The following is a 57671-nucleotide window of genomic DNA, read 5'->3' on the forward strand; positions in this document are numbered from 1 at the left end:
TCGAAGCTGTTGCACAGTCTCGTGCTTCGGCAATCAATTGGTTCAGGGTGTTGCTCTTGAAGCTTGTTTTTCGCTTCGTTTCACGACTTGTCCTTTTTCTCTTGCTGGTTTTCATCCTGCCTGCACTCGTTCATCTTGGTGTCTGGAGCATGATGGACAGGCCGCAAGGCTGGCGGCATGCGACATGGGCCAGCTCCGGCATTCTGCCGAAAGAGCCTCCGGTCGACAAAGCAGAGATCTATGTGCTGACCGCCCGCACCGGCGGCTTGAAAGGCGCGTTCGCAACGCATTCCTGGATCGTTTTGAAACCGGTCGGGGCAAGTACATACGACAGATACGATGTCGTTGGCTGGGGCACGCCTGTGAGGAAAAACGCCTATGACGCGGATGGCCACTGGTACTCCAACAAACCGGAGATCAACTATCACCTGACCGGCGGGAAGGCCGAAAAACTGCTGCCGCTGGTGGAAGAGGCGATCGCTGCCTACCGCTGGCGTGAACGCGGCGACTATACAATTTGGCCGGGCCCGAATTCGAACACCTTCGTCGCCAATGTCCTGGAGAAGGTCCCGGCACTTGCCGCGGCAACGCCGACGACCGGCGTCGGCCGCGATTTTCCGGCAGACGGACGGTGGATCGGGCAGCGCAGCAACGGTGATCTCTTTGCCACTTTGGGCGGGTATTTCGGAATTGTGGTTGGCAGCGGTGTCGGTATCGAAATTAATTTCCTCGGGCTTGTCGCGGGTATCAATCCACTCGCGCTGGAAATCTCGATCCCCGCTTTCGGCGCACTCAGCTTGTCTGACTGAGGGGGAACAAAGGCCAAAAATTCAAGACGTTGAAACCCTCAGCCAGCCGCAGCGTCATCAATCTGCAACCTGCGCTCAGAATTTGAGGCACTATAGGAAGCAATCGCAACACCCGGCACCACGCTCGCCGGGATGCCCGCCTCCTGCAGCCGCTGCAATTCAGTTTCCGCCTCTCCAGACGACAGATCACCCGATTTCAGATGCACGACGTGTTTGCCTTGCCTGGCAAGCATGACCATCCGGTCACTGGTTGTTCCTTCAGCTTTGCTCCCGTCACCGTTTCTGCCGACAAGCATTCGCTTGGCTTCCCGCCGCGCGAGTTCAAGCACTGTATTGTCGACACGGTCATCGAAAAGAATCACGTCCGCTGACTGAAGCGTTCGCATGGCTTTCAATGTCAGGTGTTCAGCATCTCCCGGCCCTGCGCCGACAATCGTCACGCGCCCTGCTGAGACCTGACTGGCTTCTTGAAATAATGGATCCAACGCGCGACCTTCCGCCGTTTCCGCCGCCTCGCGTCCTGAAAAGGCGAGATCCGTGAAACCCTCCCAGAACCGGCGCCGCTCTGCGCCCGCTGACAATTGCGACAGGACCTTCGCCCGTACCTTGCGGGCAAGCACCGCCCAGTCTTGCAACGAGGCAGGCAAGAGCGTCTCGATACGGCGCCGGATGGCCTGCCCCAGAATGGGCGCAGCGCCATCTGTCGAGATGCCGATCACAACCGGCGACCGATTGACGATGGATCCGAACTGAAAATCACAAAACGCCGGTTTGTCGATGACATTCACCGGGATTCCTGCACTGCGCGCGGCACAGTAGAAAGCCTGCGCCTCGCCATCGCTTGCCGCATCGGCAATCGCGACAGCGGCATGATTGAAATCGCCAAGGCTCCATGGACGATCATGATGCGTGAAACGCCCACTTACGCTCCCGGTCGAAAGGAGTGCGGAAAATGTGTCGTCCAACTGCTCTGCAAAGACATGTACATGCGCACCTCCAGCTGCCAGCAGTTCCGCCTTCCAGGCCGCAGCGTCCGTGCCGCCCGCCAGAACGACTTTTCGCCCTTTCAAGGGGAAAAACAGCGGCAAACTGGCAAGTGCTTCCACGCGCGCAGGGCGCCGCTTGCGGACAGCTTCAACCGGCTTGGGCGATGTCGGTGTCATCACAAGTCTCCTTGAGCCTCGCATCGAGAAGCGTCTGGATTTCAGACCGGCACGAGCCGCAATTTGTTCCAGCCTTCAGGCAGGCCCCTATCGCTTTCACGGTCGCTGCACCGTCCCTGGCGGCGGCCGCGATTTCAGCGCTGCCAACCTGAAAGCAGGAACACACAATAGCTCCCTTTTCCGGCATGTCGGCGGGTGGCCGGCCCGCGAGAACGCTAAACCGGTTATGGGGCGGAACACTTGGTGTTTCCAGTAGTTCGCAGGCCCATTGCCTGGAAACCGACACGGGCTCACCCGCGCAAAAGAGGACCCCGGTGAGTGTTTCCCCGCACCAACCGGCAATGCGCCGCAGCCCGCTATGTGCGTCCTCGAACTGCAAGAGTTCCGCGTTTTCACCGAAAAAACCGCGGGCGAGGCTGACAAGATCAGTCCGCGCATCTCCGGCCATTTCCACGCGCCACCCACCCCTCGTGGGGGCAACCGTCCAGTACCCGGTTCGAGGCAATACGGGCTTTTCCCGTACCACCGCAAAACCGTACCAATCGTAGTCAAGTTTGCGCACGGAAACAGGTGTAAACTTCGATCCAGGCTGACCGGAAACCGGGTCCACTTCCGGCGCAACGACAGCATCGACACGGCCTTTCGACGACATCTGGTTTGTCCAGTGCATGGGGACGAACACAGACCCCGGCCGTATCCGTTCCGTCACCTGAGCACGCACGACTACGGAACCATAGGGGCTTTTCACTTCCACCAGATCGGCTGCCCCGAGCCCGGCTGCTGCTGCATCGTCAGGATGAATTTCGACAAACGGTTCGGCAATGTGCGACGACAGGCGCGGCGCTTTACCCGTGCGTGTCAGCGTGTGCCACTGATCGCGCACGCGCCCGGTGTTGAGAACGAACGGATATTTGCGCCCCGTCTTACGCGGCGGTTTTTGCATCACCGGTATGAAAGACGCCTTGCGGTCGGCAGTGAAGAAGCCGCCCTTGGCAAAAAAGCGGGTGTCTTTCCGAGACCCGCCCTTTCGTTGCGGCCACTGCACCGGTTCAAGCTCATCGAATGCATCGGACGAGATATCGGCAAGAGCACTGATATCAAAGTCCCGCCGACCCTCGTTTTCAAAGCCGGACAGCGCCGCATGTTCCCGGAAGATGGCGTCCGGGCCGTCATAGCCGAATGCGTCTTCAAACCCCATTCGCCGTGCGACTTCGGCGAGTTGCCACCAGTCAGGTGTCACGTTACCTGGCAGATCCAGGAACCGTTTTTGCCGCGAGATCCTGCGTTCCGAATTGGTCACCGTGCCGTCTTTCTCGCCCCAGGCGGCTGCAGGCAACAAAACATCCGCATAGGCAACGGTGTCGGCCGCACGCGTGACATCGGACACGACGACAAAGGGGCAGGCTTCAAGAGCCGCGGCCACGCCGTCTGCATCCGGCAGGCTGTCGACCGGGTTGGTGGACATGATCCAAATCGCCTTCACCCTGCCGTCGCGTGCGGCCTGGAACATATCGACGGCCTTGAAGCCCTGCTGCTCCGCTATGACCGGGCTCTGCCAGAAGGATTTCACCAGCGCACGGTGATCGGGATTTTCAATCGCCATATGGGCCGCCAGCATGTTGGCGAGACCGCCCACTTCACGTCCACCCATCGCATTGGGCTGTCCGGTTGCTGAAAACGGCCCCATGCCGGGTCTGCCGATCCTGCCGGTTGCCAGATGCGTGTTGATGATCGCGTTGACCTTGTCCGTGCCGCAGACCGATTGGTTGACGCCCTGCGAATAGACGGTCACCGTTTTCGGTGTGCGGGCCACCATCGTGTAGAAGGTCGCAATGTCGCGGGGAGACAGTCCGGTCTCCTCCGAAATCCGGTTGATCTCGCACGCGCCTGCGGATTGAATTGCCGCTTCGAACCCCTTGGTGTGGCTGTCTATGTAAGCATGATCGAGCGTGTCGGATTCTGCCAGAAACGCCAGCAACCCATTGAAAAGAGAAACATCCGTATCCGGATTGAGCGCTAGATGCAGGTCGGCAATGGCACAGGTTGCCGTCTCGCGCGGGTCGACGACCACGACGCGCATATTCGGGTTATCTGCCTTTGCGGCCTCGACGCGCTGGAACAGGACCGGATGACACCAGGCAAGATTCGATCCGACAAGAACCAGCAGATCGCAGCTTTCCAGGTCTTCGTAGGTTCCGGGAACCGTATCACTGCCGAAGGCGCGCCGGTGCCCGGCGACCGATGAGGCCATGCAGAGCCGGGAGTTGGTGTCGATATTCGCCGACCCGATGAAGCCCTTCATCAGCTTGTTGGCGACGTAATAGTCCTCTGTGAGGATTTGTCCCGACACGTAAAATGCGACGCTGTCAGGGCCGTAGTCCCTGACAGCGCTGGAGAATTTTTCAGCCACCAGATCAAGGGCGGATGCCCAGTCTGTCTGCTTACCGTTAACTTCCGGATGAAGCAGCCTGTCCTCCAGCGACAGGGTTTCACCAAGAGCGGAGCCTTTCGAGCACAGTCTTCCGAAATTCGCCGGGTGATCCGGGTCGCCCTTGATGTCGACCGACCCGTCCGGCAACCGGGTCGCAAGAACCCCGCAGCCGACACCGCAATAGGGACAGGTTGTCTTGACCGTTTTTGTGTTTTTTGAAGCGGTCACGCCTGCCCTCCTTTTTCTTTCCTCTCCAGACCCGGCCGTTTTGTTATCTCAATGCCAAGCATGTGTAGGTCTTCCGTTCATCCGGCCCGGCGGGCAAGATCGTCGGCGGCAAGGAGCACCTTGCCGTTTTCAACCCGTGCTGCCGTTATCGGAACCGACCCCTCGTCAGCGCCGCGCGCGAGACCGGTTGCCAGATCGAATACCCAGTTGTGCAAGGGGCAGGTGACCGAAGATCCGTGAACGATCCCCTGGCTCAGCGGCCCGCCCTTGTGGGGGCAGCGGTCATCAAGCGCAAAGACCTCGTCGTCCACCGTCCGAAAAACCGCGATGCAGCCACGATCAGTCTTCACGACCCGCGCGCCTTCCCGAGGGATGTCCTTAAGGTCCCCGATCGCTACCCAGCTTCGTGTTTCCGCGTTCATTCGGCTGCCTCCGCTTGCAGAACCGCCATCGGTTTGAATTCATGCTTGTCCTTGCCGGAGACGCGCTCCGACCAGGGATCGACCTGCGCGAATTTCTGACTGAACACGAAGCGGTCGAAATAGGCCTTACGCTTCTCGGCATCGTCCATGATCTGACTGCGGATCTCGTCATAGCCGATGCGTTTCGCCCACTTGTAGATCCGCTCCAGATAGTGGCCCTGCTCCCGGTACATCTGCGTCAGAGCCACGATGTGTTCGAGCGCCTCGTCTTCGGTTTTCACCAGACCAAGGACTTCCGTTCCCTTGATGTCGAGACCGGCAGCACCTGCAAAATGGATCTCGTAGCCGCTGTCGACACATATGACCCCGATATCCTTGCAGGTCGCTTCGGCGCAGTTGCGCGGACAGCCAGAAACGGCAAGCTTCAGCTTGGCCGGCGTCCAGGAGCCCCACATGAACTTCTCGATCTTGATGCCAAGCCCGGTCGAGTCCTGGGTTCCAAACCGGCACCAGTCCGATCCGACGCAGGTTTTGACCGTCCGCAGACCCTTGGCGTAGGCTTGCCCGGAAACGAACCCCGCCTTGCCGAGATCCGCCCAGACCTCCGGCAGGTCTTCCTTCTTGATACCCAGCATGTCGATGCGCTGACCGCCGGTGCATTTCACGGCCGGAATGTTGAACTTGTCGACGACGTCGGCGATCGCCCGCAGTTCCTTGGAGGACGTCATGCCACCCCACATACGCGGAACGACAGAATAAGTTCCGTCCTTCTGGATGTTAGCGTGGACGCGCTCGTTGATGAACCGGGACTGATAGTCGTCGGCATATTCATCCGGCCAGTCGCTGACGAGGTAGTAGTTGAGCGCCGGGCGGCACTTTGCACACCCGCCGGAAGACGTCCATTCCAGTTCCTGCATGACCTGCGGAATGGTTTTCAGCCCTTTGGACTTGATCAGTCGGCGCACCTCGCTGTGACCGAGATGGGTGCAGCCGCACATCGGCGTCACCGCAGCCGGATTGTAGGCATCGCCAAGCGTCACTTGCATCAATTGCTCGACGAGACCAGTGCACGTTCCACAGGATGCAGATGCCTTGGTGTGGGCCCGGACGTCATCGAGCGACGTCAGTCCCTTGTCAGTGATCGCACCAACGATCCTTCCTTTACAAACGCCGTTGCAGCCGCAGATTTCCGCATCATCCGGCAAGGCTGCAACGGCCGCCGTAGGGTCCAGTGGGGCGCCCCCCTGATACGCCTGGCCGAAAATCAGGGTTTCCCGCATTTCGGAAACGTCTGATTGTTTTTTCAAGAGATCGAAGAACCAGGGCCCGTCAGCAGTTTCACCATATAGAACCGCCCCGATGATGCGATTGTCCTTCAGAACCAGCCGCTTATAGACACCGGCCGATGCATCGCGCAGAACGATTTCCTCGCGGTCGTCACCTTCCGCAAAATCGCCGGCGGAATAAAGATCGACACCCGTCACCTTCAGCTTGGTGGCCGTCACCGAACCGGTATATTCCGACGTTCCGCCCAACAGATTGTCGGCGATAACTTCCGCCATCTCGTAAAGCGGCGCCACAAGGCCGTAGCACATGCCGCGATGTTCGACACATTCGCCAAGTGAAAAAATATCCGGATCACTGGTGCGCATGTCGTCGCCGACCTGAACACCGCGCCCCACATCAAGAGATGCGGATTTGGCAAGATCGGCAGATGGGCGGATCCCGACGGCCATGACCACGATGCTGGCCTCTATCTCGGTGCCATCATCCAGCTTGATGCCTCTCACCTTGCCCGAGCCATCGTCAAGGATCTCATGGCTGTTCGCTTTGGTGCGCACATCAATCCCGCGCCGCTTGAATTCTTCTTCCAGAAGGAAACCGGCGGCAGGATCCAGCTGACGTTCCATCAAGGTCGGCATCAGGTGCAGGACGGTAACGTCCATGCCCTGCATCTTCAGACCTGCAGCGGCCTCGAGCCCAAGAAGCCCGCCGCCGATGACGACAGCCCGGCCGCCCCTCTTTGCCGCGTCGAGCATCTTTTCAACATCATCCAGATCCCGGTAGGTGAGCACACCGTCCAGATCCTTGCCCGGCAGCGGGATGATGAAGGGATTGGAGCCGGTGGCGATGACCAGTTTGTCGTAGGAAGCTGTGAGACCGTTTTCGGCGGTTACCGTCTTTTCGTTCCGGTCAATCTGCGCAACCTTGGCGGACTTGTGTAAAGTCACACCGTGTTCGCCATACCAGTCGTCACCATGAGTGATGATGTCCTCGTATGCCTTTTCACCCGAAAGCACCGGCGACAACATGAGGCGATTGTAGTTCACCCTCGGTTCCGCATTGAAAATGGTCACGTCATAGGCGTCGCTGTCTTTCTCGAACAGGTATTCGAGCATCCGACCCGGCGCCATGCCGTTACCTACAATGACAAGTTTTTTCTTTTCCATCGGCTTACTCCGCCGCTTCTGCGCTTGAATAGGCAGCCTCGATCATGACGTTTGAGAGTGTCGCGTAAGCAGCACTCCAGGCGGTTCGTGTCGCTTCGTCGAACGCGTCTCCGAGCCCCTGTTCCAAGGTCCAGATCAGGGCAGCGCCAACAGGCGGATAGTGCGCAGGCTCAACACCGTAATCCACGTGCTTGACCGCAAGCGTCTTTGCGGTCGGCAAAATGGTTTCGAAGTTTGAAAGCCCGTTCACAACGACCCCCAACGTGGTCATCAGCTTGCGGCCCTGGTCCTCAATGTCGGATTTGAAAAGCGGCTTTGTCTCAGGCGCAATCTGAAACAGCCTGCCATAGAAGAGTTCGGCAGCCTTGTCCGATATCGGAGCAACTTTTCGAAAAGAGGTCTGTATGAGCTGGATCTGATCTGGCGTCATTCTTGTTGTGTCTCCCGCGCTCACTCAGCCGCTTCAACGGCCGCCTTTTGGCGGGCCATGCGCGCAGCACGTTTTTCCTGGATGGACTTGAGCTGTTCTTCGCTCGGATCGGCACCTCCCTCGTAGGCTTCCAGAAAGTCCAGAAGCTCTTCGCGGTAAGCGTAGTAATCCGGGTGCGCGAGCAATTCCTTGCGAGACCGTGGACGCGGCAGGTCCACATCCATGATATTCCCGATCCGGGCGTTCGGCCCGTTCGACATCATGACGACGCGGTCCGCCAGCAGGATTGCTTCGTCGACATCATGGGTCACGCAGATCGCCGTGACCTGTGTCCGCTTCCAGACATCCATCAGAACGTCCTGAAGCTCCCACCGGGTCAGGCTGTCCAGCATGCCGAACGGTTCGTCGAGAAGCAGCAGCTTCGGCGACAGCGCGAACGCCCGCGCAATGCCCACACGCTGCTTCATGCCGTTGGAAAGGTCCGCCGCGGCTTTCTGCATCGCATCGGCCAGGCCGACTTTCGAAAGGTAATACTCGATCACATCCCGCTTTTCGGCCTTGGATGCGTCCGGATAGACCTTGTCGACGCCGAGTTCGACATTCTCATACGCCGTCAGCCAGGGCATCAGGCTCGGAGCCTGAAAGACCACCGCACGATCCGGCCCTGCCTGAGTGACATGGGTTCCATCAAGAACGATCGCACCCTCGGTAATCGGGTTGAGACCGGCAACCATCGAAAGGACAGTCGACTTGCCACAGCCTGAGTGACCGATCAGCGTTATGAACTCGCCTTTTTGCATTTTGAGTTCGAAGCCGTCGACCACGGTCAGGGGACCTTTGGGTGTCGGATAGACTTTCTTGAGCTGCGAGAACTCCAGGTACCGGTCGTCCTTGACGCTCTCCGCCGCGCGTTCGTAAGCAGCCGGCAGCGTGTCTTCCGGCTTGCGCCGCTGCGTGATCGGCACGATGTTCGGCAAGACGATATCTCGCTCCAGATCTGCACCGCGCTCCGCGCCAACCTCCATCAGGTATTCGGTGATGTCAGCCCTGAGCTTGATGAAATCGTCATTGTGGTTGAGTTCACCCCGCTCGCGTGGCCGTTTGAACGGAACATCGAATTCCGGTCCAAGCGTTGCCGTCGTGCCCGGTTTCAACGGGACGATCCTGTCGGCCAGAAGAATGGCTTCGTCCACATCGTTGGTGATCAGGACGATCGTTTTTTTCTCCTGTTCGCAGATGGCAGCAAACTCATCCTGCAGTTTCGCCCGGGTCAAGGCGTCGAGCGCGGACAGCGGTTCGTCGAGCAGCAGCACTTCCGGCTGCATGGCAAGCGCCCTGGCAACTGCCACGCGCTGGCGCATCCCGCCGGAAAGTTCCGCAGGTTTGCGGTCCTTTGCATGGGCAAGACCGACCATCTCGATATATTTGTCGCAGATGGCCCTGCGCTCCTTTGCCGACTTCTTCTTGAAGACAGTGTCGACAGCAAGGGACACGTTTCCGGTGACCGACAACCAAGGCATCAGCGAATAGGATTGAAAGACGACGCCCCGGTCGGGGCTGGGCCCGTCGATTTCCTTGCCCTTGAAGATGATGCCGCCTGTGTCGGCTTCAATCAGACCTGCCAGCAGGGAGATCAGCGTCGTCTTGCCCGTGCCGGAAAACCCGACAATGGCAATGAATTCGCCCTCTTCCACCTTGAGGTTGATGTCTTCCAGCACGTCCGTGCGCCCGGCACCTTCACCGTAGGATTTGGAGACGCCGGAGATTTCCAGAAAGGACATACCCGTCTCCCTATCGGTTGGCGCTAAAGGTGAAGGCGCGCTGGAGAGCGAACATCAGACGGTCGAGCATGAACCCGATGAGCCCGATGGTCAGAACCGCAACCATGATCTTGGCGAGCGACTGTGAGGAGCCGTTCTGAAACTCGTCCCACACGAATTTTCCAAGCCCGGGGTTCTGGGCCAGCATCTCGGCGGCGATCAGCACCATCCAGCCCACGCCCAGGGACAGACGCAGTCCGGTGAAAATCAGCGGGAGCGAGGACGGCAGCACCAGCTTGGTGATGGTTTTCCAGGTCGGCAGCTGAAGCACGCGGCCGACATTCATCAGGTCCTTGTCCACCGACGCGACACCCAGCGCGGTATTGATCAGCGTCGGCCACATGGAGCAGAGCGTCACAGTGACGGCCGAAATCAGCAGTGATTTGGACAGCCAGTCATAAGGGTTTGCATAAGTGGCGGATACGATCATGGTCACGATCGGCAGCCAGGCAAGCGGCGAAACCGGCTTGAAGATCTGGATAAGCGGATTGATGGCGCCGTTGAAGGACCTTGAAAGGCCGGACGCAATGCCAAGCGGAACGGCAATGATTGTCGCAATCAGAAATCCGAGCCCGACGGTCTTCAGCGACGTTCCGATCTGATCGATATAGGTCGGCTTGCCGGTGTAGTTGCGCCACTTGATGCGGTCCGTCTTGCCTTCCGCCTCGAGTTTCGCGTTGCGGGTTTCCTGGCGTTCGTAAAACGCGGCCGCTTTCTCGCGTTCGCGAACATGGTCTTCCCAAAGATTGATCGTCTGGCTCCAGACTTGAGCTGGACCTGGAACGGCGCCGAGCGATGTCTGAACCTGCGGCGCCAAAGTACCCCATAGAACGAGAAATGCGGCGATGCCCAAAAGCGGGATCAGCAATACGCGTTTCAGTTCTCCCAACTGCTCTCTCGGGTTGTCGCCCGCTGCCATTTTCATCAGCGGCACAAGCCAGGAGAACCCGAGCGCATCGAGCCAGCCGCCGGCCTTGTTGATCCAGGTGAAGAGTTTTTCTTTCCGGGCAGCCCGGGCAAGATCCGGAGATCCGGCAGTATCGGCATTGGCCATGGGGTGCGTCCCTAAATTCATTTTTCAGGTGTTCGTAAGATGGGAGAGGCGGTGCGAAACCGCCGCTCCCGGGAGGGTGTGATCAGCCACCGACCACTTCGTTGCCGTCCACGATCTGCTTGCCTTTCAGGCCGATCGGGAGGCTGTCGATGTAGGCGTTTGGCTGCTTGCCGTCGTAAGGGATGCCGTCGATGATGTCGGCAGCCGGCGTTGGAGCACGGTAACCGTCAGAGTCCCACGGGAAGTCTTCCTCGGCGACATGACCTTCTTCCACCAGCATGCGTGCGGCTTTCAGATAGGTTTCCGGAAGATAGACCGACTTGGCGACTTCATCGTACCAGCTGTCCGGCTTGTGCTCCGGGATCTGGCCCCAGCGGCGCATCTGCGTCAGGTACCAGACAGCGTCGGAGTAATACGGGTATGTCGCGTAATAGCGATAGAACACGTTGAAGTCGGGAATCTCGCGCTTGTCGCCCTTTTCGAACTCGAACGTTCCGGTCATGGAGTTGGCGATCACTTCCGCGTCTGCGCCGACATATTCCGAACGGGCCAGCATCTCGACAGCTTCCATGCGGTTGGCATTGTCGTTTTCGTCAAGCCACTTCGCAGCGCGGATCAGCGCCTTTGTAATCGCTAGGGTGGTGTTCGGATATTCTTCGGTGAATTCCTTGGTCAGGCCGAAGACTTTTTCCGGGTTGTTTTTCCAGATCTGATAGTCGGTGATCACCGGAACACCAATGCCCTTGAAGACGGCTTGCTGGTTCCACGGCTCGCCGACGCAGTAGCCGTAGATCGTTCCGGCTTCGAGGGTCGCGGGCATCTGTGGCGGAGGTGTCACGGAAAGCAGAGCCTCGCCTTGGATCTGACCTGAAATATCGGTCTTGGAATAAAAGCCGGGATGGATATCACCGGATGCCAGCCAGTATCGCAGTTCATAGTTGTGCGTCGAAACCGGGAAGACCATGCCCATATTGAACGGCTTGCCCTCGTCGATAAACTGATCGACAACCGGCTTCAGAGCAGACGCCTTGATCGGGTGCACCGGCTTGCCGTCATCCTGCATTTCGATGTGCGGCTTCATCATTTCCCAGATCTCATTGGAAACGGTGATGCCGTTGCCGTTCAGGTCCATGGAAAACGGTGTCACGATATGCGCTTTCGTGCCAAAACCAATGGTCGCGGCAAGAGGCTGCCCGGCCAGCATGTGCGCTCCGTCAAGCTCGCCCGTGATGACGCGATCGAGAAGAACTTTCCAGTTCGCCTGAGGCTCCAACGTTACGAACAGACCTTCTTCTTCAAAATAGCCAAGCTCGTAAGCAACCGCGAGCGGCGCCATGTCGGTCAGCTTGATAAAGCCGAATGTCAGCTCGTCTTTTTCGACATCCAGCATTTCGGCGAATGCGCCCGATGCCGGGACAATCGCGGTGGCTGCCATCAGGGCACCCAAAGCGAGCCTGCGTGTTATCTGAAATTTGTTTCCGTTTTTCACGTCCTGTTCCCTCTTGTCTTTCGCGCCCTTCTTGCGAACGCTGAACTCCAAGTAAAAAAGCCGCCGTTTTGATCTGCTCTTGGGAGGAGAGGAGTCAGATCAGAACGGCGGCTTTGCCAGAGCGCCCATCAATGGACGCGATATCGTGTAGGCCATCGTTGGCCCTGTGCTCTTGTTAGCACGAAGCGTGCCAACTTGATCAAAACGCACTTTTCTTCGGTTTTCGAGTGGTTTAGCCTGCTGATCAGAAATTAATCATCTCTCATATTGCTCGATTTGTTGGCTAAGGTTTGAGGCAGATGATGGATTTTTGTGCAGCGCAAAACCGCGATCCGGCTTCCGGACGCGTTTTGGATTGATCGGTTTCACATCGAAACCGTGTCGAACAGCCGGATAGATTTTTCGGACGGCAATTGGTCGATCTGTAAAGCCGACTGATAGATTTCGGGTGAAAAAATCCTGACCACTTCGGCCTCGGCTTCGGAGCTGAACGTTGCCTGGTCCCACCTGACCATCTGCTCGTAAAACCATTTTCCCTGAGCAGGCGACGGAGCGGCCGCAGGCCCACCGGAAAAGGACAGGAAATCCGGCAGTGTTTTGGACGTCGTTTGTCCAAAGCGCATGTTTCCGCTCAGTGCCGGGCTGCACAGGTCCGGATCGCACGAAAGATAGTCAGGACCCGATAGTATTTTGGTCAGCCTATCCACGTTTTTAAGGTCGGCGCACCAGTCGGCGGCCTTCGACATGCTCCGCATCATGGCCGCCAGCAAATCCGGGCTGGATTGCGCCCATTTACGCGTGACGCCCAGAACTTTTTCGGGGCTGTCCGGCCAGATCGCCTGTTTATAGGTGACGATACGCCCGGTACCCGCGGCCACTGCGGCGGTGTTCCAGGGTTCGCCGACGCAGTAGCCGTCAAGTTGCCGGGCAGCCAACGCGTCCGCCATGAGCTGGGGCGGCAAAACAGTGATCTCAACGTCCTTGTCCGGATCGACGTTGGCGGCGGCAAGCCAGTGCCTCAATTCATAAGCATGTCCGGAGAACGGATGAACCACGCCAAATCGAAGCGCGCTATCACCAGTTTTGGCGCGCGCTGCCACAACGGTCGCGATCGCCGCCCCGGTCGAGGCCGGATCGCCGTTCCGGTCAGCACCTTCCGCCAGCAGATCCTGCCAGAGTGCCGCGGAGACCGTGATCGCATTCCCACCAAGTCCGAGCACCATTGGCGCCAGCATCGGCACAGCAAGACTTGTCAGGTTAAGGGTTGCGGCAATCGGCATAGGTGCGAGCATATGCGCTACATCAAAATGTCCGACAGCAACGCGGTCCCTGATGTTTGCCCATGAGCTCTCCCTGACAAGCTTCAGCGCAATGCCCTCCTCCTCGGCGAAGCCGATCTCCTTGGCGGCAACCAGAACCGCGCTGTCCAACAGCGGAATAAAGCCCGCAATTACAGGTGTCAGCTGCCCCACCACTTTTCTCCAATCTCCAAATGCGCCGCCCCTCCCCGGCTGATTGTTTCAGTTGACATGGTCAGTCCCCCAGCAACCCGCTGGCAATGACGAGGCTTTGCGCAACGTCGATGATTTTTCGGCTCTGGTTCATGGCCGTGCGCCGAAGCAGGTCGTAGGCGGCCTGCTCCGACAGCCCCTTGGACTTCATCAAGATGCCTTTCGCACGATCAATGGTCTTCCTGTCGGCCAGCTCCGTGCGCGCATCTTCGAGCTCCTTGGAGAGTTTGGAAAACGCATTGAAACGGCTGACCGCCATATCCAGGATGGGTTTCACCCGCTCGCGCTTTAGACCGTCGACGACATAAGCGGACACACCCGCGTCGACGGCCGCTTCGATCGACTGGCTGTCGGCCTTGTCCACGAACATGGCGATAGGTCTTTGAACGGCACGCGACACCTGGAACATATGCTCAAGCTGGTCGCGATTGGGGTTCTCCAGGTCGATGACGATCACGTCCGGATTGATATCCGCGATCTGACGAACGAGGCCGTCCATCTGGTGCACGAGAATGACCGCGTCGTGTCCGGCATCACGAAGCCCCTCTTCGATGATGGACGCGCGGATCTTATTATCATCAATGACGAGGATCGAAATGCCACTGCTCATGCCCGCATTATGCGCAGAGCTATTTTTTATGCAATCTTTTTGCTGCAGCGCGAAATAATTTCACACCGGCTTTTCCGAAAGCGGCAATAAATTGCCCGCGAACCTAGCAAACCGCGGGATATTGCGTCGCTTTCAAAAGCACGCGCGTTCGTTGCGAGCGCAAGATTCCGCGCCCGCAAATACGCATTTCGTCGGATCAGGTAATCACATCCGGCCCGGACCGGTTCAAGCGCCCGATCCCCGCGATTTCGTGTGCAGCCGCGATCACCAGCGAAAGCGCAGACTGAACATCCTGGGTCAGCCGGACAGGATCTGTTTCAAGATGTTCGATATAAAGACGCAAGGTCGCCCCTTCGGTGCCCGTGCCGGACAGCCTGAAGACGGCGCGTGCACCATTGTTAAAGCGGATGCGCAGTCCCTGATTGCTGCTTTTGGATCCGTCGATCGGATCCTCGTAGCCAAAACTGTCCGCCTGATCGACAACCTGCCCGGCAAATGACTTGCCGGGGAGAGTATCCAACTGGCCTGCAACACGGTCCATCAGATCACTGGCGTCCGCCTTCGGAAGTGCTTCGTAGTCATGCCGTGAATAATAGTTCCGGCCGTATTTCTTCCAGTGCTCTTGAACAAGATCTGCAACCGAACACCGCTTCTTTGCAAGAATGTTGAGCCAGAGCAGAACAGCCCAGAGACCGTCCTTCTCGCGCACATGGTTGGATCCGGTTCCAAAGCTCTCTTCACCGCAGATCGTGGCCCGCCCGGCATCGAGCAGATTGCCAAAGAATTTCCACCCGGTCGGTGTTTCGAAACACTCAATGCCGAGATCCTGCGCAACCCTGTCCGCCGCACAGCTTGTCGGCATTGAACGCGCGACACCGGCAATGCCATTTGCATAACCGGGGGCAAGGTGAGCATTTGCCGTCAGGACGGCAAGGCTGTCGGAGGGCGAGACATAGAAATTCCGGCCGAGGATCATGTTCCGGTCACCGTCGCCATCCGATGCGGCCCCGAAATCGGGCCCTTCGTCCGACATCAGTTCGGCCATGAGTTCCTTCGCCCAGGCCGGGTTCGGGTCCGGATGACCTCCGCCGAAGTCCACAGAGGGTGTCGCGTTGATCGCGCTGCCGGCGGGCGCGCCGAGCATTTCTTCAAGAATGACTTTCGCATAGGGACCGGTGATTGCGTGCATGGCATCGAAACGCAGCCGGAAACCCGAGGCGAGCAGGTCCTTGATCGCACCGAAATCGAAGAGCTCCTGCATCAGGGCAGCATAATCCGATACCGGATCGACAATGCTCACGACCATGTCTCCGATCTTTTGCTCGCCTAGCGCATCAAGATCGATATCGGGGGTCTCGAGCGTCCGGTACTGGCCAATGTTCTTTGTTGCGGCAAAGATCGCTTCGGTGACCCCTTCCGGTGCCGGTCCGCCGTTTGGAATGTTGAATTTGAGCCCGAAGTCCTCATCAATACCACCCGGGTTATGGCTCGCAGACAGAATCAGCCCACCATCGGTCGCGTTTTTCCGGATGAGGTGCGACGCCGCCGGTGTCGACAAAAGCCCTCCGCGCCCCGCAATGACATGTGCTGCACCATTCGCAGCAGCCATCCGCAATATGGTCTGAATCGCCTCGGCATTGAAATAGCGGCCATCCCCACCGACAACGAAGGTCTTGCCACCTGCTCCTCCGATTGCGTCGAACACGGACTGAACGAAATTCTCCAGATAGTGCGGCTCCATGAAGACCCGTGTCTTTTTGCGCAGGCCCGACGTCCCGGGTTTTTGGCCTTCGATCGGCTGTGTCGAAACCACTTTGATATCCATGTCAATTTTCTCCATCCGGATAAAATGCTGCGCGTCCGGCCGTTCGCATCAGGTCGGCCGTTTCGTGAAGTGCGGGGCTTTCGCCCAGAGTATCAACTGCTACCGGATAGATGCGACGCCAATTCGAATGTTCGTCGATCGTGCCCGGTAAATTCTGTGCTTCTTCCTCGCCCAGGATATCGTCGAGCTGGACCGAGGCCATGACGGCTGGCGAGTGGGATAATCGACCGTGGATAGCAGCACCTGGCGCGCCGCCTTCCGGAACAAGTTCGGCGACATTTTTCCTGCGTTCTTGTCTTGAGTGCGCCGCGCTGTCTTCGTCGATCCAGCCAAGCCTCTGCCACCAGTCGATGTCACGGCCAACGCAAAACCCGTGCAGCGTGGGCGTGTCGTGCGTTGCAAAACAGGCAAGGTTGTGAGCGCGCAGGTGCGCAGGATCCCGGAAAGACCCGTCCCATTCCTTTTCATATTGCAGAACGGAATAGCCGTAGATGCCGCGCGCGCTCAGAGCCTCCCGGAAACCGTCCGGCACGAGACCGAGATCTTCACCGACAACGACACATTGTGCCTTGTGTGCCTCAATGCCGACCAGCGCAATCAGTGTTTCGAACGGCTGTTGAACATAAGCGCCCGGACTGCCGTCATCCGGGATCCAGAAGCTGCGGTTCAATCCGAGCACATGATCGATGCGGATCACACCGGCAGAACGCATCGTTTGGCGCAGGACGGCGCGCAAATTCCGGTAGCCGTCCTTAGCGCTCAACGACGGGGCGAAAGCTGTCAGTTGCCAGTTCTGTCCCTCCGGACTGAGATGATCGGGAGGAGCGCCGAGCGAAACGCCTTTTGCGACGCAATCCTGGCTCATCCAGGCTTCGGCACCGTCCCTGCGCGCACCAACGGCGAGGTCGAGATAGAGGCCGAGCGGCATCGCGTGTTCGCGAGACACGCGATCCAGTTGTTCACTGGCAACCCATTGCAGCCACATGTGAAAACGCGTTTCCCGCTCGTCCCATGCATTTCTTGGAACCGTCGTGGGATCTTTCAGCGCCTCTGGCCAGCTGTACCAGTTTTCGCCGTGTTGGCCCGCAAGCGCTTCAAAGATCGAAAATTGGTGAAGATCTTCGCCATCGGCCTGTATAAACCTTTGGTGACGTTCCTTGGCATCATCGCTGCCAACGGCGTTGAACAGGTCGAACAGAGCCCTCAACGGCGACTGCAACCGTTGCCGAATGTTCTGGTAGTCAATCAGCAGCTCGTCCGGCGCGGTATCAGCGCGTACTCTCTCAACCAACTCGTTTGCGGTCTGGTTTCCCTCCAAACCCGGGATCTGGTCCAGCGCGATGTGCAAAGTGTTCAGGAAACCGCGATGGGACGGCGAATAGGGACTGGCGATATCGGTTGTCGACCAGCCCCAGTTGTGGATCGGGTTTATACCGAGGAAACTGGCACCTGCAGACCCGAGCGTTTGGGCAAGATCTGCAAGATCGCCGTAATCGCCGAGGCCAAGGTTCCGGTCGGACTTCAAACCATAAAGCGCTGCCGTCACACCCCAAACCCGTTCCCGTCCAGTTACCGAAACAAGTGATGGTGTCTGTGCGGGCGCAGCCGGTATCAGGGCCACTTGCTCGATTTCACCATTTGAAACGCGCAAGTGGTGGACACCAACCTCAAGAGCCGGAAGACGGATATGATCCTCGGATAATCCATTTGCGACCTCACGCCCGGTCTCGTCGGTCAGCACCCAATCACAGCCGTGGCTGACCGGAATACCAGCGTCATATCCGGCCGTTACGACAAATTCCGGCGAGACGAGATGGTGCTCACGCTCCAGACGTAGCGCGTCGAGCGACATCCTGACCTCAGAATCGCTTTCCGCAGCAACTCCCATCGCTCTGAGCATCGCACGCTGTGTGTCCGGACCGGCTCTGTATTCATGCCCGCCAAGATCGTGGAAGTATGGCAGTACTCCATGTTCTTCAGCCAGTTGCTGCAACGATCCGTCGCTCATGAGAGGTCTCCCTCGGGCGTAAGTGCCAGTACCACGACCGATTGACCCTGGACCGTAAGACCGCCGTTCGACAGACGCGTTTTCGGGAACGCATCGGTTTCCGACGTGTCGAGTTCAAGTTGCCATCTGTATCCGGACGGTGCACTCGTCAGCGTCGCCGGAACGCTTTCCTCATCGCGGTTGAACAGGAGAAGCAACGTGTCATGCACCTGATTTTCAGGGGGAAGCTCTCCAGACCCGCGAAGGATAAGGGCGAATTTGGAAAGCCCCGGATCACGCCAGTCCAAAGGCCTGCAGTCGAAATCGAGCCATTCGACATCTGGCAACCCGTCGAGTTCGCGCGCTACGCCATGCAGGAAACGCGACTGACGCAGGCTTGAATGGGTCCGACGCAAAGCGGCAAGGCCTCTGACGAATTCGACCAGAGTTTCGTCCCGGTCCTCCCAGTTGATCCAACCGATCGGATTGTCCTGGCAATAGGCATTGTTGTTGCCGTTCTGGCTGTTTCCGATCTCGTCACCGGCGAGCAGCATCGGCGTCCCTTGCGAAAGGAACAGGGTCGCCAGCAGATTGCGTTGCCGGCGGGATCTACGGACTTGAATGCCGGGATCATCGCTCGCCCCTTCGACCCCGAAATTGTCGCTGAAATTGGCGTTGTGACCGTCGCGTCCGTCTTCGCCGTTGTTTTGATTATGACGGCGGGAATAGCGCGTGACATCAGCGAGCGTGAAACCGTCATGTGCGGTCACCAGATTGACGGATGACACGGCCCGACGACCGTCCTTGTCAAAATGGCCCGCCGAGCCGAGCACACATCCGGCAAGCTCCTGCGCGCTGTGATCGTCGCCTCGCCAGTATTTTCGGCTGGTATCGCGGAACCTGTCATTCCATTCGCCAAACTCGGGCGGAAACCGACCCAACTGGTATCCCCCCGGACCGATATCCCATGGTTCGGCAATTAGATGCACATTTGCCAATACAGGATCCTGGCGCAGAGCATCGAAGAACCCACCATTGGGATCAAACCCATGCGCTTCGCGCCCAAGTGTCGTTGCGAGATCGAACCTGAAACCGTCGACACCCATGACCTCGACCCAGTAGCGCAAACTGTCCAGGATCATTCTGAGAACATAGGGATGCGCCGCATTGATCGTGTTTCCGGTTCCCGTGTCATTGACGTAGTAACGCGGTTGACCCTGTATCAGACGGTAGTAGGACGCATTGTCGATACCCCGGAAAGCTAGTGTCGGTCCGCGGTGATCCCCTTCAGCGGTATGATTATAGACGACATCCAGGAGGACCTCGATCCCGGCGGCGTGAAACCGCTGAACCATATCACGAAATCCGGACCGACCCGATGATCCGTGGTAACGGGGTTCGGGGACGAAAAACCCGATCGTATTGTACCCCCAGTAATTTCGCAGCCCCTTCCTGATCAGGAAGTCGTCATCGACAAATGCATGAACCGGCAGCAGCTCAATCGATGTAACACCAAGCTTTTGCAGATGCTCGATCATAGCTTCTGAGGCAAGCCCGTCGTAGGTGCCCCGTACATCATCCGGAACGTCCGGATGTTGCATTGTAAGCCCCTTCACATGCGCTTCGTAGATCAGCATATCCTCAGCACGGCATTCTGGCCGCTCGGCCATCGGAACCAGGCTGTCAGGCGGTAGAACCACGCATTTGGGAACATACGGCGCGCTGTCCAGTTTGCTGAAGGAGAGGTCTCCGGCAGGGTCGTCATGGTCGAACCCGGACAATGCCGCATGCTGGCGGAACGAGCCGCGAAATTCCCGGGCATAAGGATCCAGAAGCAACTTGAACGGGTTGAAGCGGTGACCGTGTTCAGGAGCATAGGGACCATACACCCGGTAGCCGTAGAGCGTTCCGGGCCGAAGGCCGGGCAGATACCCATGCCACACGGGACCGCTGCGTTCAGGCAAAAGATATCGCGCGGTTTCGGTCGACCCGTCATCGGAAAACAGACACAGCTCAACCTTTTGTGCATTGGCGGAAAAGAGCGCGAAATTCGTACCGTCACCGTCAAAATGAGCGCCGAGCCTGGAAAAAGAGCCCGGAAGCATTCGTTTGTTCATTCACCGCCCTCTTCGCGGCCGTTCAACACTGATCGGTAAAGGTCGGAATAGGCAGCAGCCGATGTTTCCCAACCAACCTGATGCCGCATCGCATTACGCATCAGGGCCGACCAGCTCTTTTGATCTGAAAACATGTCACAAACGCGGTCTATCACGTCGACCATCCCGGCAAGCGTGACCGGTGCAAACTGAAATCCGGTTGCGCATCCGGCTTTAACCGCAGCATCGTTGGCATCAATGACGGTGTCGGCAAGTCCACCCGTGTGCGACACCACCGGTATCGTTCCATAGCGCAGCCCGTAGAGCTGCGTGAGCCCGCAAGGCTCGAAGCGCGACGGGACCAGGATGGCGTCAGCACCGGCCTGCATCAGGTGTGAGAGTTTCTCATCATAACCAATGATCGTGCCGACCGAACCGGCATGGGCCACCGCTGCCTGCCGGAAGGCTTCTTCCAGCTTCTTTTCACCGCTGCCCAGAAGCGCGAGCCGCGCCCCCCGTCCGACGAGCACAGGCAAGGCTGCCAAAAGCAGATCGAGGCCTTTTTGCGCCGTCAGACGACTGACTACGCAAAACAGGGGTGCGCTCGGATTGGCATTGAGGCTGAACCTTTTCTCCAGCGCATCCCGGTTGACCGATTTGCGTTTCAGTGCGCGCGAATTGTAGTTGGCAGCAATCGCTTCGTCTGTTTGAGGGTCCCATGCGTCGAGATCAATGCCGTTCAGAATGCCGACAAGGTCGGATCTGCGGGATTGCAGCAGCCCCTCGAATCCCATTCCGAACTCTTCAGACATCAGTTCGCGTGCATAGGTCGGACTGACAGTTGTAATCCGCTGCGAAGCAACGATCCCGGCCTTCAGATAGCTGATTTTACCGTAGTACTCGTATCCATCGGGCGAAAACCCGGAAGGATCCAGATCCAATTTATCGGCCAGTTTGTTTGGGAAAAGGCCCTGAAAAGCAATGTTGTGGATCGTCACGATGGAGGGCAGCGCCGATCCTGCCTGGCGCAGATACCAGGGTGCAAGCCCGGCCTGCCAGTCATGCGCATGGAGCAAGTCGGGCTTCCAGCCGTCGAAGCCCTTCTGAGCGACATGGACGGCCGCCTTGCACAGAGCCGCATATCTTTGGGCGTTGTCGGGCCAGTCCTGCCCGGTGTCATCGAGATAGATACCAGCCCCGCGGTCAAACAGGTCAGGAGCATCCAGCAGGATGAGCGACACGCCTTCCGCTTTTACCGCTATGAGACCAGCGGGCGCTCCGAACAGTTTTCCCAAGTCCGCTTTCACCGTGGCCTTCTCGCGAAGGCCTTGTAAACTGCGGTAGAGCGGCAGGATGACACGGCAATCAACGCCTGTCGGGATGAGCGCCTTGGGCAAGGCTCCGACCACATCCGCAAGTCCTCCAGTCTTGACGAATGGAGCACATTCGGAAGCAACAAGGAGGACGTTCATGTCAGGCCCCAAGATTGTCGATCATCTGTTGCGTGATCAGGCAAATGCCGCTGTCCGTGCGCCGGAAGCGCTTGGCATCCATCTCGGGATCTTCGCCAACAACCAGGTCTGCGGGAATTTGCACGCCGCGGTCGATCACGACGTTGGTCAAACGCGCATTTCGGCCAATATCCACATGTGGCAGCGCCACCACACCTTCGAGCCGTGAATAGGAATTGCAGCGCACGCCGGTGAACATGAGACAACGCAAAAGGCTGGATCCGGAAATGATGCAGCCGCCGGACACCATGGACGAGATCGCCTGCCCCCGGCGGCCTTCCTCGTTGTGAATGAATTTCGCAGGCGGGTTCAGTTCCTGGTAGGTCCAGATCGGCCATTCCGTGTCATAGATATCGAGTTCTGGTGTAAAGTCGGTCAGGTCGATATTGGCTTGCCAGAAAGCATCGACTGTCCCCACGTCGCGCCAATAGGGCTCCTTTTCCAGCCCGCTTTTCACGCAAGAGCGGCTGAACGGATGTGCGAATGCGGTCCCTTTGGCAACCAGCTTAGGAATGATGTCTTTCCCGAAATCATGGCTGGAGTTCGGGTCCGCTGCGTCGTCTTTGAGGATGTCGAACAGAAGCTCCGTTTCGAAGACATAGATCCCCATGCTGCAAAGCGCTTGCTCGGGATTGCCGGGCATCGGCGGAGGATCCGCGGGCTTTTCGACAAAGGCCGTAATGAGGTCGTTTTCATCGACCGCCATCACACCGAAGCCCTTGGCTTCTTCGAGCGACGCCTCTATGCAGCCAACGGTCACCTCGGCGCCCGAATTCACATGCTGCTCCAGCATCTTGGAGTAGTCTTGCTTGTAGATATGGTCACCTGCGAGAACCACCATGTATTTCGGCGCGTAGCTCTCGATGATGTCGATGTTCTGGTAGACCGCATCCGCCGTCCCCAGATACCAGCTTTCTTCGTTCACGCGCTGGGAGGCAGGCAGGATATCCATCGATTCATTGCGCTCAGGGCGGAAGAAGCCCCAGCCGCGATGCAAATGACGGATAAGACTGTGCGCCTTGTATTGGGTGGCGACACTGATGCGCCGAATGCCGGAATTGATCGAGTTGGACAGGGTGAAATCGATGATCCGTGTCTTGCCGCCGAAAAAAACGGCCGGTTTTGCCCGCCGGTCGGTCAATTCCTTCAGCCGGCTGCCCCGTCCCCCTGCCAGGACAAATGCCATCGCTTGTCGGGCGAGACTGCGTTGATCTTGCATGGACATCCATTTTCCTCCCGTGTTCGCAGCGCCGATTATGCCTCCGGTGCTTCACATTCGAAAATCAGAGTACTTAAGGGAGGAAGCGTAAGGCAAAGCGAAAATGCCTGACCGGAGGATGCGATCTCATCGGCGGACACGCTACCGAGATTTCCAAGCCCGTTTCCGCCGTAGCACTTTGCATCCGTATTGAGCCGCTCAATCCATCTCCCCTTGGCAGGAACGCCGATCCGCCGGAGCGACCGTTCGACGGGTGTGAAGTTGCACACGACCAGGACCGGCCGCGTGCCCGGAGCGCCGCGGCGGATCCAGGCGAAAACGGACTCGTCCGCATTCGACTCCATCCACTGAAAGCCCTCGGACTTGGAATCCAGCTCGTGAAGCGCTGGCGTGTCCGCATAGAGCCGGTTCAAATCACGAACGAGGGTTTGCACACCCTTGTGCAAGCCGTTCTCCAACAAATGCCAGCCAAGGCTTTCATTGTGGTTCCATTCCCAGCCCTGCGCGAACTCGGAACCCATGAAGAGCAGTTTCTTGCCGGGATGGCCCCACATAAAGCCGTAATAGGCGCGCAGGTTGGCAAATTTCTCACGCCCGTCTCCAGGCATCCGGTCGAGGATCGACCCCTTCCCGTGTACCACCTCATCATGACTGAGCGGCAACACGAAGTTTTCGGAGAAAGCGTAATGCAACCCGAATTCGATCTTGTTGTGATGGTACTTCCGATGAACCGGATCTTCACGCATGTAGGAAAGCGTGTCGTTCATCCATCCCATATTCCACTTGAAACCAAAGCCCAGACCGCCGGAGTCGACCGGTGTGCTCACACCGGGAAAGGCCGTGCTTTCCTCAGCCACCGTCGTGACGCCCTCCATATCGGCATAGATCAGGGTGTTCGCGCGTTTCAGGAACTCGATGGCTTCAAGGTTTTCGCGCCCGCCATGCACGTTCGGCACCCATTCGCCATCGGCCCGCGAATAGTCCCGATAGAGCATGGAGGCCACCGCATCGACCCTCAAGCCGTCGACATGGTGCTCGCGCATCCAGTAGAGCGCATTGGCGATCAGAAAATTCTGAACTTCGGTGCGGCCGTAGTTGTAGATGTAGGTTCGCCAGTCTGGATGCCAGCCCTCTCTGGGGTCCGCATGTTCATAAAGCGGAGTTCCGTCAAAGCGTCCAAGCCCGTGTTCGTCTTCCGGAAAGTGTCCCGGCACCCAGTCGATGATCACCCCCAACCCGGCGCCATGGCAAGCATCGACAAAGGCACGAAACTCATCCAGCGTGCCATAGCGGATCGTCGGCGCGAACAAGCCGACAGGCTGATACCCCCATGATCCGTCAAACGGATGCTCCGAAACAGGCAGCAATTCGATATGGGTAAATCCCATTTCCTTCGCATAGGCGACAAGTTCGCGCGCGTGTTCCAGATAAGACAAAGGACGGTTCCCGTCTTCCGGAACACGGCGCCACGAACCAAGATGCACCTCATAGATGGAGATGGGCCGGTCGATCCGCTGACTGTCACCTCGTGTTTTCAGCCAGCTCTCATCCTGCCATTGGTACTGATGCAGATCCCTGACAACCGAAGCCGTTTTGGGTGGATGCTCCGCGCCGAACCCGAACGGATCGGCCTTTTCTGGAAGCAGGTTCCCCTGGCTGTCCTGCAGTTCAAATTTGTAAACGGTGCCCGCTTCCAACCCGGGCATGAAAATTTCCCAGACGCCTGTGCTGCCGCATTTGCGCATCGCATTGCGACGGCCGTCCCAGGCATTGAAGTCTCCGACCAGTGACACGCGTTTTGCATTGGGCGCCCAAACAGCAAAGTGAACACCTCGCGTACCTTCGTGCTCCACGACATGTGCACCGAGCTTTTCCCAAAGCCGCAAATGGGACCCTTCGCCGATCAGATACTCATCAAGCTCTCCAAGAACCGGTCCAAAACGATAGGCATCTTCGCTTTCCCAGCTCTCTGCTCCACGGGTAAGGCGAAGCCGATAGGCAAATCGCTGCTTGCGACGGGTGGTCGCCTGGAAAACGCCCGGCGCACCGGGCTGCGGCGCGAGAAGCGCGACGCGCTTTCCGGTTTTGGTATCGAGCGCTTCCACTTTGTCCGCGTCAGGGTGAAAGACAGTCAGGCAGATTTTTCCGTCGATATCATGCGGTCCGAGCACGGAGAACGGGTCATTGAAATTTCCGCTACTGAGTGCCTCTAGAGAAGCGCCGCTGTCCGCACTCATTTTCCACCTCACGATCTGTCCAGAAGGGACGGTGTCTGCCAGATGTCGTTCGAATATCCTCTGATGGTCCGGTCGGAGGAAAACCATCCGGACCGGGCTGTGTTTAGTGCCGACATTTCCGCCCAGCGTTTCTGATCGACAAATGCCGCATCGACCTTGCGCTGTGTCGCGAAATAATCTTCAAAATCGCATGTTACGAGAAAATAGTCATGTTCGTGAAGCAAACGAACAAGCCCGTGGTATCTGCCTGGATCACCGGGCGAGAACAAACCATCGGCAATCTGATTGAGGACGCGGGTAAGCCTTGGGCTTGCGGCAATGGCTGCCCGGGAATAGTCGAACTGGCTGCGCCGCTCGACAACTTCCTCAGCGGTCAGCCCGAACAGGAAGAAATTCTCAGCGCCGACCCTTTCGCGAATTTCAACATTTGCACCATCAAGCGTTCCGATCGTGAGCGCACCGTTCAGCGCAAACTTCATGTTTCCCGTGCCCGAAGCTTCCTTGCCTGCGGTCGAAATCTGTTCGGATAGATCAGCCGCGGGGATCAGCACCTCAGCCATCGAAACATTATAGTTCGCCGGGTAAATCACCTTGAGCCGATCCTTTGTGACCGGGTCTGCATTTACCACCCGAGCCACATCGTTGATCAGATGAATGATCTCTTTGGCAACCACGTAACCGGGTGCTGCCTTGCCGCCAAAGATCTTGAGCCTCGGCGTCCAGTCGCCGTTTGGCGTATCCCGGATTTCGTTCCAGTGAGCGATGGTCTCCAGAATATTCATCAGCTGCCGCTTGTATTCGTGAATACGCTTGATCTGGACATCGAACATTGCCGACGGATCGACCTCCAGGCCGTCTTGCTCAGCAAGCCAACGCGCGAGCTTCTGCTTGTTCTTCTGTTTCGCCGCCGTGAATGCGTCCAGAAAGCCCGGATCTGAAATGTGAGGTTCCAGGTGACTGAGCTGTTCCAGATCGTCCACCCACGCGTCACCGATTGTCTTTGTGATCAGGTCACGAAGCGGCGGATTGCAGCTATAGAGCCACCGTCGTGGCGTGACGCCGTTTGTCTGGTTGATGATCCGTCCCGGGTAATGGCGGTTGAGATCCGAAAACACTGTCTTTTTGACAAGCTCGGAATGCAATGCAGACACACCGTTGACCCGGTGCGCCATGATAAAGGCCAGTTCCCCCATCTTGACGGCATGGTCTTCGATAATGCGCACATGGCTTTCCGTCACACGCAAATGTTCGGCTTCTATGATCTGGATTATTTCAAGGTGCCGCGGCAGTGTTCTTGCGAACAATCCCAGGTCCCAGCGCTCAAGCGCTTCCGGCAGCAGGGTGTGATTGGTGTAGGCCAGGCAAGACCGCGAAATCTCGATCGCTCGTTTCATCTCAACGCCATGCTCGTCGGCCAAGAGCCGCACAAGCTCCGGACCGGCAATTGCCGGATGCGTATCGTTGAGCTGTATGGCCACATGATCGGCAAGCGTCTCGATCTCGTAGCCCTCGGATTTGAACCGGCGCACGATATCCTGCAGCGAGGCGGAGGTGAAAAAGTACTCTTGCTTCAACCGCAGTTCTTTTCCCGCCTCCGTCGTGTCGTCGGGATAGAGAACCCGTGAAATCGCGCGCGCCAATGCCTCCGGCACGACCGCACCGACAAGATCGCCGCGATTGAAACTGCCAAGATCAAAGAGGATTGTGGGCTTCGCAGACCAAAGCCGCAGCGTATTGGCCCACCGGCGTTTCCAGCCGAGGATCGGTGTATCGTATGCGTTGGCAATGACCGTTTCGGCAGGGACCCAGGTGCCGTCGACATAGCCGCCAAAGCCGACTTCGTAAGTCACTTCAGGCCGCTCGAATTCCCAGGTGTGGCGCTGCGCCAGCCAGCCTTCCGCCACTTCGATCTGCCGGCCGTCCTCAAAATGCTGCTCGAACAGTCCGTGCTCATACCGAATGCCATAGCCGTATGCCGGAATGCCCAGCGTGGAAAGACTGTCCAGGAAACAGGCGGCCAACCGGCCAAGCCCACCATTACCGAGCGCAGCGTCCGGTTCGTTATGCACGACCGTATCGTAATCAAGTCCCAGGTTTTCAAGTGCGGTACGTGAAGCGCTTTCGGCGCCCAGATTGATCGCCACATCTTCCAGCAAGCGGCCGATCAGAAACTCCATTGAGAGATAGTAGACCCGCTTGCCGGCAGCTTCATAGGTTTTGCGGGTGGACTGAAACCAAGGATCGACAACAAGATCACGCAGGGCTAGTGACAAAGACGTGCGCCAGTCGTAAAGCGTCGCGTTTGCGGTATCCTTTCCGAGCGACTTCTTCAGGTGACTCAAAACCGAAGCTTGCAGGTCTTCGGGGGCAATCGTCGTATTCGTCAACTTTGTCTCGCTTTCCATTCCAACGTTCAAACACGATGCCAATCGTGTACCGTCAATTCAACTCGCAACCCTGCGCTTTCGCGTCTCGGGTAAACAGCTGATTCCTTGAGACCTCGATACCACACCCGAAGCGGCTTGCAGCGCAAAATCGAACGCAACGGGGAATTCGCGACGTCTCTCCTGTGAGCAGCTCTCGTTTCAGAAGCGCGTGGTCCGTCTGCTCCCTTTTCAGCGGAGAAAACGCGCGCGCCGCCCAAATGCCCGCTGCTACAAAAAAATCTCGCAACCAGCGGAATTTTTTTAACGCCTCACCGTTTCCCCCATGACCGCACCGTAGCGGTTACTACAAACGATGAGAGTAACAGATATGGAACCGATCGCTTCTTTCCGCCTGACGGCAGCCAAACGCTCCTATGCGGTGCGCCGCGTCAATTTCGCCGAATGCACTCACATCCTCACCAAGGCTTGCCAACCGAAGCCGGGTGATCTGGTTTTGGCACGCGTCCAGACACTTGGTTCGCACAAGCGGATCGAACTTCCCAACGGGCGAAAAGCAACGCTGCATGAAGGAGATGAAGTGTTGCTTGCATTCGGCAACAGATATGCTCCGGATCAATATGAAGCCTACGTGCCGGATACCCTGGAAGCGTGTCACATGGTGGCCGCTGGCGGCATAGCCGCCAAAGCGGTGTCCTGGCATGACCGGTTATCCGGCCCGACCGCGATTGAGCCCGTCGGCGTCTTGTGCCGGTCAGACGGCAAAGCGGTCAATCTCAAGGAGTTTGCCCTTCCAACGATTGCCTGCCAGATGCCGGCCGCCGTTTTTGGTGTCTTCGGAACATCCATGAATGCCGGCAAGACGGCCACAGCGGCGTCCCTTGTCCGGGGGTTTGCCCTCAGCGGTTACAAGGTCGGCGCGCTTAAGGTGACCGGGACTGCCGCCGGTGGGGACCCATGGCTGATGCATGATTCCGGCGCAACACAAGTCCTTGATTTCACAGACGGTGGATTGGCAACGACCTTCGGAACGCCGCTCGATACCATTGTCGGGACAACGCGGAACCTTTTGCGCACGCTGCATAAGTCTGACTGCGACGTTGCGGTCGTTGAGATCGCTGATGGGCTGTTCCAGGAAGAAACTCGCCAGGTAGCGGCAAGCCCCTTGATGCACTCGCTCTTTGACGGCGTGGTCTTTGCTGCGGGAGATGCCCTCGGCGCCGTGGCCGGCGTGCAAAGCCTGGAAAAACTCGGCTATCAGGTCCTGGGACTTTCCGGCGCTGTCATGCGCTCGCCGCTTGCCGTTCGCGAAGCAATCTTGAACGTCGATGTCCCGGCGTTTTCGCTGGCCGACCTGCAACATCCGGCAACCGTGTCGACGATCATGGAGCATACGTTGTCGGGCCGGCTTGCAGCGGCGCAATGATATGTCCTTTCAGACCAGGCAACCGGGCCTTCCACCCTTGTGGAACGCCCGGCGAGGCGTCGTCTGTAGCGCGCTTGTATTGATCGGGATCGCTCAGACACTCGGTACCATCGCCCTTTCAACCAGCTCAGCCGCGTTGCTCACCGGTGAAGGCGATGTCTACGGCATTCCCGTCTTGCCGGCCCTTGGCGCGGCAGCACTTCTGGCGCTTGGCGCCCTTGTCATCCAGAACCGCACCGCAGAGCGCTTCGCACTCTCTTATGTGCACGATGTCAGGATGGCCTATGCCCGGCACGCGTTGCTTTTGCCTTTTGACGGCAAATCCCCGCCGATAGGACTTTCGCTTACCCGACTTGTGAATGATCTTGGCGCCATCAAGCTCTGGCTGTCCAAGGGCCTCCTGGCTTTTGTTACGCTTGCCGCCACCCTGGCAACGCTGACGGTCTGGATCGCCATTCTTGAAATCGGCTTTTTGATGCCGCTCCTGGTTTGCGTGTGTGTCTGGATACTGGGTCTCGCGATCGCAATCCGCCCGCTGCGAAAAAGTATCAGACAGTCTCGTCAGCGACGTGGAGGGATCGCAATTCTGCTTGGTAAAGCACTCCCCGATCGCCTGCCGCTTCTCATGCACGGAAAACTGGCCCCGCTTCTCACAAGGCTCGGGAAAAAAAGTGTCGAGGTTTGCCGCCTTCTGGTCACCCGCGCAACCTGGTCCGGTGTGATACGGGCGGTGAGCCGGGCAACATTTCCATGCGCTGTCCTGAACTATGCAATTGCCGGCAGTGCCGATGCGGCTTCGATTGCCCTTTTTCTCCTCATCTTCGCGTTCCTGTCAGCACAGCTGGAAGCAGGCGCTTCCGGGCTGGAATACTACGAAGCAAACAGGGTCGCCCGGGAGAAATTGAGGAAAGTTTTCGAGATCAAACCGATGTCGCCTGTCGTTTCGGCAGCGGGACAGACACCCGACTGGAAACGAACAGTCACGATCGAAGCGCTGGAGCTGCCATCAGGTCAGCTGTTTTCGGCAAGAATCGAACCTGGCAATTGCAACAGGCTTCATCTTGCTGGATTTGAAGATCGGCGCCACCTTGCCCTCAGTCTGTGCGGCCTGACGCAAGAGCGGTCACAAAAGCAAATCCGGGTTGATGGGCTGACATTCGCGGAAATCGGACGCAAGGCACTATGGCGCAGAGTAGCGCTCGTCTCTCCCGTCAATGGCATCCCTGCCTATCAGGCCAAGCGTCCGGCGGCATATTTAGGCGCGCGCGTGAGTCCGCCGGATCCGGAAACAGACTTTGGCACGCTCGATAACATCTTGAACTTCGACGTCAACCGGGTTCCTGCCGAAGCGCAAAAACTCCCTGAAATCGAGCAATTCAAGATCCGCGTCGCACGCGCCCTCCTCAGGAACCCGAGCATACTCGTCCTGCAGGATGACGACATACATACCGAGAAAGCGCTGCTGGCAGGTCTTGAGACTTATTTGAGAAACCGGCACGTGACGATTGTGGTTATCACGGGTGCATCGGCTGACTGACTGAACGCGAATTTGCGTGTGATCGTAGTTCAGAGCAAGAAAAAAGGGAGCGCCTTCGTCGCTCCCTTTCTTTTTCAACACAGATTGTTCGCTTGCAACAAGCCTGAGCCATAAACCGGGTCATGGCCGGTTTCGCCAAGGTCCGTCGCCGCTGATCTGAGTGCCTGATAGACCTCCTCAGGCGTTTTTTCCGGATGTTTGGCCCGCACAAGTGCGATGGCAGCCGTGGCAAAGGGCACAGCGAAAGAGGTGCCCGTTTTCCACTTTGCGCCCCTGATTGAAGCCGCCGTCCAGACATTGACGCCGGGAGCAGCCAGATCGATGTAGCCGCCACGATTGGCCCGCCGGTAGACGCGCTTGTTTCGGTCGACTGCGGTAACCGCCAACACCTCTTCATAGGCCGCCGGATAAACCGGTTCTGAGCGCGGCCCGCCGTTTCCCGCCGCCGCGGCAATGGCAATTCCCTGACGCCCTGCAAGATCGCGAAGCGCAGCCTCAACAACGCTGTTTTGCGGTCCGGCCAGGCTAAGGTTGATAACGGTCACGCCTTCCGCCGAAAGCGTGTAAAGGGCCTCCACCAGTGTAAAGGCATCGGCACGCTCATCGCGGCCTGAACGGTGGAAAGCATCAACCGCCACCAGCCGCGCGTGCGGCAGCAAGCCGCGCACTCTCGACTCCGGTTGACCGACAATCAGCGCCGCGATTGCAGTTCCGTGGCTCGCCTTTGATGCAGGAAGCTCTTCATCCGCCAACCGCATGACGGTAACGTCCGCTCCGTCGAAAACAGGGTGTTTTTCATTGATGCCGGTATCAATCATGCCGATAGCCCCGAGATCGACGCAGGCGAGTGCCGTTTCCTGCGGGCTGTGGGGCCAGCTCACGAGCTCATAAGCGGCACAGTTTTCTCCTACACAGGTCGCTTCTCCCCTCTCAGGACGGTAGTAATGATTGAAGTCAGTGTCCTGGCCGGACGGGAGCGCGCGAACCGCGTCACGCGCATCCGGCAGGGCCAGACCGTCGGGAACCGCGAGGCGGTAGTAGGTCTGTCCACCGCCAACGGCGCGTTCTTCCAGGATGCTATAACCTTCGTTCAAAAGGCTCTGCAGGTCTTCGGTGTTTATGTTCAGTACAATGATTTCGCCTGCCACGAACAGGACAGGCGGCGCTGCAGCTCTGCGAGGTTGCGGGGCTGGACGTTCCCGCTCGCCGAACAGCCGCCTCAAAGGTGCAAAAATTGCCGGCCCGCCCGATCCGCCACCACCGGATCGACCGGATTGCGACCGGGTCCCGTCTCGCGCTCCGTGACCGCCACCCTGGCCGCCCTGCCCGGCACCAGAGTCGTTGTCACTGTCATCGTCATCGCTGTCATTGTCGTTATCGTTGTCGGAATCTGAATCGGAGTCGCTATCGTCGTCATCGGCGATTGCAGACATCGGCTGCAAGTTATGAAATGTTTCCTGGCCTGCCATCGGCAGGACGAGAAAGACTGTGAAACTCAACGCGATCAACCGGATCATCTTAGGTCCTTTCAAGCTCACGCTTTTTTTTGGGAATAAACCATTGCGTCATGCGTATTCCTGTCGATTACGTATGAGCGGCCTGAAAATTCCATTGGGCGCTTGATTTCCAGAAGGTTGTCGGATGCCAGATTGTTTTCATACTGCCCTAACCGAAAAACTGCCGAACTTGAGACGATTTGCGCTTTCACTTTGCCGCACAGCACATGTGGCCGACGACCTTGTCCAAATCACGGTCGAGCGGGCGCTTGTGGCAAGAAACAGCTTCGACCCTGCTTCCCGCATCGAATCCTGGCTGTTTCGTATTCTCAAGAACGCCTGGATCGACATGACACGCAAGCAAAAGGTCCGCGGGCAGGAACTCGACATACACGACGAGCCCGACCTTGCGGGCCAGGACAGCCACAAAGGTGAAACCCGGCTGATGGTTGCCACCGTATTGGAGGCAGTCGAAAAACTGCCGCTTGAGCAGCGGGAAGTGGTTGTTCTTGTCTGTTTTGAAGAGCTGAGCTACGCGGAGGCTGCTGATATCCTCGACATCCCGAAAGGCACGATCATGAGCCGTCTTTCGAGGGCGCGCACGGCGATTGCGGCGAAAACCGGAATAAAATGAGTTTCACAAACGTATTCCGCACAGGACGAGGCAAATGATGGATGAAACTAAGATGACCGATGAAATCATCATGGCCTATGCGGATGGCCAGTTGCCAGAAGCAGAGGCAAAGAAGGTGGAGATCGCGGCGGAAGCAGATGAGACAATCCGGCAGAAGATCCGGATGTTCAAAGAAACCGCCAGCCAACTCAAATCGGCGGCGGCGGACCTGCCGCCGGTACCGGACGCCCTTGCTGAACGGCTTTCTGCAATGCTCGGCGCGGACAGTGCGGAAGCCGAAGTCCTTCGTCAGGACAATGTGGTCCCGTTCACACGTCGAAACTGGATACGCCAGTGGCCAACGGCAATTGCGGCGTCAATCACACTTGTCGCGGGTCTTGCGGCGGGCATGGCGATTGGGCCGTTCAGCGGGTCTGAAAACAATCCGCCATTCGGGATCACCGCATTGGCTGACCCGGAAATAGCAATCGCTCTTTCGAGCGTTGAATCCGGCAGCAGCACTGTTCTGGGGTCCGGCGCAACGCTGAATGTGATTGCTTCATTCGTCGATGCGGATAACACGCTTTGCCGGGAGTTCGACTACGAAGCGGTGAACGGGCCTTCGATTGTCTCTGTCGCCTGTCACGTGGGCGATGCCTGGCATCCTAAGATCGCCATCGCGGCCAATACGGAACAGTCCGCCAACTTTGCACCGGCCTCCTCACTCGAAGCTCTGGAAACATGGCTGTCGACTTCGGGATTTGGCGATCCGCTGGAACTGGAGGAAGAGAAGCAGCAGCTCGGCGGTCTCGGCACGGGTGCGTAGACTTCCGAACGACACTCAGAACGTGCCTGGAAACACGCCATACGAAACATCGCGAAGCCTAAAACGGCCGCAGCGGATCCGGAGGTTCCGGTTTCCGTTGCCGCCGTTTCAGGTCAAGGCCAGGCAGCGTTCAAATCAGTCTGCAAGTCCGTCGTTACGCGCCCGTTTTTCGGCATCGATATGAGCCTGGGTGACGCGGTTATGTACTTTTCTCGTGCGCTCGACGCGCCCGATGAACCCCGGTTCCTTGGCATAGCCAAAGATCACGGTATGGCGCTCCCCCTCTCCCTTGACGACCCTGTGGAGTGAAAACCGTCCCTTGAAAATCTGCAGATCTCCCAACTCCAAGGCAAGGCTGCGTACGCGATCGCTGCGTCCGTCCAGAACGCTTTCCACCTCGTCATAACACTCGTCGCCGGGACGGCGCAGATCCGGCACATACTCGAAAGCACCTCCTTTTTCCGGCTTGCGTGTCAGAAGGCTCACGATGAATTCGTTGGTATCGTAATGCCAGGCAAGCTGCTGCCCTTCCTTCATGACGTTGACAACAACACCTGCCAGCGGATCGTCGAATGTGTACAGCTTCTCTTCTTCCAGGCAGTCCGAAATGAAGCGTTGAAAGGCCGCGTTTCTGTAGAGTGACAAAGCAAGGCCACCTTGAGGAAAACGATCCATAGCGACGAAACCGTTGGTGTTTTCCGAGTAGCGACGCCGTGGATGGCGAGCAGGAAGGGACGGATCATCCGGCGTGAAATAGGGATTGATCGACGACGTTGAAAAATGCGCCATCGGCGCAACGTCATTCACTTCTGCATCGAACTCTCTCCGGTATTCCTGCCGGACAAACCCGTCGACCCGCGCGCATCCGACCTCGTGCAGCGCTGTGCGCACGTCGTCCAGTCGTGCCCGATAGGCAGCGCTTTCCGGTTCATGGATAGGCCACTTGTCGAGATCGACACACGCGAGCGCGGAAAGGGCCGCTGTTTCGTGATCATGCCTCATTGGTGTCACCTCTTCAAAAATCAGAGCTGAAAATGGATGACATTAAAAAATCGAAGCGTAAAATAGGATTTCGACATAAAAACATTAGACAGACTAATGCATCTTCTGGATATGGCGCACTGGTCCATGGTGGCGGCATTAAAGGACCAGGGAACGCTCTCCGCAGCCGCCTCGTCGCTCGGCGTAACGCAATCTGCAGCCACGCAGCGTTTACGCGAAGCCGAAAGGCGTCTCGGCGTTTCGCTGGCACGCAAACACGGCCGCACGCTTGTTTTGACCGAAGCGGGACAAACCTTGGCCAGCGCAGCAGGCTCGGCCTTACCGGCCCTAAAACAAGCGGAAAGTGATGCGATCTGGCAGGGAAAGCGTAATGCCAAGCAGCTCACACTGGCTTTGAGTCACTTCGACTCTCCCGAAATGTCATCCCGGTTGATCAATGTTTGCCAGACAGCTCTTCCCGACCATTCCATTCAAATCATGAGAATGACGAGCGAAGGCGTTAGCGGTGCGATATCGGAAGGGATGGCCGATATCGCCCTTGTTCCAGGGAACCCTGGACGGTCCGCACTGACAACACTTGCCGCCGCCAAGGACCGGCTCGTGGCGATCTTTCCACCCGGAACCGGGCCCACAGCGGCCGAGCTTGCCCAACCCCTTAACTTTTCCGCCCTGCCTTTCCTGACATATGACCTGCGTCCGGAACCCGGATGGGAGTACGATCGTTTTTTCAATCGCGGAAAGTCCTTTCCCGGACAAGCCGTCAAGATTGAATCGACGGAGCTGATTTGCCGAATGGTGTCCGATGGCCGCGGGGCCTCCATTCTTCCAAGCCTTTGCGTTGCGATGTCTTCCCACGTGCAAGGCCTGGAGGTTTCGGAACTTGCCGCGGAACCGATCCTTTTTGAATGGCATCTGCTTCATCGGCCGGAGACTTCCCTCAAGGTGCTCGAGCAACTGTCAGAAGCGGTCGCAGGCTGGCCCCTTGGCGTGGCATGAAGGGGTGCCGCAAGCTGACCGGGAGCGACCGCCGCGGCATCTGGACCGGCGGCCCGGGCATCAGAATGTGGCTTCAGCCGACAGCTCAAAAACCAGTCATCTCGAAGCAACAGCATCAATGAAACAAATGCAGAATTTAAGTATAAACTCAAAATAATTAAATATTTAAACGTCACATTTTAGACAAAGGAACAAAATTATAACACCTCAATCAGTTTTTCGGTGTACAGTTGATTCACTGACGATACGGGGGTCTTATGACAGTACTCATTACCGGCGGCGCCGGATATATTGGTTCGCATTGCTGCGTCGCCTTTCTTCAGGCGGGATATGACATTGTAGTTGTTGATAATTTATCCAATTCAAACCGTATGAGCCTTGAACGTATCGAAGCGATAACCGGTCAGAAAATTAAGTGCGAAATTGCTGACATTCGAAATCAGGATAATCTTGAAAGAATACTTAAGGCCCATAACTGTGAGGCGGTTGTTCACTTTGCGGGTCTGAAGGCTGTCGGCGAATCCACGCAAATACCTCTTGCGTATTATGAGAACAATGTGGTCGGGACCCATACGCTCCTGTCAGCGATGGCCAATAGCGGCGTGAAACAGATGATTTTTTCATCATCGGCGACTGTCTATGGCGAGCCTCAGTTTCTGCCCTTGACCGAAGATCATCCAACCAGCGCCGTTAATCCTTACGGACGCACGAAACTGATGATCGAGGAAATGCTGCGTGACGTGGCCGCCAGCGATCCTCAGTGGCGTTTCGGCATTCTGCGATATTTCAATCCCGTTGGTGCGCACCATAGCGGTCAGATCGGAGAAAACCCGCTCGGCATTCCGAACAATCTGATGCCTTTCATCACCCAGGTCGCCGACGGCCGGCGCGAGCAACTGGCTGTTTTCGGCAATGACTATGAGACACGGGATGGAACGGGTGTGCGCGACTACATTCATGTGACCGACCTCGTCGAGGGGCATCTGCGCGCTCACGAGGTTCTGGCGTCTGGGTCCGCGAGGTCCAATTGTTTCGCGGTAAACCTGGGAACCGGAAACGGATACAGCGTCCTTGAAATGGTGAAAGCCTTCGAACGCGCTTCGAACAAGGAGATCCGTTTTTCCTTTGCGCCACGCCGCGACGGTGATGTTGCCGAGTGTTACGCCAATACCGAACTTGCCGAAGAGCTGCTGGACTGGAAAGCTGAGCGCGATCTCGACGCCATGTGCCGCGATACCTGGAACTGGGTCTGTAAAAACCCGCGCGGTTATGAAGCGCCATCCACGTAGTCACCGTCGAAATGTCAGATTGAAAAGCGGCTTATCAGCGAGTGGCTCTGAAAGCCGCTCCGTAAAGTCTATTCCGCCGTTCAATCGTGCAGACCGCCCGCTCCCAAAAGATCAGCCAAGGCCGTTTCGCGCGATGCAAGGATGCCATCACTTACCGTTGCCAGAACCAGCTTCCGCCGCAAATGCTCGGGCGAAGGCAGGGTTTTGACAGCTCTTGACCTGTATCGTTGAACATCGGGCTCTGGGAGAAGAGTGAATCCAAGACCGGCCGTGACGCATTCCATGATCGCTTCCAGATTGTCCAGCATCACTGTCCTGGCATTCCTGGGGCGATCATGTACCGCCATTTCGGCAGCGATAAGCTTACCTATTCCGGTGTCCGGCATGAAATGGAAAAATGTCTGACGCTGTAACAGCCCGCTCAAACCGTCACCGAGAAAGTCCTCCCGTGCGGCGTAAACGAAAGGCTCCTCTCTAATGATGCGGCCGGACAGCGTCTCGGGAAGCCCATCCGCGTCGGTCACAACGGCAGCGTCAATCTGCCCGTTCGCGACTTTCTTCTGAAGGACCCTGGAGAGACCTGTTTCAAACTCGAATGCGGCCAGCGGTGCCTTTTCCTGTGCATTGCGGACAAACGCCGGCAGCAGCCTTACCGCTGCGGTCGTCACGAAGCCTATCCTGAACCGGCCGACCAGAGAACCGGTCGGGCGGCAGATCTCCAAGAGGCTCTCTTCGCGATGCAAAAGCGGGATTGCCTCATTCACGATGGACCGGCCGATCGGCGTCAGTCTCGGCGGCCGGACGGAGCGATCGAAAAGGGCAACACCGAGTTCGGATTCAAGCGCTTTGATCTGCATGGAAAGCGCGGACAGTGTCATGTTGAGCTGTTCTGCCGTTTTGGCAAAGGAGCCTATCCGCGCAACATGCACCAGACTTCTGAGGGACCGCGTCTGCATAAATTAAAACTTCCTGTATTTGATATACATTTTTATTCGATTGTACTGAATTTTAACAGGCGTATCCTCACGGAAACGTTATCAAAGGCACTCGTCATGACACATCCGCTCGTAAGCGTCGCAAAAGAACTGTCCCGGGGTTTCGAAAAGCGCGCAGCCAGGTGGGACGCGGCACGCACTTATTGTTGGCAGAATGTCGGCGAATTGGCGGACGCCGGTATCATGGGCATGTCGATACCAAAGGCCCATGGTGGCCTAGGCGCTGAGTACCTCGACGTTGCGATGGTGGTGGAGGAAATCGCACGGTCCTGCACGCTCACGGCACGTATCGTCGTGGAAGCAAATATGGGCGGCATCAGTGCCGTCATGGGGTATGGCACGGACGAACAAAAGGCATTTTGCGCACCCCATGTTCTTGCGGGAGACAAACCCGCCATCTGCATAACGGAGCCGGAAGCCGGGAGTGCTGCGACCGAAATGCAGACAACTGCGCGCAAACGCGGCGGCAAATACATCCTCAACGGAACCAAGCACTGGATCACCGGCGGCGGCGTCTCCAAACTCCATCTCGTTTTCGCGCGCGTGCTGGATGAAAGCGGCGAGGAACAAGGTATCGGCGGTTTCATCCTCTTCGCCGATCCGGCGAAGGGAAAAACACCTGCCGGGTTCAGGGTGACAGCTCGGGAAAACACGATGGGTCTCTGCGGCATGCCTGAGGCAGAGCTGCAATTCGACAATGTTGAAATCGACGAAAAATGGTTGTTGAACCCGCCATCGGGCCTGAAACACGGCTTTGCCGACCTGATGAATGCCTACAATTCTCAACGCGTTGGCGCTGCGGCGGTCGCCCTTGGCGTCGCAGCCGGCGCGCTTGAACATGCAAAGAAACACCTGCTTGAGCGCCAGCAATTCGGTCGACCGCTGGCTGAATTCCAGGGTCTGCAGTGGATGCTCGCGGATATGGACACCCAGCTTCACGCAGCGCGCTTGCTGGTGCACGAAGCCGCGTGCTCACGAGGTCCGGGCGGGAGCAGGTATCCGGATATGACAATGGCTGCCCGGGCAAAGCTTTTTACATCGGAAATGGCGATCAAAGTGGTCAACGATGCTTTGCAAATGTTCGGCGCGCGCGGTTATAGCGACAAGGAACCACTGGAACGCATGTACCGGGACGTCAGGATGTTCACCATCGGAGGCGGCACGACCCAGATCCTGCGCACACAGATCGCCGGGAATATCCTTGGCATCAAAACGCCGCAGACGCGGGACGGTTACACACGCATCTCGCAGTCGATGCCACTTGCGGCAGAATGATTGCTCCGACAAGCCGGCCTTGTCTGGAACCCAAACTGAATGTCCAGCCGGTTTGATCGCTTGATACTTGTCTAAGCGCTCAAATCCTGAAAAACGCGCACATTGCGGACAGTTGTCGCCGCTCCTTCGACATCACCGTCGTTTTTGCCGGCAAAGGGAGCAACGGCATTGCTGAACAATAGCATGGCCGGCGTGTGCGCAAAGGTGTTCTCAATGTCGAAGACATCCAGATCATCGACAAAGAACCGGAATTCATTTTCGGTCCAAAGCATCGCGTAGCGATGGAACCCTTCGGCAAGCTGGTTCTCTGACCGGTAAGTCGCTGCGAGCACGATCTTTTCAGGCTTCCAGCGTCTTGCGGACACCTGGACAATGTTCGGATACTTGACTTCGGCGATGTCCAGCTCGAACTGGGTATCACCCTGCAACGACCGGTCGGAGACCATCCAGAACGCATTGTTGACACCCCCCTCGCTGGCAATGCGCATTTCACATTCGAAATACCCATAGGTCTGTCGGAATGACCGTGTACGAATGTAGCCGCCGGTAAAGGGCCGCTTCGGATCGCTCTGATGACCGAGTTCAAGATCCAGCTCACCGTCTTCAATGACGACATTACGGGGGTAACGCATCGTCTTGTGCTGATGTCCGCCGCGCTTGAGTGCTTCCCACGTGGTCTGAAATGCGACGGGATCGTCAAACTCGTCCTGGAACGAAAGCTTCCAGTCTCCATTGGAACGCGCCAGCGGCGCAGGCAGCGCACCGCCGGAAAAGGCAGAAAGCGGCTGCGGTCTTGTAAGCGCCGCAGCGGCAACAAACCCGCCCGCCGCCGCCGCGAAGAAGCGGCGGCGGCTGAGAGAGGGACACGGCAAGGTCTTAAGGAACATGTCCGTTAGCTGGCCAGTTTTGCCTTCGGTTTCGGATTTTTCAGATCGCGCAGCGCCAGTTCCAGTTTCCAGGCCCTGTCGCGAAGCGTCTGAATTTCGTCGGTCATGTACCCGACTTCGTCCTGGAACCAGTTGGTGACTTCGCCCAGATTCTGGTCCGTCTGAACAAGGTTCGGTTTTTCCAGCGCCTTTTTCGGCGGAGCTGCAACGGGCTTTACCAGGACATGGTTCAAACCATTTTCCGTCAGGAACCGATGGTATTCTGCGTAGTTCAACCTGTAGACGTGCTGCACTTTGGAGAAGTCGGCCTTTTCGAAGATGTTCTCAAGGTTGATCGGCATATAGTCCTCAACCTCGACGGAAGGGATTGCGAACAGTGTTGAAAGTTCGCGAATACGCGAATCGTAGGTAAAGAAGACCGCCGGAATGCCCTGGTGAAGACCAATCACGTTGCCATGCAGGCGGAAACCGACCAATGCATCGACATTCTCTTTCGCATCCGCAGCCCATTCGTCCACGTCGAAAAACGCCTGCATCCGGTCGCTGACCAGCGCTTCGACATCTTTATCTCCCTGGAGATTGTACTTTCCAAGGATGGATTTGATGTGCTTTTGCTTGGCCTCACCGGTCTCGAAGATCGCAAGGGTTTCTTCACGCTCACCTTGCGAATAGAGCCGATTTACCGACCGTTGCGCGACAGCCTTGATCAGGGCTCGCTGCATCCGGTTGGTCTTTGTCGCGTTCGACGCATAGTCTGCAGACAAATACCTGTTGAGCGTAAGGCCGACCCGCGCATTTGCCGGATCAATCGGTTTGATCTCGATCGACGGGCTCAGATTGCGGTAAAAACTGGGGCAGCCGATAATGCGGATATTCTTGATGCCGATATCGTTGAAGACTTCAGCACTATAGACGCCGCGAACGCCGATCGTTTCGCATTTGTCGGCGATAATTTTCCAGGCTTCGACGCTGCCTTTCGGAAGTTCCAGCTTCTTGTACTTGGCGGCCTGCGCACCAACGCCGATCGGAACGATCGGACCCTTCAGCTTCTTGAGCAGCGGCACGACATTGCCGATGTCCACCGTTTCGGTCAGATAGTTCGATCCACGCACGACGGTGGCGTCATAATCCTCTTTCGGCCACAGCTTCTCGTCGCCTGCATGGGAGAATTGGAGGTTCTTGATCTGGTCATACGCGAGCGCTTTCAGCATCGCGTCATAAACGAGAACGTCGCCCGTGTTGATGCCGCCACGGGCAAATGCCGACAACGGATCGTCAATCTTTAAAAAAGCGGATTTGTTTCCGGGTTTAACGGCTGCGCCGCCATTTAATACGAAGAGCCTTTTCATGCGATCTGCACCTTCCAGAATTTGGGCCAAAGCGCCCTTCAGTTAACGGGCTGTGGTTTGCCGGCCTGATTGCCGCCACGCGAGGTCACTTCCGGTGTCTCCGCTCGCCGCAGGCGCATTGGCCGTCTTGCCAGACGATGCGACGGCAACCTTGGTTCGCCGAATGGTTTGAAGACGTTCTGGAAACCAGGTGTGCAGCTGTCTGAGAAACGGCTGCAGGTTCTTGTCCCAGTTCCGGTCATTCGCTCTCGCGATTGCGCGCTCAGAGAGTTTTTTCAAGGCATTCGGCGACTTGCCGATGGCCTCGAGCACATGCGTCAGATCGTGCGTGGCGACGCCATCGTCGTCCGATCTGAGTAGGATACCGTCGACCTTGTGGTCAATGAGTTCTGACACCGCGCCGACATTGGTTGCGATCGGCACGCAGCCAAGCCGCTGCGCCTCGATGATTGACAGTGGCGCTCCCTCCCACCTGGAAGGGAGAACGAATACATCCGCCCAGGCAAAAAGCTTGCTAAGGCGCCGACTGTCATAGACCGGTGCTTCGACACGGATACCGACATCGGCAAACCGGTCCTTCCAGGATCCGCCAGCCCCTGAGTCCATTACGTCGGAACCGACGATCCGCCAGTCGATCGCAACGCCATTGCGTTTCAGCGTTCTGGCCGCCGCGAAGATGCGTTCAATGCCCTTCTGGCGGTCCAGACGCCCCAGGAACAACGCCTTCAAGGGCCCTTCCCGGTCCTGCCTGCGCGCCGCAGTCAGGCGCTTGACGTCTTCCGGCGACATCGGATAGCCGGCTGCGTTCGGAATGTGGAGGAGTTTTGCACTCGGTACACCCATTCCATGAAGCCACTCTGCCATGTCCCGCGAACATGTGAGGACACTGTCGTAAATGTGCTCGTAGGCAAGTGTCAGGTAGGGATGGCCTGCGGCGCGGCCCATTTCCGACGCGTCAAGCACATGCACGTAGTTCACGATCTTCACACCGCGACGCCGGAGTTCGCCGAAAACGGCATTTGCCGGCGCAAGCTGATTGTTGACGATGACATCGAGACCCGACAAAAACCCGAGAATTTCTTCCGAGCGCGCGTTCTCGTCGTGACCCATCAAAATGTCGTGCCCCGAAAACATGTTCGGGCCGCCCCAAAGCGGATAATCGTCGGCTAGAAAGTTGATACTGTCGAATATCCCGTCATTGTCGGGAATGCGATTGTAGACCGGTTTGCCGAATACAAAGAGATGGACCTCACAGCCTGCGTTTTTCAGCACCCGTGCGGTGGCGTAAGCCACTTTCTCGACACCGCCGAAAGTCGCAATCGGAAGCAGAAGCCCCACCCGAAGCGGACCGCCCTCTGTTGCCAGCCGCGGCATGATCGGCGAAGCACCCAGGGAGTGGCGCAGGAACTCGTAGTACTTGCTGCGATCCGGAAAATAGGCAGACCGCCATATCCAACGTTTATCCGCGCCGGTTTTGTAACCGGAATCGCGCAACGCCCCCAACGTGGCCAGAAGGCTGTTGGTGGAGGAAAGAGCGGTGCCTTGAATGTCTTCAGCTGAAAACGGTCCACGAACAACGATTTCCGCAATTTTCGGGGAGGGCTGGGGCTTTCTGAGTGTCCTCACCCAGTCGTCGGATTTGTCCGCGACGCATTGCTGCAAAATACCGAGCGAACAGATCCAGCCGAGCGGCCGCTTGGCAAGCTCCTTGCCTTCTTCAAGGGTCTCGACCTCAACGCCCAACTTATCCTTGTCACTCTCGAAACGGATCGCCACGAAATGGTGAGACTGGGACAGGCGCTCGCCGAGCCACAGGATATTGTGGAGCAGTCCGAAGCCCTTCAACGCATCACGATGCGCAGGCGACATCCAGAGCCAGAACGGCGGCACCCCAAAGGTCTCAGGCTCTGTTTGTGCGGCCCAGAACATCTTTACGAATTCTTCGAAGCCGCGCTTTTCGTGCGGAACGACGGGATCTGTGAATAGATCGACCAGATAGGAGTCAGTCCCGAATGCGACGTAGCGTGGGGTCTCTTCGTGTTCCCAGCGCAACAGCGTATCCGCTGAAAACAGCTTTTTGTGCTTCGTCCTGATGTATCCGAGGATGCTCTCGCGTCTCCGGTTGGAATCGCGCAGCATGCTTTCGGCCCGCTGTCTGTACTCGAACCCGAAAAACGGGTGATTAGCGCCCTTGAAGCCGAGAGAGATGGCCTGTAGCCAGAATTCCCAGTCCTCGAAACCGGATTTCATGGTTTCGTCGAATCTGACCCCGGCATCGAGCATGGACCTCGACACAAGGCTGCCAGCCTCGCAGATATTGTCGAATGTGACATGCAGCAGCCGCGAGTACTGCGCGGTGTAGTTTCCGTTCCACTCAATGCCGAATTTGTCTATGTTTGGGTAGATCCAGTCTATCCCTTTGTTTGCACGCATGTATTCCAGAAGAACGCGCATCGCTGAAGATGTGATGCGATTGTCGGCATCCAGAAAGTAGACAGCCTCAAGATCGCTGAAGGTGCGAAGAGAGAACTCGATGCCATAGTTGCGTGCCGAGCTCAGCCCACCATTCGGCTTTCTCAAGTAATAGACGTTGTCATGCGCAAGGGCGTATGCCTGTCCGACTTGAGCCGTTTCCGGATAAGGACAGCCATCGTCGACAATAACAACGGCAACGTTGAACGGCGCTTCCTGCGACAGCGCTGAATCAACGGCCTCAGACAAGAGCACCGAGTGTTTGAAAACCGGTATGAGAATAGCGATTGTCGCCGAGGGCTTTTCGGAACTTCCAAACCGTGCATAGCGCACATTCGGATGATCCTGTCCTGGTTCTGTTGGACGCAACATTGTCGTCATCCGCTTACAACGGCGCGGAAATTCGCAAACTTGGCCCAGGCGAAGTCATTCCCGCCTGCCTCGTTCATCCGTGTAGCGAAATAGACGTTCTGCCACGCGCCAACCTGTTCGCTTGCAAACGCGCTAAGGTGCGCACTCTCGCCAAAGGAGACAGTCTGCCATCCGGAGTAAGCTTCTCCGACGGTTTGTTGACGCTCTTCCCGGAACAGCGCCTTTGCTGCCTCGAGACTGCCAGCGACCGCGATCGCGAAGTCAATGTCTGCTGCACGGCTGTTGTCTATATAAGCCTTCGCAGACATTCTGATGATCTGTGGCGGGCAGGCAGCCGGCAACTCGCCGATCGTGATCCCTTCCGCAGGTGGGTGACACCCGATTGCACGCTCGGCTGGCAAGGGCATGATCGCCTCGAAGTCGAAAGTGACTTCGTCGGAATTCGCCAGGCTTGCGTGTTCCAGCACACCCGGAGTTATCGGCATGTCCCGGAAGCCTTCGCTCTGGCTTGTCTGCTGGGACTGCGCGGCGATGTAATTTGCCGAAGGCGGCATCGATACGCCCGGGATACCACCCCAGACCTGCACAGCGAGACTGTTTTTCAGCACCGGCATACCGTTGGCGGCATCGCGCACCTGAAACATTTCGATCGGCTGCAGACTGCCGAGCGAAAGCAGGGGCGTGTCCTCTTCGGCATCTTCCAGCTGCAGACGGAATTCAAGCGTCCGGTTCAATCCGGCTGTCGACTTCGATAAGCCAAACGTGTTCCAGCCGGTCGTCAGGTCGCCGCTGGAAATCTGCCATGTGTCGACGATCCGCAAGTCCTCGAGCGTCACGAGCTGCGCACGCATTTTGAGGTCCTGCCGGATGGCCAGCTGATCCACGTGAATGGCTACGCCGCTCACGCCAGAGCTTGGAACCGGCAGGATCTGACTGATGCCTTCCCGGGAAGAGCTTGCGAGTACATTCGCATTCGAGGGATTTTCGGACGGTTCGTTGCTGAACACCAGATCCAGCGGCTGCAAACCGTTGCGGTTCAGGAAAGATTCGATTGCTGCAAAACGGTTCTGCAGATCGTCGTTCATGCTTCTCAGCGTTCTCAATTCCCGATTGGACAGAACAAGGCGACGTGCAGCCGACTTCACATGCTCCGCAACAAGCGCAACGATGGAGGAAACGGCTTCACTTTCCTGGCCTCTCGTCCAGACGACCACTGACGGGAGCTGAACGACGCCATGACGCTGCAACCATTTGAACAACGCATCGGCTTCCCCAGACGCGCCGGGTTCGGCGAGAACAGCAAGCGCCATGAGGGGCGCTTCGATGACCTGGAAGACCGCGCCTTTTTCGTCAGAGAACAGCGCTTGCCCGTCCGAGATGCCCTGAAACCAGACTGTTTGCACCGCACCCAACAAGGCGGTTGGTAGCTCCTGTCGGGCGACCCCGACGACAATCAGGGTCAGGTCTTTCAGCAGCCTCTCCTCTATCGCCGGTTTTTCGACTGGAAACGCCTCTTGCGTGGCCACAACTGTCATAAGAGCCCCCGAAATCTGCGATGCATTGGCTCTTTCTTGGGAAATGCCGCCGCATGATGACCAAGTACACGATAAAAAAATCGCGTGAATTTGTGACCATAATGCGACGCAACAGAGTAAAATTCAAGTTTTTTTATGTATTTAGTGCCTTTTAAAAAATTTTTAAACGTATGTTTGATGAAATCATTTTAGTATTACTTATATTTTAGCAGCAATTTCAAAATAAATTGTGTTTACACAGCTGCCACCATCTTACTTTCATTTGGAAGAAACTCATTTCCCAACATCCGATTTGGGATTTTGTTCTCCTCAAGAAACTGTTGCATTGCAGCATAAATATGCCGGTACGCCCCATTGAACGGGTCGAAACATGACGGGTCCCAGAAGTCACTCAGTCGGAAGACCTTTCCGGAAAACACATCGAAACTGGGTATCTTGAACGTTTCGGCAAATTCGCGCGTCCGGCTGTCATAGGTGAAGTAGATAGAAGGAACTCCATTGGCCAACGCCATGAGATTTCCGTGCAACCGGTACCCGAGAACAAGATCGCACGCGCTGACCGCAGCGTCGTAGTCGGCGACGACGTCGGAATAAAAAAGACGGGACCGATAGAGCCGCTCAACGTCCTCGTCAAGGTACCACTCGCCCACCCACGCATTCTTCCTCAGGGCGTCAATGGCCTCTTCTTTCTGCTCGGCCGTACCGAGAACAAGTTTCTTTTCCTCCACCTCGCCTTGCGCGAACAACGTGGTGTCAAACCGGCTTGCGAATGACTTTACCAAGTCTCGATGGAACGTCAGATACTGTTTGATGTCCTGGGCATAGGCAGGAGACACTTCCCGCCGGATCGTCAAGCCAACCTTGCGCAGGTCGTCGACTTTCGGAAGCGAGATCTTAAGGTCGGGCTTGTTCTTCCGAAAGGCGGTCGGGCATCCGATGATCCTGGTGTTTCTTATGCCCAGATCACAAAGAACCTGCGCCGTATATGCACCTCTGACACCAATGCTCTGTGTTGACTCGCTGATAATCCTCAAGACGTTTTTGGTGGATTCCGACAGCTCGATCTTGCCCTTTACAGGCGCTTGCGCACCTATGCCAAACGCCAAAACCGGCAACCCAAGTCTTTCAAGAACCTGTTCAGCGCACTCCCAGTTCATATCGCTGTGAATATAGTTTGAGCCGCGCAGGACAACGTAGTCGAATTCCGAGCGCAGGCGATCGACATCCTCCGCAACGAATTGATTGATCGTCAGCGTACGCAGTTTTGTGAACCTGAGCAGTTTCAGCGTTGAATCAAATACAAATGCGTCGCCGATATTGTGGTAATGATTGATGCTTCTTTGAACGTCCTGATACTTGTACCAGCGTACACTGTCGTGATCATAAACTTCACCGGACGGGATCATCACCAAAACGCGTGCCATGCATTTTCCTTTTGTGAAACGTTATGCGCTCTCTTGATAATCATCTGGCAACGCGGATGCTTTGGCATACCGTGTTCCGATGATGGAGCGATAAAAATTAAGGTGCCTTTGTGCGCAGTCTTTGTGATCCAATGGCGCTTCGATGTTTGAGCGCAGCGTGTTCCACAAATTCCTGTTTTCCAGCGCTTCCGTCATCCGATCCGCCAGATCTTCGGGACTGGATGCCAGGAAGTGCAGTCCGTCGACACCGTCGCGCACCTTTTCTGCCATACCGCCAATACCGCTGCAGATCAGCGGCCGTCCGTGAAAAAAGGCTTCCTGAATGATGACGGGTGAGTTTTCCCACCAAACGGAGGGCATGAGGACCCAGTCGACCTGGCGCATGAGGGACGGCATATCCTTGTTCTGGTATGCGCCTGCGAACCGGACACGATCTCCCGTCCTTTCAATTAGGTCCGCAATCTTGTGACGGAAGGCTTCCGGCTGGCGTTCGAGATTGCCGCCAAAAATCGTGACTGAGGTATCGTCGCCCCAGACAGTTTCCGGTATGCGCTGTACGGCATCCAGCAGAACGTCAACGCCCTTGTAGGGTGTCATTTGCCCGAAGAAGGCAAAACGCGAACGCCGCTCGTCGCTGGATTTAAGTCGCCTTGGCGCGGCTTTTTCCGAGACGTTCAGGCCGTTTTCGATCACCGAAATCTTGCCGCCGGGAAGACCCCACTGTTCATACCGTTCCGCAAGAAAACGGCTTGGCGTGACGAACGCATCAGCCAGGTTCAGCATCGACTGCACAAACTGCTTCCGGCGCAAAAACGTTCCTGGCGAAATTTCGGGAAAGCAGCCGTGGCAGGCAATCGGCGAAGCAGACCGGCAAAGCGCATTCGTTCCGGTTTTGACCATTTGACCGTGATGATGACAAATGGAAAGAAACTCGTGCAGCGTGACGACGATGACTGCATTGGGAAGCGCCTCCCGCACAACATGCAGTGCCTCCAGCCCCATTCCGATGAAATGATGGAAATGGACAACGTCCGGATTGAGGGAGCGCGCGAAACGGCGCAGGTCCGATTGCAGATCTGCCGTGTTGCGGTTTGATATCAGAAAGGGATCGTATTCATCGGCGTGAAACAGCAGTTCATCTTCCGCATCGGCGACACCCATGAGCGCCGACCTGCCGTGCCGCGGGTAAGTATCTCCAACCCGCGCAACGAAGAAGGATTGTGATCCCGACACCGTTTTCAAACCGGCATGCAAATTGTAGGAGGCAACCTCAGCACCGCCAAGAGACAGTTCCGGATGGCCGTGTGAGATTACGAGCACCCGCAAGGTTTGGGTTGATGAACGCTCCTGTTCAGACGCGGCAGTGTTCATGGCGCTCCCTCCCTCAAATCTGCGAGTGCGGGTTGCCATAGACGCATAAACTGCTTCTTGTCATGCTGGTTGACCAGCTTGTGCCAAAGCCTTTCGCTGCCGTGACCGTCTTCGGGAAGAACCATTTCCACCTGAGGAACCCAATAGGACTTGAGGCCCGCGGCACGCAGTTTCAGCGTGGCGTCCATGCCCTTCTCGTCAGTACCGAGATAGTGACGGGCAAATCCACCGGCTGCGGGCAATGCGTCTTTTGGCAGCACGCAACAGTCGAATGTCGCGGCAACGACTTCACAGCTTTCCGCGCCCATCAGGGTCCTGCGCGGGTATCCGACATAGTGCTGTTTGACGGTGAGGTTGCCGGTGTCCTTGTCGATCCAGGTGCCCGCCCATCGGATGGTGTCATCCTCGTAGAGAATGGTCGGTGTCACCAGACAGCTGCTGTCCCCGCTTTCGAATTTCGACACAAGCGGTTCAAGCCATCCGGGTGAAAGCGGTACCACGCTCGAACTCAGGCAGACTACCGTTTCCGAAGGCGCTGCTTCCAGACCGATCTGGAGGGCATCCAGCTTGTCCTCTACATCAGCACCGGCAACGGCCCTGACAGGCATGCCGTAAAACGCTGCCAGACGTTTGATCTCCTGAAGCTGCTCGGCAAGAACAGATGCGCGCGCCGCCAGCACCACGGCCGTCCCGCGCAGAAAGGGATCGAGTGCAAGAACGGGCAAAAGCGTCCTGACTTTCTCAATCGATTCATCAAGACCAACAACGACTGTTCGTGTTGCCGTTTCGGGAACGGTTCCGATATCGAATGTGTCTTCGATGGTTGGGCGCGCAGCTTCCACACTGCTCAAAAGAGGCAGGAACTGGCGGTCTATCAGATCGGTTTCGGACGCGATGGCTGGATCAAGGCCGGCCACAAGGCGGCGCAGCGCCGACCGGAGGTTGGTGCGCCCCAGTGCAAGCGGCGCGTAGGCCGAACGTCCGTCTTTCAAAACAATCTCGAGATAGGGCGCCTCGCCCGGACTGGCGACCATCCCGGGCACGAAGACGAGAAATCCGTGTAGGTGTGTCCCCGAAGCACCTTCCAGGAAGGGGGAAAGGTCTTCAAAAGCCTTGGAAACATCGGGCCGTTTTTGAGGCGTCCACGCGTTGTCCAACCGGGAAGAAGCATTCCCTGAACGCAAATAGACGGCCTCGACAAGGTCCTCAGGGTTCAACAGCCAGCCCGAAAGGACAATTCCGTCCGGGCCGGCTGCTGCACTAAAATCCAGGCCGACGCGAACAGGTACATCGAGCTCGCTCACCGTCTCGCGCCCATCGAATCGGTGGGCCAGTGCCTCGAGCCTGGCCCGGGCTCCGCCTGCAGCGTTCAGCCTTGGAAGAAGCGCACGAACGTGGCCAGGAAGCGCTCGCGCGCCCAGAACCGTTCCTCTTTCATGAACGTCGACCCTGTTCCAACCACTGCGGCCCCGGAAAAAAAGACTTCGAACCGGGGCCGATGGAAACCCGTCCTTCAGATCCAATATCCCGGCGAATCCGGAAGCCTTGCCGCCCGTGTCTTTCCGCTCAAAGAGACAACAGGAAAGGTCCGCGACTTTTAACGAGCCATCAAACAGGAAGACGCGGTTGCTGCCCGCAGGCAGGTCTTTCGACCAGCCCTGCGCATAGAAGTCACCCTCATCAAAACGGCCCAGCATCTCGATAAATCCGTCCCGGCGGGCGACCTGTCCAAGGAGTTTTGCCGCGACCTGCTGGTTCTTGACGTCGGCGTTCCCGGAAAAAAGCGTATCGATCAACAGATCGATGACGCTGGCCTCGGCCTGCGCCGCCGCCGTCGCGACCAGTCCGAGGAACTCCTCGAAGGGGACTGGTCCGTACTTCACCGAATACTGATGCGAATGCCCTTTGCTTCGGATTGTAACGCGTTCAAGTTTCGGCACCGCGATCGATTGCAGGAAGAGAATGGCAACAAAGGGGACCTGTCCGGATGCGCCCTTGGTTTTTCCCGGAAGGGACAGCACCGTGCATGGAACCGTGTCTTTCGCGTTGTCATTGAGGATCGCCTGCAGATGCGGTGTAAAACTGTCGCCAATACCTGCGATCAGGATCGTGTCCCGATCAATGGCTGCACACGCAACGCTGCGCCCGTCGAGAGGCAGTACCGGTTGTGGTTGGCCGGCTGCACCAGACGAAGGTTTTTTGCGCTCCAGTCCTTTGTCCGGAAGCTTCTGCGCGCCTTCAAGAGTGACAACCGGTTCCATCGTCTAGCTCCACAAGCCACCGGCAGCGGCAAAGACCATCCCACCGACGAAGCCGAGCAGAATCGCGAGCAACAGCAAATGAACCTTGAGATTGTTCTTGTGCCGGTCGCCCAACGCGATCAGTCGCTCATCAAAGCTCTTCAGCGTCGTGTCGAAGCGCAAAAGAAAAACTTCAAGCTCTTTGACACGCTGCGAAAGGTCGCTCTGACCGTTCTTCAGGATCCCCAGAGCCTCGCCAAGTTCGCCTTCGGTTGATGCGAGTTCATCGATACGCCCGGTCGTCTTTTTCAGAAGTTCGGTAGCATCCCTTTGCCCGAGCGCGCTCTGCCCTTGAACGGCTATGACCCGGTCCAGTTTTTTCATCACGATGGAAAGCGGCAACGCGATTGCAGCTTCAGCCGCACGTTCTTCCGCACTGGGACGCGGCAGCTTGAGCTGCACGCCGTCCTTCGGGGATTCCGCCACAACCGACAGGCCTTCCGGCGCCGAAGCAGCAGCCTGCGGGAGTTGGAGATCGAACGCATAACCACCGTCGCCGATGCCATTTCGTTGAAGATCAATTCGCTTCGTATCGGCGAGTTTGCTCATGAGGCGTTCACTGTCGTGAAAGACATGAATGGTCATACGGTCGTCCGGATTGGCCGCGTCCCATGCCCAGCCAAGCAGCCGTCCGTTTTCGAACGCATCCACGCGTCCCTGGATCTTGGGTGCCTCACCCTTTTCCACTTCGGGACTTTCAGCTCTGTTTTCTAGCTTTGCTGCGGTCATGATGGTCTCGTTAGGCTGCGGGGTCGCTTACGGCCTGGGCCTTCCCGGCGAACAATTGAAGGTACTGATCCGCCACCTGTGCAACGGTCGGTGGTTTTTGGATGTTGCCAGACAGCTTCCGGTACAGAGTTGCGTCATCCGCAGCGTTTCTCATGACTGCGGCAAGGCTCGCAGGGTCATTTCTGCGAACATGCAATCCGTCGACACCGTCCTTGACGGCTTCGGCCATTCCGCCAACACCGGAAGTGATCACGGGCCGCGCATGCTGTTGCGCCTCGGCGATTACGAGCGGCGCGTTTTCCCACCAGACCGACGGGACGACAACCCAGTCGACCGCGCTCATAAGGTCCGGCACATCTTCGGGCTTGTAAGGTCCATGGCGAATGACATGCGGCGCGGTCGCCTCAAACAGCTTTTCAATCTGCTCGACAAATTCCGGGCTTTGGAACGGAGCACCGCCATGTACACGCAACTCGAAGTCGACTTCCCTTTCGACAAGTAGTTCAGCGGCGCGCAGCACAACGTCGATACCTTTCCAGGGGGTCAGATTGCCGAAGAAGCCGAACACACGTTTGGGATCATCGTCTCCCCCCCGGGCCGGCGCTTGTACAACCTCAGGCCGCCCATTGCGAATGATCGAAATCTTGTCGGCAGGAAGGCCCCAACGAATGTAAACGTCTCGAAGGAAACTGCTGGGAGCGACAAACTGATCAACTGCTTCAAGATGCGTCTTGATAAAGCGCTCGCGAAGACGCATGTCGTTCGGCTTTGCCGCCTCGATGCAGTTGCACAACCCGCCAGGACCCATTGCCGCGCACGGCTCATCAGCACTCTTCATCAGAACACCGTCATTGGCGCAGATCGCGTAATAGTCGTGAAGCGTCATGACGATGCGGACGTCCGGCAGGACCCGGCGGATCAACACGGGCAATTCGACACCGAACAGGATCAGGTGGTGGATATGCACGACATCCGGACGAAAGCTCTCAAGCAGCGCAGTCATGTCCGGCACGAAAGCGCGAAGATCGATCTGGCTCATGTTGAAACGGTCAAAATGACCGGCCCACATCAGAAGTTCGTCACCGCTGTCACTTATCGCCTGGAAGCTTGTGCCTGGATGCGGCTCGCGATGCAGATGATTTGTTGCCCCAACAAAGAGCGCCTGATGTCCCGCGTCCCGATACGCCTTGGAGAGTTCCAGTGCGACGGTTTCTGTGCCTCCCGGGTGCAGGTCGGGATGGTTGTGCGCGACGACCAGAACCTTCATGCGGCGCGACCCCGCTCTGATTTCACCACAACGAAGAAATCCTGATAATGCTTGCTGCCCGTCTGGCCACGCCAGTGTCCGAGTTTCTTCAGGGCAATGTCGAACCCGGCGGCCTGCAGACACGTGTCGAGAAAACCATCATCGAACGCGACCGCGGCAAGCGGAGCATTCGCGTCGGCGTACCAGGCCGGCCCGTCTCCCTGACGCTGAAACTGGATCCGCGGCGTAAGATCTTGCGCAGCGCGCTGGCTCTCCGGTTCCATGACAAAAGCTGACACGAACAGTCTGCCACCGGGTGCGAGAAGTCTTGCAATCTCCCGGAAATAGGGCTCGATCTCATTCGCCGGCAGATGAGTAACCACGGACGTCATGACGGCGTAGTCAAAGGACCCGTCTGCGAAAGGAAGTGCGATCTCCGTTCCTGACAAGTGTCCTTTGGGATTGTAAAGATCATTTGCGATATCAAGATGCATGAAACGAAAGTTTTCATAAACGGATCGAATGTTCCGCGTGCACCATTGAATTCCAGGAGACGCCGGGTCTATGCCGGTATAGGTCCCTTTCTCCGGATCGAGATACTGTGTGAGGGGCACGGCCATGCGGCCTATCCCGCAGCCGATATCCAGCACGCGCTCATGCTCTTGCAATCCTCCGAGCTCGATAAAGTGTCCGAGAAATTCGATTCCAATGGCGAGATAATCGCCGTCTCCGACGAAGTTTTCTTCCTGTGGCGGAATCGGCAGGAACCGATTGCGGCCAATGGCTTTTTGCAGCAGGGCAAGCCGCTCACCGCCAAGCGGGGCAGGTTTGAGCCGAACGACATCATCTATCACAACCGGAGAATTCATACGCTCAACACTCCATCACGCACTCCGATTGCAGACATCACATCCATTATTTCCTGTCTCCACCTGTATTGCTGAAGCCAACGATTGTATTGAGAAGCAACACCACGCGTATAATCTCCATTCTTGTTTATGGAGACGCGTTCGAAGTGATAGAGCTCGACATCACCCAGATAATAAATCTTCTTGTTGCTGCTTCTGAGCTTCAGGCAAAGGTCACTGTCTTCATAGTCGCCTATGATGAAGTCCGTGGTGTAACCACCGGCCTTTTCAAAATCTTCCCGTGACATCACAAGGCATGCACCCGTGACCCCCGGCACCTCTCGGGAAGTGCTTGCTTGCGGGAAGTTCCTGGGAAAGCCCTTGAAATAGTGGTGGTTGAACCAGCGCTTTTTCTCGTCCTGTATGAACTTGAGCCCGGCATGCTGAATGGCATTATCCGCGTAAAGAAGCTTTGCTCCGACCGCTCCGACCTGCTCATCCATCATGAGACACGCACACAATTGCTCAAGCCAGCCGCTTTCCAGCGGCACGACGTCTGAATTGATCATGGCGATGTAACGTCCGCTGGCCCTGGACGCACCGGCATTGCACGCCAGCGCATAGCCGCCGTTCTGTTCCATCACGACCAGCCGGTATGACAATCCGTATAGAAGATGAAAGCCGATCAACAGATCTTCGACATGAGCCGCCTGCTCTGGAGAATCGAGCACAAACACAATCTCGGCGTTTTCGGCGAGCCACCGGTCAGCGGCAAAGGCCGCAAGCTGTGGCTTGATGAACTCGTAAACCTTGTAAAGCGGGATCACGATCGAGACCACCGGTTGACCAACCGGTTCGCCGATCACAATTTCGCTCGGCGTTCCGACTTGTTGTCTGAAGCGATCCTGCAGGTCGGCAAAGGGGCGTGCAAGGCATTCGGCGACGACGTGATCGGTCGCGTGCCTGGGCGGCACGACCGACAGTGCACTCGCACGGCTTTCCACCGCGTCACTCGGCTGCGGTGGCGGCACGAGTGAAGTTCGCTCTCCCGACGCCATCGTGAGTTTGAAACGTGGTTGAATATGGTTTGAAAGCGTCTGCCCGGTCGGTGCAAATGCAACAAATCTTTTTATGGCGTAGCCGCCCTGGGCCTCCGGCAAAACACCGTCAAACGTGTGCAGGTCTAGCGCGACTTGCTCTTCGCCTCCGGTCAGGATTGCAAGTTCCTTGTAAGCTTTGCCCGGATCGCGCATCCAACCGCCCACAAGGACACCGCTGTCAACGGCAAGCGCTGTTTCGACAGCGCAAAATGCTGCAGTTTCGCCAAGCGTCCCGTGCCTTTTGGCCGGCATCGGTTCAGAGAGCTGCAAGTCGCGGACAGCCGCCATTGTGGTCTGTGTGCGTGCGCCGAACCGGGTGATGATGTAGTCGCGCACGTCCGGAAGCTTTCGCGCATTTGTTGCCCACCATGCGCCAAGCGACCGTTCCGCGTTTCCTGTCTCCAGACGCCTGATCGCAAGACCCCAGGGACCGGACAAGACCATGTAGCTTTTCGTCGGAGCCTGCGGCGTGTCGACAACGCCGATGAAGAGCCGGCTCTTTCCGTTGTTATGAAGCGTGTTGAAGAAATCGGCGTCCAGCCGCTTGATACCGGCATCCCCAATGAGGGTCGCCGACGTAATCTCGGCGCATTCGCTGTTGAGGAAGGTTTCGAGTATTCGTGTCTCACCCACAGAAGCGACGCAGTCGGCAACCGGCGGGGTGTCGTTCACGGAATGCAACAGCTTTTTGGCAAAGCCAACGAAACTGCGGGACCGTGCCAGCTTGAACATTCCCGACCAGGTGCTCAGGATCGTTGTGACAAGCACAGCGCAGGCGTTCTGGGTCAGGCCATTTGTCAGGGCGAACGCATCGGCTGCGGCTACCGGTTCTTCGCCTTTTACCTTGAGTTCGGCTCCGGACCCTATCGAGCCGGCGGTGAGCTTCAACTGCAGGTCAGGGTCACCTTTTAGCGAAAGCGCCCATAGTATTCTGGTTCGTCCGTCAAGAAGGGCGAGCCGGACACTAGCCATCGCAGAGAGTTTTTTCTGCGCCTGCTCTTCGAGCTTCGGCGCTGCGCTGACGGCATGCGGCGGATCCCAGGCAACCAGATAAACATCGGGAGTCAACTGCAGAAACTGCGGCGCATCAAAAGGCGATTCCACATAAGAGCCGAGAGTTTCAAGCATTTGAGTACTTCATTGCGCAGGATTGCAGACCAGACCGGCGGCACAAGATTGCTCCGGGCACCCATCGAAACAGGTGCCCGGAGCAAATCGCGTTAGGTTACAACAATGAAGCCTTCAGGATTGTCCTTCAGGTCGTCAGCACTGGTGTTATTGAGCGTAACGGTGTCACCGTTGCCCAGATCAATCACAGTGTTGTTGCCAACCTGTGTTGCACGGTCTGCAACGTCTGCAGCCGAACCGATGCCGGTATTGTTGATATTCGAGGAAATCTGAACCAGATCACCAACCTGGAAATCCATGATGATATCGTTTCCACCGCCACCGGTGAATACGAACACGTCATTGTTTCCGCCGCCGAACATCAGATCGTTGCCGGCACCACCGTCAATGATGTCGGTGCCTTCGCCGCCGAGAATGATGTCGCCACCATCACCGCCTTCAATATAGTCGGCACCTGCACCGCCGAAGATCGTGTCGGAACCTTCTCCACCAAGAATGACGTCTTCGCCACCCTCACCGAAAATCTTGTCCGAACCTTCACCACCAACGATCAGATCACCACCAGTTCCACCGAACAGAAAATCGTCGCCTTCATTGCCCACGATAACGTCCGCTGCACCCAGACCAAATATGAAATCCTGGGCATTTGAACCCGTTAGGAAATCCTGGAAAGCACTGCCTTCAATTGTGGCCATAGCTTACTCCTGAAGTTTACCTCACTTAAACAACGCCCCGGAAACCGCGGCACCCCGCACCGCACAAACCCCGTCTTCTTGCGGTGCGAAAAACACAATACACGTTTATGACTTTATTCAAAGGGATTATTAGTGAAAAAAGTAAGGCAATATTTTGTTTAATGAGTATTTTAGAGGATATTACTCTAATAAAATGCCAAAATTACCAAACTAATACATCTTTTTTGCATCTAAATTCGAATTAATTTTTCGTTTATACGGGAATAATTTTTGACGGTGAACTAATTTTTATCATATTTTTCAATGCGTTGAATCTAAGTTATTAAATTCCTACTAAACCCGCATACACGCATAAGTTTTCAATACTATGGAACGTCTTCGCGAAATCATGTAAATCAATGTACACGTTATACCGCACTGCACAAATGTCAGGCAATGCGATACAAAACTGATCAGTTTGAGATTGTGTTTGGGTTGCTTTGACGGCTAGTCTTCGCGGAATGCGCGATTAAAGCTCTCCGTAAGCGGCTCGACCAGATACTCGATCGCTTTTCGCGCCCGGCGCAAGATAAGGACTTCAGCGGGCATTCCCGGATAAAGCGCGACAACCGGATTGTTCGCCAGTTCTTCCTGACTGACTTCGGCCCGAACCACATAGAAGGCTGCCTGTGTCTGCTGGTCGACGGTCTGGTCGGCCGCCACAAAGGTCACTTCTCCCTCGAGCGGTTGAACGTTCCGCCGATCGTAAGCCGTTAGTCTGATTCGGGCTTCGGAGCCGACACGCACATGATCGATGTCCTTGAGGTTCATGCGAACCTCGACCAGCATCTTCTCATCCTGCGGCACGATATCCATGATTGCCTTGCCCGGCTCGACAACGCCGCCCGGTGTGCGCATTTCAATATCGGTGATAATGCCGCCCTGGGGAGCATAGACCACGAGACGATCAAGAACGTCCTTGGCGGAAATGATCTGCTCGTCGGTAATTTTAAGTTCCAGCTGTGCCTCCAGGATCTCGCTGGCAATTTCGCTCTGGAGTTCCTGCTCGGCCTGCAGCAAGGCGACTTCCGCACCCTGCTTGGCT

General features: G+C 57.0%; 41 protein-coding genes (1 of these 41 only partly in view). 8 read left to right on the plus strand and 33 right to left on the minus strand.

Going from position 1 to position 57671, the window contains the following annotated elements:
• Positions 1-56 precede the first annotated feature (56 nt).
• A complete protein-coding gene (locus ABVF61_RS08065; RefSeq protein ID WP_353992997.1) occupies positions 57-809 on the plus strand; it encodes a DUF3750 domain-containing protein in 753 nt (250 codons plus the stop codon).
• A 38-nt stretch (positions 810-847) separates the two neighbouring features.
• Here the strand turns inward: ABVF61_RS08065 and ABVF61_RS08070 are convergent, their stop codons facing one another.
• The 17 genes from ABVF61_RS08070 to ABVF61_RS08150 all read right to left on the minus strand — a co-directional run bounded on the left by ABVF61_RS08070 (position 848) and on the right by ABVF61_RS08150 (position 27679).
• Complete coding sequence (locus ABVF61_RS08070; RefSeq protein WP_353992998.1) at positions 848-1972, minus strand: siroheme synthase family protein; 1125 nt, start codon at positions 1970-1972, stop codon at positions 848-850.
• Complete coding sequence (locus ABVF61_RS08075) at positions 1944-4631, minus strand: molybdopterin-dependent oxidoreductase (protein ID WP_353992999.1); 2688 nt, start codon at positions 4629-4631, stop codon at positions 1944-1946. The genes ABVF61_RS08070 and ABVF61_RS08075 overlap by 29 nt, the downstream gene beginning before the upstream one ends.
• A gap of 77 nt (positions 4632-4708) precedes the next feature.
• Positions 4709-5053, minus strand: a complete 345-nt coding sequence (nirD, locus tag ABVF61_RS08080) for a nitrite reductase small subunit NirD (RefSeq protein ID WP_353993000.1) — start codon at positions 5051-5053, stop codon at positions 4709-4711.
• Complete coding sequence (gene nirB / locus ABVF61_RS08085; RefSeq protein ID WP_353993001.1) at positions 5050-7503, minus strand: nitrite reductase large subunit NirB; 2454 nt, start codon at positions 7501-7503, stop codon at positions 5050-5052. Before nirB ends, nirD begins: the two co-directional genes overlap by 4 nt.
• A 4-nt stretch (positions 7504-7507) precedes the next feature.
• A complete protein-coding gene (locus ABVF61_RS08090; RefSeq protein ID WP_353993002.1) occupies positions 7508-7933 on the minus strand; it encodes a globin family protein in 426 nt (141 codons plus the stop codon).
• Positions 7934-7953: 20 nt separating this feature from the next.
• Positions 7954-9714 carry an ABC transporter ATP-binding protein gene (locus ABVF61_RS08095; protein ID WP_353993003.1) on the minus strand — a complete coding sequence of 587 codons (1761 nt, stop codon included), beginning with the start codon at positions 9712-9714 and terminating at the stop codon, positions 7954-7956.
• 10 nt (positions 9715-9724) lie between these two features.
• Positions 9725-10807, minus strand: coding sequence for an ABC transporter permease (locus ABVF61_RS08100; protein WP_353993004.1), 1083 nt, complete (start codon positions 10805-10807; stop codon positions 9725-9727).
• A gap of 82 nt (positions 10808-10889) precedes the next feature.
• A complete protein-coding gene (locus ABVF61_RS08105; protein WP_353993688.1) occupies positions 10890-12242 on the minus strand; it encodes a CmpA/NrtA family ABC transporter substrate-binding protein in 1353 nt (450 codons plus the stop codon).
• A gap of 419 nt (positions 12243-12661) precedes the next feature.
• The gene (locus ABVF61_RS08110; protein WP_353993005.1) at positions 12662-13768 is read right to left on the minus strand and encodes a CmpA/NrtA family ABC transporter substrate-binding protein; all 1107 of its coding nucleotides are present in this window, start codon (positions 13766-13768) and stop codon (positions 12662-12664) included.
• Between the two features lie 61 nt (positions 13769-13829).
• Positions 13830-14417 (minus strand): ANTAR domain-containing response regulator, encoded by a 588-nt coding sequence (locus ABVF61_RS08115; protein ID WP_299472533.1) that lies wholly within the window; start codon positions 14415-14417, stop codon positions 13830-13832.
• Between the two features lie 196 nt (positions 14418-14613).
• Positions 14614-16242 (minus strand): alpha-D-glucose phosphate-specific phosphoglucomutase, encoded by a 1629-nt coding sequence (locus ABVF61_RS08120; RefSeq protein ID WP_353993006.1) that lies wholly within the window; start codon positions 16240-16242, stop codon positions 14614-14616.
• A 1-nt stretch (position 16243) separates the two neighbouring features.
• Positions 16244-18250, minus strand: coding sequence for a 4-alpha-glucanotransferase (malQ, locus tag ABVF61_RS08125; protein WP_353993007.1), 2007 nt, complete (start codon positions 18248-18250; stop codon positions 16244-16246).
• On the minus strand, positions 18247-20346 hold the full coding sequence (gene glgX, locus ABVF61_RS08130; RefSeq protein ID WP_353993008.1) for a glycogen debranching protein GlgX: 2100 nt from the start codon (positions 20344-20346) through the stop codon (positions 18247-18249). Before glgX ends, malQ begins: the two co-directional genes overlap by 4 nt.
• Entirely contained in the window at positions 20343-21797 is a 1455-nt protein-coding gene (glgA, locus tag ABVF61_RS08135) for a glycogen synthase GlgA (RefSeq protein WP_353993009.1), read from the minus strand. The genes glgX and glgA overlap by 4 nt, the downstream gene beginning before the upstream one ends.
• 1 nt (position 21798) lies before the next feature.
• A complete protein-coding gene (glgC, locus tag ABVF61_RS08140; RefSeq protein ID WP_353993010.1) occupies positions 21799-23061 on the minus strand; it encodes a glucose-1-phosphate adenylyltransferase in 1263 nt (420 codons plus the stop codon).
• 29 nt (positions 23062-23090) lie between these two features.
• A complete protein-coding gene (gene glgB / locus ABVF61_RS08145) occupies positions 23091-25292 on the minus strand; it encodes a 1,4-alpha-glucan branching protein GlgB (protein WP_353993011.1) in 2202 nt (733 codons plus the stop codon).
• Positions 25293-25300: 8 nt separating this feature from the next.
• Positions 25301-27679: a glycogen/starch/alpha-glucan phosphorylase gene (locus tag ABVF61_RS08150; RefSeq protein ID WP_353993012.1), complete on the minus strand. Its 2379-nt coding sequence runs from the start codon at positions 27677-27679 to the stop codon at positions 25301-25303.
• Positions 27680-28046: 367 nt separating this feature from the next.
• Here ABVF61_RS08150 and ABVF61_RS08155 point away from each other — a divergent pair, with 367 nt between their 5' ends.
• Positions 28047-29102: a hypothetical protein gene (locus ABVF61_RS08155; RefSeq protein ID WP_353993013.1), complete on the plus strand. Its 1056-nt coding sequence runs from the start codon at positions 28047-28049 to the stop codon at positions 29100-29102.
• 1 nt (position 29103) lies between these two features.
• Entirely contained in the window at positions 29104-30639 is a 1536-nt protein-coding gene (locus ABVF61_RS08160; protein ID WP_353993014.1) for an ABC transporter ATP-binding protein, read from the plus strand.
• A 74-nt stretch (positions 30640-30713) separates the two neighbouring features.
• Here the strand turns inward: ABVF61_RS08160 and ABVF61_RS08165 are convergent, their stop codons facing one another.
• Positions 30714-32156 carry a S8 family serine peptidase gene (locus tag ABVF61_RS08165; RefSeq protein ID WP_353993015.1) on the minus strand — a complete coding sequence of 481 codons (1443 nt, stop codon included), beginning with the start codon at positions 32154-32156 and terminating at the stop codon, positions 30714-30716.
• A gap of 124 nt (positions 32157-32280) precedes the next feature.
• Here ABVF61_RS08165 and ABVF61_RS08170 point away from each other — a divergent pair, with 124 nt between their 5' ends.
• Together ABVF61_RS08170 and ABVF61_RS08175 are read left to right on the plus strand one after the other, a co-directional pair.
• Positions 32281-32769 (plus strand): RNA polymerase sigma factor, encoded by a 489-nt coding sequence (locus tag ABVF61_RS08170; protein ID WP_353993016.1) that lies wholly within the window; start codon positions 32281-32283, stop codon positions 32767-32769.
• 34 nt (positions 32770-32803) lie between these two features.
• Positions 32804-33574 carry an anti-sigma factor family protein gene (locus ABVF61_RS08175; protein WP_353993017.1) on the plus strand — a complete coding sequence of 257 codons (771 nt, stop codon included), beginning with the start codon at positions 32804-32806 and terminating at the stop codon, positions 33572-33574.
• Between the two features lie 135 nt (positions 33575-33709).
• Here the strand turns inward: ABVF61_RS08175 and ABVF61_RS08180 are convergent, their stop codons facing one another.
• The gene (locus tag ABVF61_RS08180) at positions 33710-34576 is read right to left on the minus strand and encodes a HalD/BesD family halogenase (protein ID WP_353993018.1); all 867 of its coding nucleotides are present in this window, start codon (positions 34574-34576) and stop codon (positions 33710-33712) included.
• A 96-nt stretch (positions 34577-34672) separates the two neighbouring features.
• Between ABVF61_RS08180 and ABVF61_RS08185 the strand changes: the two genes are divergently transcribed.
• Both ABVF61_RS08185 and galE read left to right on the plus strand, forming a co-directional pair.
• Positions 34673-35572 carry a LysR family transcriptional regulator gene (locus ABVF61_RS08185; protein WP_353993019.1) on the plus strand — a complete coding sequence of 300 codons (900 nt, stop codon included), beginning with the start codon at positions 34673-34675 and terminating at the stop codon, positions 35570-35572.
• 257 nt (positions 35573-35829) lie between these two features.
• On the plus strand, positions 35830-36861 hold the full coding sequence (gene galE, locus ABVF61_RS08190) for a UDP-glucose 4-epimerase GalE (RefSeq protein WP_353993020.1): 1032 nt from the start codon (positions 35830-35832) through the stop codon (positions 36859-36861).
• Positions 36862-36941: 80 nt separating this feature from the next.
• Here the strand turns inward: galE and ABVF61_RS08195 are convergent, their stop codons facing one another.
• Entirely contained in the window at positions 36942-37817 is an 876-nt protein-coding gene (locus ABVF61_RS08195; protein ID WP_353993021.1) for a LysR family transcriptional regulator, read from the minus strand.
• Between the two features lie 96 nt (positions 37818-37913).
• Between ABVF61_RS08195 and acdA the strand changes: the two genes are divergently transcribed.
• Positions 37914-39131: a 3-sulfinopropanoyl-CoA desulfinase gene (gene acdA / locus ABVF61_RS08200; RefSeq protein WP_353993022.1), complete on the plus strand. Its 1218-nt coding sequence runs from the start codon at positions 37914-37916 to the stop codon at positions 39129-39131.
• Between the two features lie 71 nt (positions 39132-39202).
• Here acdA and ABVF61_RS08205 read toward each other — a convergent pair whose 3' ends face one another.
• From ABVF61_RS08205 to ABVF61_RS08265, 13 genes are all read right to left on the minus strand, one after another.
• Positions 39203-40018: a glycoside hydrolase family 16 protein gene (locus ABVF61_RS08205; protein ID WP_353993023.1), complete on the minus strand. Its 816-nt coding sequence runs from the start codon at positions 40016-40018 to the stop codon at positions 39203-39205.
• A 5-nt stretch (positions 40019-40023) separates the two neighbouring features.
• A complete protein-coding gene (locus ABVF61_RS08210) occupies positions 40024-41367 on the minus strand; it encodes a polysaccharide pyruvyl transferase family protein (RefSeq protein ID WP_353993024.1) in 1344 nt (447 codons plus the stop codon).
• A gap of 42 nt (positions 41368-41409) precedes the next feature.
• Positions 41410-44211, minus strand: coding sequence for a glycosyltransferase (locus ABVF61_RS08215; RefSeq protein WP_353993025.1), 2802 nt, complete (start codon positions 44209-44211; stop codon positions 41410-41412).
• 5 nt (positions 44212-44216) lie between these two features.
• Positions 44217-45746 (minus strand): DUF6212 domain-containing protein, encoded by a 1530-nt coding sequence (locus ABVF61_RS08220; protein ID WP_353993026.1) that lies wholly within the window; start codon positions 45744-45746, stop codon positions 44217-44219.
• Positions 45747-45979: 233 nt separating this feature from the next.
• Positions 45980-47170, minus strand: coding sequence for a polysaccharide pyruvyl transferase family protein (locus ABVF61_RS08225; RefSeq protein ID WP_353993027.1), 1191 nt, complete (start codon positions 47168-47170; stop codon positions 45980-45982).
• A gap of 21 nt (positions 47171-47191) precedes the next feature.
• On the minus strand, positions 47192-48541 hold the full coding sequence (locus tag ABVF61_RS08230) for a glycosyltransferase family 4 protein (RefSeq protein ID WP_353993028.1): 1350 nt from the start codon (positions 48539-48541) through the stop codon (positions 47192-47194).
• A complete protein-coding gene (locus ABVF61_RS08235) occupies positions 48538-50802 on the minus strand; it encodes a hypothetical protein (protein ID WP_353993029.1) in 2265 nt (754 codons plus the stop codon). Before ABVF61_RS08235 ends, ABVF61_RS08230 begins: the two co-directional genes overlap by 4 nt.
• A 3-nt stretch (positions 50803-50805) precedes the next feature.
• Entirely contained in the window at positions 50806-51570 is a 765-nt protein-coding gene (locus tag ABVF61_RS08240) for a hypothetical protein (RefSeq protein ID WP_353993030.1), read from the minus strand.
• A 10-nt stretch (positions 51571-51580) separates the two neighbouring features.
• Positions 51581-52837 carry a glycosyltransferase family 4 protein gene (locus tag ABVF61_RS08245; protein WP_353993031.1) on the minus strand — a complete coding sequence of 419 codons (1257 nt, stop codon included), beginning with the start codon at positions 52835-52837 and terminating at the stop codon, positions 51581-51583.
• Entirely contained in the window at positions 52834-53685 is an 852-nt protein-coding gene (locus tag ABVF61_RS08250; RefSeq protein WP_353993032.1) for a class I SAM-dependent methyltransferase, read from the minus strand. Before ABVF61_RS08250 ends, ABVF61_RS08245 begins: the two co-directional genes overlap by 4 nt.
• The gene (locus tag ABVF61_RS08255; RefSeq protein ID WP_353993033.1) at positions 53682-55892 is read right to left on the minus strand and encodes a glycosyltransferase family 2 protein; all 2211 of its coding nucleotides are present in this window, start codon (positions 55890-55892) and stop codon (positions 53682-53684) included. Before ABVF61_RS08255 ends, ABVF61_RS08250 begins: the two co-directional genes overlap by 4 nt.
• Before the next feature lie 92 nt (positions 55893-55984).
• Entirely contained in the window at positions 55985-56587 is a 603-nt protein-coding gene (locus ABVF61_RS08260; RefSeq protein ID WP_353993034.1) for a calcium-binding protein, read from the minus strand.
• A gap of 486 nt (positions 56588-57073) precedes the next feature.
• On the minus strand, positions 57074-57671 hold the final stretch of the coding sequence (locus ABVF61_RS08265) for an HlyD family type I secretion periplasmic adaptor subunit (RefSeq protein WP_353993035.1). 788 nt of this gene lie beyond the right edge of the window; the window shows 598 of its 1386 coding nt (coding positions 789-1386); its start codon lies beyond the right edge, outside the window — the gene reads right to left on this strand; its stop codon occupies positions 57074-57076.

The organism is Roseibium sp. HPY-6 (genome assembly GCF_040530035.1).
In the GTDB taxonomy this organism is placed as follows: Bacteria; Pseudomonadota; Alphaproteobacteria; order Rhizobiales; family Stappiaceae; genus Roseibium.

Excerpts from the sequence above, each read along its gene's own strand:
- ABVF61_RS08100 (WP_353993004.1), bottom strand. The coding sequence starts at position 10,807 with ATGGCCAATGCCGATACTGCCGGATCTCCGGATCTTGCCCGGGCTGCC.
- nirD (WP_353993000.1), bottom strand. The coding sequence starts at position 5,053 with ATGAACGCGGAAACACGAAGCTGGGTAGCGATCGGGGACCTTAAGGAC.
- ABVF61_RS08115 (WP_299472533.1), bottom strand. The coding sequence starts at position 14,417 with ATGAGCAGTGGCATTTCGATCCTCGTCATTGATGATAATAAGATCCGC.
- ABVF61_RS08180 (WP_353993018.1), bottom strand. The coding sequence starts at position 34,576 with ATGAGGCATGATCACGAAACAGCGGCCCTTTCCGCGCTCGCGTGTGTC.
- ABVF61_RS08155 (WP_353993013.1), top strand. The coding sequence starts at position 28,047 with ATGGAACCGATCGCTTCTTTCCGCCTGACGGCAGCCAAACGCTCCTAT.
- nirB (WP_353993001.1), bottom strand. The coding sequence starts at position 7,503 with ATGGAAAAGAAAAAACTTGTCATTGTAGGTAACGGCATGGCGCCGGGT.
- ABVF61_RS08250 (WP_353993032.1), bottom strand. The coding sequence starts at position 53,685 with ATGAATTCTCCGGTTGTGATAGATGATGTCGTTCGGCTCAAACCTGCC.
- ABVF61_RS08195 (WP_353993021.1), bottom strand. The coding sequence starts at position 37,817 with ATGCAGACGCGGTCCCTCAGAAGTCTGGTGCATGTTGCGCGGATAGGC.
- ABVF61_RS08120 (WP_353993006.1), bottom strand. The coding sequence starts at position 16,242 with ATGGATATCAAAGTGGTTTCGACACAGCCGATCGAAGGCCAAAAACCC.
- ABVF61_RS08105 (WP_353993688.1), bottom strand. The coding sequence starts at position 12,242 with ATGGCAGCCACCGCGATTGTCCCGGCATCGGGCGCATTCGCCGAAATG.
- ABVF61_RS08255 (WP_353993033.1), bottom strand. The coding sequence starts at position 55,892 with ATGCTTGAAACTCTCGGCTCTTATGTGGAATCGCCTTTTGATGCGCCG.
- ABVF61_RS08185 (WP_353993019.1), top strand. The coding sequence starts at position 34,673 with ATGCATCTTCTGGATATGGCGCACTGGTCCATGGTGGCGGCATTAAAG.
- ABVF61_RS08090 (WP_353993002.1), bottom strand. The coding sequence starts at position 7,933 with ATGACGCCAGATCAGATCCAGCTCATACAGACCTCTTTTCGAAAAGTT.
- ABVF61_RS08245 (WP_353993031.1), bottom strand. The coding sequence starts at position 52,837 with ATGAAGGTTCTGGTCGTCGCGCACAACCATCCCGACCTGCACCCGGGA.
- ABVF61_RS08160 (WP_353993014.1), top strand. The coding sequence starts at position 29,104 with ATGTCCTTTCAGACCAGGCAACCGGGCCTTCCACCCTTGTGGAACGCC.
- ABVF61_RS08225 (WP_353993027.1), bottom strand. The coding sequence starts at position 47,170 with ATGGCACGCGTTTTGGTGATGATCCCGTCCGGTGAAGTTTATGATCAC.
- glgC (WP_353993010.1), bottom strand. The coding sequence starts at position 23,061 with ATGTCCATGCAAGATCAACGCAGTCTCGCCCGACAAGCGATGGCATTT.
- ABVF61_RS08210 (WP_353993024.1), bottom strand. The coding sequence starts at position 41,367 with ATGAAAAGGCTCTTCGTATTAAATGGCGGCGCAGCCGTTAAACCCGGA.
- malQ (WP_353993007.1), bottom strand. The coding sequence starts at position 18,250 with ATGAGCGACGGATCGTTGCAGCAACTGGCTGAAGAACATGGAGTACTG.
- ABVF61_RS08165 (WP_353993015.1), bottom strand. The coding sequence starts at position 32,156 with ATGATCCGGTTGATCGCGTTGAGTTTCACAGTCTTTCTCGTCCTGCCG.
- glgA (WP_353993009.1), bottom strand. The coding sequence starts at position 21,797 with ATGAACGTCCTCCTTGTTGCTTCCGAATGTGCTCCATTCGTCAAGACT.
- ABVF61_RS08215 (WP_353993025.1), bottom strand. The coding sequence starts at position 44,211 with ATGTTGCGTCCAACAGAACCAGGACAGGATCATCCGAATGTGCGCTAT.
- ABVF61_RS08235 (WP_353993029.1), bottom strand. The coding sequence starts at position 50,802 with ATGGAACCGGTTGTCACTCTTGAAGGCGCGCAGAAGCTTCCGGACAAA.
- ABVF61_RS08170 (WP_353993016.1), top strand. The coding sequence starts at position 32,281 with ATGCCAGATTGTTTTCATACTGCCCTAACCGAAAAACTGCCGAACTTG.
- acdA (WP_353993022.1), top strand. The coding sequence starts at position 37,914 with ATGACACATCCGCTCGTAAGCGTCGCAAAAGAACTGTCCCGGGGTTTC.
- ABVF61_RS08220 (WP_353993026.1), bottom strand. The coding sequence starts at position 45,746 with ATGACAGTTGTGGCCACGCAAGAGGCGTTTCCAGTCGAAAAACCGGCG.
- galE (WP_353993020.1), top strand. The coding sequence starts at position 35,830 with ATGACAGTACTCATTACCGGCGGCGCCGGATATATTGGTTCGCATTGC.
- glgX (WP_353993008.1), bottom strand. The coding sequence starts at position 20,346 with ATGAACAAACGAATGCTTCCGGGCTCTTTTTCCAGGCTCGGCGCTCAT.
- ABVF61_RS08205 (WP_353993023.1), bottom strand. The coding sequence starts at position 40,018 with ATGTTCCTTAAGACCTTGCCGTGTCCCTCTCTCAGCCGCCGCCGCTTC.
- ABVF61_RS08230 (WP_353993028.1), bottom strand. The coding sequence starts at position 48,541 with ATGAACACTGCCGCGTCTGAACAGGAGCGTTCATCAACCCAAACCTTG.
- ABVF61_RS08175 (WP_353993017.1), top strand. The coding sequence starts at position 32,804 with ATGATGGATGAAACTAAGATGACCGATGAAATCATCATGGCCTATGCG.
- ABVF61_RS08070 (WP_353992998.1), bottom strand. The coding sequence starts at position 1,972 with ATGACACCGACATCGCCCAAGCCGGTTGAAGCTGTCCGCAAGCGGCGC.
- ABVF61_RS08095 (WP_353993003.1), bottom strand. The coding sequence starts at position 9,714 with ATGTCCTTTCTGGAAATCTCCGGCGTCTCCAAATCCTACGGTGAAGGT.
- ABVF61_RS08240 (WP_353993030.1), bottom strand. The coding sequence starts at position 51,570 with ATGACCGCAGCAAAGCTAGAAAACAGAGCTGAAAGTCCCGAAGTGGAA.
- ABVF61_RS08260 (WP_353993034.1), bottom strand. The coding sequence starts at position 56,587 with ATGGCCACAATTGAAGGCAGTGCTTTCCAGGATTTCCTAACGGGTTCA.
- glgB (WP_353993011.1), bottom strand. The coding sequence starts at position 25,292 with ATGAGTGCGGACAGCGGCGCTTCTCTAGAGGCACTCAGTAGCGGAAAT.